The organism is Pseudomonas guariconensis (assembly GCF_015680235.1).
Classification (GTDB): Bacteria; Pseudomonadota; Gammaproteobacteria; order Pseudomonadales; family Pseudomonadaceae; genus Aquipseudomonas; species Aquipseudomonas guariconensis_A.
Genome location: NZ_JADLJL010000005.1, coordinates 1 through 56,467, shown reverse-complemented (window position 1 = coordinate 56,467; position 56,467 = coordinate 1). Strand labels below are relative to the sequence as shown.

49 protein-coding genes (1 of these 49 cut by a window edge) are annotated in these 56,467 nt (G+C 64.8%); 17 read left to right on the top strand and 32 right to left on the bottom strand.

From position 1 onward, the window contains the following. The 14 genes in view from IRZ56_RS05805 to IRZ56_RS05740 are tightly spaced (at most 9 nt apart) and all read right to left on the bottom strand, a layout consistent with a single transcriptional unit that may run on beyond the window. Positions 1-479, bottom strand: partial view of a beta-ketoacyl-[acyl-carrier-protein] synthase family protein gene (locus IRZ56_RS05805; protein ID WP_196144062.1) — the 5' end (the start) only. 715 nt of this gene lie to the left of the window's left edge; only the first 479 of its 1,194 coding nucleotides appear in the window; the start codon lies at positions 477-479; its stop codon lies beyond the left edge, outside the window. Next, positions 476-961: a hypothetical protein gene (locus IRZ56_RS05800; protein ID WP_196144061.1), complete on the bottom strand. Its 486-nt coding sequence runs from the start codon at positions 959-961 to the stop codon at positions 476-478. Before IRZ56_RS05800 ends, IRZ56_RS05805 begins: the two co-directional genes overlap by 4 nt. Then, positions 958-3,279 carry an MMPL family transporter gene (locus IRZ56_RS05795; RefSeq protein ID WP_196144060.1) on the bottom strand — a complete coding sequence of 774 codons (2,322 nt, stop codon included), beginning with the start codon at positions 3,277-3,279 and terminating at the stop codon, positions 958-960. The genes IRZ56_RS05800 and IRZ56_RS05795 overlap by 4 nt, the downstream gene beginning before the upstream one ends. After that, positions 3,269-3,871, bottom strand: a complete 603-nt coding sequence (locus IRZ56_RS05790; RefSeq protein ID WP_196144059.1) for an outer membrane lipoprotein carrier protein LolA — start codon at positions 3,869-3,871, stop codon at positions 3,269-3,271. Before IRZ56_RS05790 ends, IRZ56_RS05795 begins: the two co-directional genes overlap by 11 nt. Beyond that, positions 3,868-4,293 (bottom strand): acyl-CoA thioesterase, encoded by a 426-nt coding sequence (locus IRZ56_RS05785; RefSeq protein WP_196144058.1) that lies wholly within the window; start codon positions 4,291-4,293, stop codon positions 3,868-3,870. Before IRZ56_RS05785 ends, IRZ56_RS05790 begins: the two co-directional genes overlap by 4 nt. Continuing rightward, positions 4,286-5,830, bottom strand: a complete 1,545-nt coding sequence (locus tag IRZ56_RS05780) for an HAL/PAL/TAL family ammonia-lyase (protein WP_196144057.1) — start codon at positions 5,828-5,830, stop codon at positions 4,286-4,288. Before IRZ56_RS05780 ends, IRZ56_RS05785 begins: the two co-directional genes overlap by 8 nt. Beyond that, a complete protein-coding gene (locus IRZ56_RS05775) occupies positions 5,811-6,749 on the bottom strand; it encodes a glycosyl transferase (RefSeq protein ID WP_196144056.1) in 939 nt (312 codons plus the stop codon). The genes IRZ56_RS05780 and IRZ56_RS05775 overlap by 20 nt, the downstream gene beginning before the upstream one ends. Continuing rightward, the gene (locus IRZ56_RS05770; protein ID WP_196144055.1) at positions 6,746-7,480 is read right to left on the bottom strand and encodes a glycosyltransferase family 2 protein; all 735 of its coding nucleotides are present in this window, start codon (positions 7,478-7,480) and stop codon (positions 6,746-6,748) included. The genes IRZ56_RS05775 and IRZ56_RS05770 overlap by 4 nt, the downstream gene beginning before the upstream one ends. Further along, positions 7,473-9,152, bottom strand: a complete 1,680-nt coding sequence (locus tag IRZ56_RS05765; RefSeq protein ID WP_196144054.1) for an AMP-binding protein — start codon at positions 9,150-9,152, stop codon at positions 7,473-7,475. The genes IRZ56_RS05770 and IRZ56_RS05765 overlap by 8 nt, the downstream gene beginning before the upstream one ends. After that, positions 9,149-9,694 (bottom strand): hypothetical protein, encoded by a 546-nt coding sequence (locus IRZ56_RS05760; RefSeq protein ID WP_196144053.1) that lies wholly within the window; start codon positions 9,692-9,694, stop codon positions 9,149-9,151. Before IRZ56_RS05760 ends, IRZ56_RS05765 begins: the two co-directional genes overlap by 4 nt. Continuing rightward, positions 9,691-9,945, bottom strand: coding sequence for an acyl carrier protein (locus tag IRZ56_RS05755; RefSeq protein ID WP_196144052.1), 255 nt, complete (start codon positions 9,943-9,945; stop codon positions 9,691-9,693). The genes IRZ56_RS05760 and IRZ56_RS05755 overlap by 4 nt, the downstream gene beginning before the upstream one ends. Before the next feature lie 9 nt (positions 9,946-9,954). Beyond that, on the bottom strand, positions 9,955-10,224 hold the full coding sequence (locus IRZ56_RS05750; RefSeq protein WP_196144051.1) for a phosphopantetheine-binding protein: 270 nt from the start codon (positions 10,222-10,224) through the stop codon (positions 9,955-9,957). Further along, positions 10,196-11,011, bottom strand: a complete 816-nt coding sequence (locus tag IRZ56_RS05745) for a lysophospholipid acyltransferase family protein (protein WP_196144050.1) — start codon at positions 11,009-11,011, stop codon at positions 10,196-10,198. Before IRZ56_RS05745 ends, IRZ56_RS05750 begins: the two co-directional genes overlap by 29 nt. Then, on the bottom strand, positions 10,987-11,703 hold the full coding sequence (locus tag IRZ56_RS05740) for a beta-ketoacyl synthase chain length factor (RefSeq protein WP_196144049.1): 717 nt from the start codon (positions 11,701-11,703) through the stop codon (positions 10,987-10,989). The genes IRZ56_RS05745 and IRZ56_RS05740 overlap by 25 nt, the downstream gene beginning before the upstream one ends. Before the next feature lie 316 nt (positions 11,704-12,019). Here IRZ56_RS05740 and IRZ56_RS05735 point away from each other — a divergent pair, with 316 nt between their 5' ends. Continuing rightward, a complete protein-coding gene (locus IRZ56_RS05735) occupies positions 12,020-12,793 on the top strand; it encodes a ParA family protein (protein WP_196144048.1) in 774 nt (257 codons plus the stop codon). Between the two features lie 165 nt (positions 12,794-12,958). On the opposite strand, the gene trxC is transcribed toward IRZ56_RS05735, so the two are convergent. From trxC to betI, 7 genes are all read right to left on the bottom strand, one after another. After that, on the bottom strand, positions 12,959-13,393 hold the full coding sequence (gene trxC, locus IRZ56_RS05730; protein WP_196144047.1) for a thioredoxin TrxC: 435 nt from the start codon (positions 13,391-13,393) through the stop codon (positions 12,959-12,961). A gap of 135 nt (positions 13,394-13,528) precedes the next feature. Next, the gene (selO, locus tag IRZ56_RS05725; protein WP_196144046.1) at positions 13,529-14,989 is read right to left on the bottom strand and encodes a protein adenylyltransferase SelO; all 1,461 of its coding nucleotides are present in this window, start codon (positions 14,987-14,989) and stop codon (positions 13,529-13,531) included. Positions 14,990-15,154: 165 nt separating this feature from the next. Next, a complete protein-coding gene (gene mscK, locus IRZ56_RS05720) occupies positions 15,155-18,472 on the bottom strand; it encodes a mechanosensitive channel MscK (protein WP_196144045.1) in 3,318 nt (1,105 codons plus the stop codon). 35 nt (positions 18,473-18,507) lie between these two features. Beyond that, on the bottom strand, positions 18,508-20,250 hold the full coding sequence (locus tag IRZ56_RS05715) for a potassium/proton antiporter (protein WP_196144206.1): 1,743 nt from the start codon (positions 20,248-20,250) through the stop codon (positions 18,508-18,510). 254 nt (positions 20,251-20,504) lie between these two features. Continuing rightward, the gene (gene betA / locus IRZ56_RS05710; protein ID WP_196144044.1) at positions 20,505-22,202 is read right to left on the bottom strand and encodes a choline dehydrogenase; all 1,698 of its coding nucleotides are present in this window, start codon (positions 22,200-22,202) and stop codon (positions 20,505-20,507) included. Between the two features lie 77 nt (positions 22,203-22,279). Next, complete coding sequence (gene betB, locus IRZ56_RS05705) at positions 22,280-23,752, bottom strand: betaine-aldehyde dehydrogenase (RefSeq protein WP_196144043.1); 1,473 nt, start codon at positions 23,750-23,752, stop codon at positions 22,280-22,282. Between the two features lie 38 nt (positions 23,753-23,790). Next, positions 23,791-24,447 (bottom strand): transcriptional regulator BetI, encoded by a 657-nt coding sequence (gene betI, locus IRZ56_RS05700; protein WP_196144042.1) that lies wholly within the window; start codon positions 24,445-24,447, stop codon positions 23,791-23,793. 419 nt (positions 24,448-24,866) lie between these two features. On the opposite strand from betI, the gene IRZ56_RS05695 reads away from it, so the two are divergent. Continuing rightward, positions 24,867-26,870: a BCCT family transporter gene (locus IRZ56_RS05695; RefSeq protein WP_196144041.1), complete on the top strand. Its 2,004-nt coding sequence runs from the start codon at positions 24,867-24,869 to the stop codon at positions 26,868-26,870. A gap of 180 nt (positions 26,871-27,050) precedes the next feature. Here IRZ56_RS05695 and IRZ56_RS05690 read toward each other — a convergent pair whose 3' ends face one another. From IRZ56_RS05690 to gpmI, 4 genes are all read right to left on the bottom strand, one after another. After that, a complete protein-coding gene (locus IRZ56_RS05690) occupies positions 27,051-27,815 on the bottom strand; it encodes a divergent polysaccharide deacetylase family protein (RefSeq protein ID WP_196144040.1) in 765 nt (254 codons plus the stop codon). Between the two features lie 8 nt (positions 27,816-27,823). Further along, on the bottom strand, positions 27,824-29,155 hold the full coding sequence (locus IRZ56_RS05685; protein WP_196144039.1) for a S41 family peptidase: 1,332 nt from the start codon (positions 29,153-29,155) through the stop codon (positions 27,824-27,826). Positions 29,156-29,242: 87 nt separating this feature from the next. Next, positions 29,243-30,529, bottom strand: coding sequence for a murein hydrolase activator EnvC family protein (locus IRZ56_RS05680; RefSeq protein ID WP_196144038.1), 1,287 nt, complete (start codon positions 30,527-30,529; stop codon positions 29,243-29,245). 239 nt (positions 30,530-30,768) lie between these two features. After that, positions 30,769-32,304 (bottom strand): 2,3-bisphosphoglycerate-independent phosphoglycerate mutase, encoded by a 1,536-nt coding sequence (gpmI, locus tag IRZ56_RS05675; protein WP_196144037.1) that lies wholly within the window; start codon positions 32,302-32,304, stop codon positions 30,769-30,771. 202 nt (positions 32,305-32,506) lie between these two features. On the opposite strand from gpmI, the gene IRZ56_RS05670 reads away from it, so the two are divergent. Genes IRZ56_RS05670 through secB form a run of 3 tightly spaced genes read left to right on the top strand, consistent with a single transcriptional unit; the run spans position 32,507 to position 33,701 of the window. Continuing rightward, positions 32,507-32,920, top strand: coding sequence for a rhodanese-like domain-containing protein (locus tag IRZ56_RS05670; RefSeq protein WP_196144036.1), 414 nt, complete (start codon positions 32,507-32,509; stop codon positions 32,918-32,920). A 2-nt stretch (positions 32,921-32,922) separates the two neighbouring features. Continuing rightward, positions 32,923-33,177, top strand: a complete 255-nt coding sequence (grxC, locus tag IRZ56_RS05665) for a glutaredoxin 3 (RefSeq protein WP_196144035.1) — start codon at positions 32,923-32,925, stop codon at positions 33,175-33,177. 41 nt (positions 33,178-33,218) lie between these two features. Beyond that, positions 33,219-33,701, top strand: coding sequence for a protein-export chaperone SecB (gene secB, locus IRZ56_RS05660; protein WP_084853928.1), 483 nt, complete (start codon positions 33,219-33,221; stop codon positions 33,699-33,701). Positions 33,702-33,906: 205 nt separating this feature from the next. Here the strand turns inward: secB and trmL are convergent, their stop codons facing one another. Further along, positions 33,907-34,362 carry a tRNA (uridine(34)/cytosine(34)/5-carboxymethylaminomethyluridine(34)-2'-O)-methyltransferase TrmL gene (gene trmL, locus IRZ56_RS05655; RefSeq protein ID WP_196144034.1) on the bottom strand — a complete coding sequence of 152 codons (456 nt, stop codon included), beginning with the start codon at positions 34,360-34,362 and terminating at the stop codon, positions 33,907-33,909. On the opposite strand from trmL, the gene IRZ56_RS05650 reads away from it, so the two are divergent. Beyond that, positions 34,361-34,798: a hypothetical protein gene (locus IRZ56_RS05650; protein WP_196144033.1), complete on the top strand. Its 438-nt coding sequence runs from the start codon at positions 34,361-34,363 to the stop codon at positions 34,796-34,798. The two genes, trmL and IRZ56_RS05650, sit on opposite strands and share 2 nt — an antisense overlap. A 224-nt stretch (positions 34,799-35,022) precedes the next feature. On the opposite strand, the gene ntrC is transcribed toward IRZ56_RS05650, so the two are convergent. The 4 genes from ntrC to glnA form a co-directional block, all read right to left on the bottom strand. After that, positions 35,023-36,459 (bottom strand): nitrogen regulation protein NR(I), encoded by a 1,437-nt coding sequence (gene ntrC, locus IRZ56_RS05645; protein WP_196144032.1) that lies wholly within the window; start codon positions 36,457-36,459, stop codon positions 35,023-35,025. After that, positions 36,456-37,541 (bottom strand): nitrogen regulation protein NR(II), encoded by a 1,086-nt coding sequence (gene glnL, locus IRZ56_RS05640; protein ID WP_196144031.1) that lies wholly within the window; start codon positions 37,539-37,541, stop codon positions 36,456-36,458. Before glnL ends, ntrC begins: the two co-directional genes overlap by 4 nt. A 264-nt stretch (positions 37,542-37,805) precedes the next feature. Beyond that, positions 37,806-38,351, bottom strand: coding sequence for a chorismate mutase (locus tag IRZ56_RS05635; protein WP_196144030.1), 546 nt, complete (start codon positions 38,349-38,351; stop codon positions 37,806-37,808). A gap of 133 nt (positions 38,352-38,484) precedes the next feature. Beyond that, positions 38,485-39,891, bottom strand: a complete 1,407-nt coding sequence (gene glnA / locus IRZ56_RS05630; protein WP_084853940.1) for a glutamate--ammonia ligase — start codon at positions 39,889-39,891, stop codon at positions 38,485-38,487. Positions 39,892-40,329: 438 nt separating this feature from the next. Between glnA and thiI the strand changes: the two genes are divergently transcribed. Together thiI and typA are read left to right on the top strand one after the other, a co-directional pair. Beyond that, entirely contained in the window at positions 40,330-41,784 is a 1,455-nt protein-coding gene (gene thiI, locus IRZ56_RS05625) for a tRNA uracil 4-sulfurtransferase ThiI (RefSeq protein ID WP_196144029.1), read from the top strand. Between the two features lie 127 nt (positions 41,785-41,911). Further along, positions 41,912-43,732 carry a translational GTPase TypA gene (typA, locus tag IRZ56_RS05620; RefSeq protein WP_196144028.1) on the top strand — a complete coding sequence of 607 codons (1,821 nt, stop codon included), beginning with the start codon at positions 41,912-41,914 and terminating at the stop codon, positions 43,730-43,732. Between the two features lie 204 nt (positions 43,733-43,936). Here the strand turns inward: typA and IRZ56_RS05615 are convergent, their stop codons facing one another. Continuing rightward, entirely contained in the window at positions 43,937-44,341 is a 405-nt protein-coding gene (locus IRZ56_RS05615; RefSeq protein ID WP_196144027.1) for a YkgJ family cysteine cluster protein, read from the bottom strand. 182 nt (positions 44,342-44,523) lie between these two features. On the opposite strand from IRZ56_RS05615, the gene IRZ56_RS05610 reads away from it, so the two are divergent. The 5 genes from IRZ56_RS05610 (at position 44,524) to IRZ56_RS05590 (ending at position 49,940) form a co-directional block, all read left to right on the top strand. Then, positions 44,524-46,974 carry a glycogen/starch/alpha-glucan phosphorylase gene (locus IRZ56_RS05610; protein WP_196144026.1) on the top strand — a complete coding sequence of 817 codons (2,451 nt, stop codon included), beginning with the start codon at positions 44,524-44,526 and terminating at the stop codon, positions 46,972-46,974. 308 nt (positions 46,975-47,282) lie between these two features. After that, complete coding sequence (locus IRZ56_RS05605; protein WP_196144025.1) at positions 47,283-48,293, top strand: class 1 fructose-bisphosphatase; 1,011 nt, start codon at positions 47,283-47,285, stop codon at positions 48,291-48,293. Between the two features lie 3 nt (positions 48,294-48,296). After that, a complete protein-coding gene (locus tag IRZ56_RS05600) occupies positions 48,297-48,893 on the top strand; it encodes a DUF924 family protein (RefSeq protein ID WP_196144024.1) in 597 nt (198 codons plus the stop codon). Between the two features lie 223 nt (positions 48,894-49,116). After that, entirely contained in the window at positions 49,117-49,371 is a 255-nt protein-coding gene (bamE, locus tag IRZ56_RS05595) for an outer membrane protein assembly factor BamE domain-containing protein (protein ID WP_084853950.1), read from the top strand. Continuing rightward, a complete protein-coding gene (locus tag IRZ56_RS05590) occupies positions 49,368-49,940 on the top strand; it encodes a lipocalin family protein (RefSeq protein WP_196144023.1) in 573 nt (190 codons plus the stop codon). The genes bamE and IRZ56_RS05590 overlap by 4 nt, the downstream gene beginning before the upstream one ends. A gap of 107 nt (positions 49,941-50,047) precedes the next feature. Here IRZ56_RS05590 and IRZ56_RS05585 read toward each other — a convergent pair whose 3' ends face one another. Next, positions 50,048-51,412 (bottom strand): formimidoylglutamate deiminase, encoded by a 1,365-nt coding sequence (locus tag IRZ56_RS05585; protein ID WP_196144022.1) that lies wholly within the window; start codon positions 51,410-51,412, stop codon positions 50,048-50,050. A gap of 144 nt (positions 51,413-51,556) precedes the next feature. Between IRZ56_RS05585 and hutC the strand changes: the two genes are divergently transcribed. From hutC to hutH, 4 genes are all read left to right on the top strand, one after another. Then, positions 51,557-52,267, top strand: coding sequence for a histidine utilization repressor (gene hutC, locus IRZ56_RS05580; RefSeq protein ID WP_172402939.1), 711 nt, complete (start codon positions 51,557-51,559; stop codon positions 52,265-52,267). Then, a complete protein-coding gene (locus IRZ56_RS05575) occupies positions 52,264-52,836 on the top strand; it encodes a HutD family protein (RefSeq protein ID WP_196144021.1) in 573 nt (190 codons plus the stop codon). The genes hutC and IRZ56_RS05575 overlap by 4 nt, the downstream gene beginning before the upstream one ends. A gap of 268 nt (positions 52,837-53,104) precedes the next feature. After that, on the top strand, positions 53,105-54,778 hold the full coding sequence (gene hutU / locus IRZ56_RS05570) for a urocanate hydratase (RefSeq protein WP_196144020.1): 1,674 nt from the start codon (positions 53,105-53,107) through the stop codon (positions 54,776-54,778). Between the two features lie 87 nt (positions 54,779-54,865). Further along, entirely contained in the window at positions 54,866-56,398 is a 1,533-nt protein-coding gene (hutH, locus tag IRZ56_RS05565) for a histidine ammonia-lyase (RefSeq protein ID WP_196144019.1), read from the top strand. Positions 56,399-56,467: the final 69 nt, after the last annotated feature.

The following is a 56,467-nucleotide window of genomic DNA, read 5'->3' as shown; positions in this document are numbered from 1 at the left end:
CGGCCGCTGGAGGTGCAGGCGGTGGACAACACGTAGGCAGGCCCTTGCAGGCCCAGCCAGGCCGCCAGGAAGTTCGCCGGGGCGCTGAGCTCCTGCTGGTCGTAGCGGTAGTCGGCAGGGAAGCGGCCTGCCTCGAGGTAATGGGCGATGCCGGCAGTGGCTTCGGCGATTCCTGAGGTGCTGGTGCCCAGCACCACGCCGACCCGCTGCGGGCCATGGCGCTCGAGGGCTTGCCGGATCGCCGGCTCGATCTGCAAGGCGGCGGCCAGCAGCAGTTGGTTGTTGCGGCTCTGGTGGCCGGGCAGCGGTAGCGCGGGCAGTGGTCCGGCCACGCCGCCTACCGGCAGGCGGCGTCCGGGCACCCAGCCGTCCTGTAGTTGCATGCCGGAGCAGTCGCCGGCAAAGAGCCTGCGGGCCACCTGGGCCTGGCCGTGCCCGAGGGCACAGACCAGGCCCAGGGCGTCGAGGAAGGCGGTCATGGTGCGTTCTCGCTGGGCAAGGGGGAAACGTGGTAGCGCAGGCCTTGATCAAGGGCCAGGGTGAAGTCGTCGGCACTGCGATAGGTGACGCGCCATCGGCCTGGCAGGCTGCGTTCAGAAATGTGGCCGATGGCCTGGGGATAAAGCCGGGGCAGTTGGCCCGGTGGCGTCAGGGCGAACAGCATGGCGGCGAACAGCTCGCGCGCGGCAGGGTTAGGCGGCAGCAGGCCGTCGGCTTGCCAGTGCCTACCATCGAGCAACTGGCGCGCCTGGGGAACGCCCAGCAAGTCCAGCAGCGACCAGCGCAGGTGGCCGTCTTCACGCTGGATCACCAGCAGCCAGTCCTGGCGCTGGTTGGCCTGTTCCCGCTGTACATGGAACTGGCGTGGCAGCTCGAGCGGGGGCAGCTGCTCGGGCAGGGGCGGCTGCGAGGCGCAGGCGCCGAGCAGCAACAGCATCAACAGGGGCAACAGGTATTTCATGGCGCTACGTCCCCTCGCTCACGGCTCGTCGCCCAGGGCGCCAACAGGAAGCTGAACACCAGCCCCAGGCTCACGGCCAGGCCGAAGTTGCTCACCGCCGGTGTGCCGGACAGCGCCAGCAGGCCGAACGACAACCAGGTGGTGGCCGCCGCCAGCAGGGTACCCAGCAGACTGACCGCAGCACCGCCGATGCGCTCATGCATCAGAATGGCATAGTCCACGCCGATGGCGGTCACCAGCAGCAGGCCGAACAGGCTGAACAGGGTCAAGGGCTGCCCCAGCCAGCCAAGGCAGGCCAGGCTGCACAGCGCCGCCAGCAGCGGCAGGGCGACGATGCGCAGGGCCGCCCCCGGCCCGAAGGGCAGTACCAGCAATACCAGGATCAGCCCACAGGAGAGCAGCTTGAGTTCGGCGGCGCTGACCTGGGTGGCGGCGAACAGCTGGTTGAGTTCGCCCAGCCGGTCCACCAGTTGCACGCCGGGTAGGTCCTGGGCCTGCAGACGAAGCAGGGCGGCATCGGCCTGGCCTTGCAGGCTGACGACGGCGGCCACGCCATCGTCGGTGCGGCCCAGCCACAGCGGCCGCCAGGCTTCGCCCAGCGGCCCGGCGAGCACCTGGTCGATCGACAGCAGCGGCAGCGCTTGCAACTGCTGCAGCTCGCCGCGCAGGGCCGTTTCAGGCACACCCAGGGCCAGCAAGGGTTGCCAATGCTCAGGCAATTGCCCCAGGGCCTGCTGTACGTGCCGCTGCTGCGCCGGGCTGGCCAGCAGTTGGCTGAGCGCCATGTAGCCCTTGAGCTTGCCCAGGTCGACCAGTTCGTCGAGTTTGCCGGCCAGTGCCTGCAGGCGGTCGAGCAATTGTGTTTCATCGCTGGCGCGCACCAGGTAGAACTGGCTGGTCGGTTGGTAGCCGGTGATCCGGGCCACGGCTTGGGCTTCTTCGAGCAGCTGCGGCGGCGTACCGACCCATTGGCGGATGTCGTTTCGCGTCTGCAGTTGCCACAAGCCCGCGGCGCAGAACGCCAGCAGCAGCGCAAGCAGTGCAGCGCTGGGTACCTTGGTCAGCATGCGTTCGCGCAGGTCCGTCAGCGCCTGGGCGATTCGCAGCGGCCAGCGCGCCGGGCGCAGCTGCGTATCGCCAAACAAGGCTGGCAGCAGGCACACCGCGCTCAGGTAGGCGCCGACCAGGCCGGCGGCGGAGAACGCCGCGATCTGGGTCAGCGCCGGGAAGGGCGTGAAGGCCAAGGCCAGGTAGCCGATGCAGGTGGTCGCCAGGCTCAGGCTCAGCCCGGGCAAGGTCAGGCGCACGGCCGTCCAGCTGTGCCAGGGGCGCAAGCTCCAGCTCTTGGACAAGTAGTGCAGCGGGTAGTCCACCGCCACGCCGATCAGGCTCGAGCCCAATACCAAGGTCATGACATGCACGCGGCCGAACAGGGCCGTGCACACCACCGTACCGAACAGCATCCCCACCAGCACCGGCACGAAGGCCAACAGCACCCGCCAGCGGCGGAAGGCCAAAAGCAACAGCAGCAGGATGCCCAGCGTGGCGCCGCCGCCCACCCAGGTGATTTCCCGGCTGGCCTGGCGTTGGCCGCTGGCCGCATGCAGCAGGCCGCTGGCAGCCAGCAGTTGGGCACCTTGCTGTTCGGCCAGCTGGCGGCCGCTGGCGAGCAGGTCGGCGACCTGCAACGGCAGCTGCAGGTCGAAGGCGTCGCCCCGGGTGCTGGCGCGCAACATTACCCAGTGCAGGCCGTTTGCCTCGGCGACCAGCGCGCCGCTGGCCGTGTCCAGCCCCACATTGGCGGGCTTGGGTTGGCTGGCCTGGATGCGCGCGCCCAGGCCCAGCCAGTCGTCCTGGTTGGCCAACAGGCTGACGCCTGCGAAAGGGGCGAACAGCGCCTGCACGCGTTGTTCGATGAAGGCGTCGGGCTGTGTCAGCAACTGCTTGCGGTCGGTGGCGGCGAGCATCGCCAGGCGGCCTTGCAGCAGCTGGGCGCGTACCGCCTGCAGATCGGTCTGCAGGCTCCATTGCACCTGCTCGAACAGGCCGCTGGCCTGCCATTGGCTTGCCAGGCGTTCGGCCAGGTTCAGCGCCTGCTGGCGGTCGGCATGGCCGACCAGAACCAGCACCTGGCGGTTGAGCGGCGCCTGCATGCGCTGCTCGGCACGCGCTACCCATTCGTCTTGCGCAGCCCCGGGCACCAGGGTCATCAGGTCGGCGGAAACCGGGGCGCCGCGGTGCCATTGCCAGCCTGCCAGTGCGAGCACGGCCAGCAACAGCGCCAGGAACAGCCTGGGCAACAGTCGTTCAGTCGGCAAAGTCGCTGCGCTCCGAATCGCTCAAGGCCGTGGCGCCGTCGCTGGCCGGCATGCGCAGCACGGTGTTGTCACCCTGGGTTTCGGCCAGCACGATACGCTCCACGAAACGCCCGCCGGCAATATCGATGTGGGTGAACACCTGCTTGAGCAGCAACGCGCGAGGCACCAGGTGCAGTTGCCAGTGTTCGGCATCGCCGCTGAGGCTCAGTTCGAAGTCGCGCTGCAGGCCGCTGCTGTCGCCTTGCAGCACGGCGAAGAACAGGCGGTTCTGCTGCGCTCCGGCACTCTGGCTGGGCAGCTTCTGCCAACCGCTGCTGTCGCGCCGGGCGATACCGTCGGCGGTGATGCGGTAGTCCTGGCGCAGGGGCGTGCGCAGCAGCCAGAGCAGCCCATGGTCGCGGGCAAGGACGAAGCGGCCCTGGCTCACCAGCGGCTGGGGCAGGGCGCGCAAGTGTTTCTCCTGGACGAACGGGCCCTTGACCACCGCCGATGCGCCTAGCTGCTTCTGCAGGTCATCCAGGCTGAACGCCATGGCCTGCGGGCCGGCCAGCAGCAAGGTGGCCATCAGCAGGTAACCCGCCAGGCGTCTCATGCCAACACCTTGCCGACGGCGTCGAGCATGGCCTGGGGCGAGGCCAGCTGCATTTCGCCGCTGGCGATGTGCACCGCGACTTGCACCGTGCTGGCGCGGGTCATGCGCTCGCCTGTGAGTGCATCGCTGATCAGGTAGTTGATCTTCAGGCGGTGCTCCCATTCCACCAGGCTGGCGCGCACCTTCAGGCGCTGGCCGAAGGTGGCGCCGCGAATGTAGCGCAGCTGCAGGTCGATCACCGGCCACATATAGCCGCTGGCCTGCATGTTCGGGTAGTCGTGGCCCAGGCGTTCGAGCAGGGCGCAGCGGGCCACTTCCAGGTACTTGACGTAGTGGCCGTGCCAGACGATGTGCATGCTGTCGACGTCGAAGAAAGGCACGAGGATCTCCGTGTCTACATGGAATACCCCAGGCTTACGCATGCAGCCTCCAGTGGCGTTCGCCGATACGCGCCAGGCACAGGCGCAGTTCGCGCTCCAGGGCGCGGTCCTCGGTGACCGGCGCGAAGTCCTGCAGCAGGGCCGCATGCATGCTTGCCAATGCTGGCGGCAACGGATTGGCGCCGGCCTCTCGGCCGCGCAGCCACACTCCCTGGTTGGCGGCCAGCAGGGTCGCTGCGGCCACCTGCTCGGTCAGCTCCAGCACGCGCACGGCATCCCGGGCGGCAATAGTGCCCATGCTCACCTTGTCCTGGTTGTGGCATTCGGTGGAGCGCGAGAACACGCTGGCCGGCATGGTCAGTTTGAGGGCTTCGGCAGTCCAGGCGCTGGCGCCGATCTGCACGGCCTTGAAACCATGGTTGAGCATGGCGCGCCCGGGCTCGGCACCGGACAGGTTGCTGGGCAGGCCATGGTTGTAGCGCTCATCCACCAGCAACGCCAGCTGGCGGTCGAGCAGGTCGGCGACATTGGCCACCAGGGTCTTGAGGCTGTCCATGGCGAAGGCGATATGGCCGCCGTAGAAATGCCCGCCATGCAGCACCCGTTCGGCGTCGCCGTCGATGATCGGGTTGTCGTTGGCGCTGTTGAGCTCGGTCTCGATGAAACCGCGCAACCAGCCCAGGCTGTCGGCCAGCACGCCCAGTACATGGGGCGCACAACGCAGCGAGTAGCGGTCCTGCAACCGGTGCAGGGGCGCTGCCGGGGCCTCGATGGCCAAGTCCTGGCGCAACCAGGCGGCGACCTGGTTCTGGCCGGGGTGCGGCTTGGCGGCGAACAGGCGCTCGTCGAAGTGTTCGGGGTTGCCTTGCAGGGCAATCACGTTCAGCGCCGTGATGCGCGTGGCCAGCTTCAGCAGGTAATCCGCGCGAGCATAGGCCAGGCAGGCCAGGCCGGTCATCACCGCGGTGCCGTTCATCAGCGCCAGGGCTTCCTTGGGACGCAGTACCAGGGGCTGCCAGCCCAGTTCGCGGTGCACATCGGCGCTGTCGCGGCGCTGCCCCTGGTACATCACTTCGCGCTCGCCCGACAGGGCCGCAGCGACGTAGGACAACGGTGTCAGGTCGCCGCTGGCGCCCACCGAGCCTTCCTCGGGAATCAGCGGCAGGATGTCATGTTCGAGAAAGCCACGCAGGCGCTCCAGCAACACCACGCGCACCCCCGACATGCCGTGGCTCAGCGAGCGCAGCCGGGCTGCCAGCATCGCCCGGGTGGCCGGCGCATCGAGCAGCCGGCCCAGGCCGCAGCCGTGGAAGGTGTACAGGTGGCGCGGCAAGGCCTCGACATGCTCCAGCGGCACGGCCACCACGCAGGAGTCGCCATAGCCGGTGGTGACCCCGTAGATCACCCCTTCCTTGTCCAGGAGGCTGTCGACGAAACGCGCGCCACGGGCGATGCGTCCGCGGTACGCGGCATCTGCCTGCAACAGCGGGCGGGCCTTTCGTTGGCTCAGGGCCAGGATGTCCTCGATGGCGAGCGGGGCCTCGCCAAAGGTCATGGGCTCATGGGAATGCGTCGTCATCGTCGTTCCAGAAAGGGTAGAAGTTGAACCACTGGCCAGGGGCCTGCTGACAATAATGGCCCAGGCGAGCGGCATAGCGCCCGGCCCATTCGGCGATCACCTGTTCGCGCAGGTCGCGGCGCCACTGCAGGCGTTCGGCGAACGGCTCCAGGGTGATCCGGTAGCGGCCCTGGTGCTTGAGGCAGAACAGCAGGTTGACCGGGCAGCCCAGCAGGCCTGCCAGGAGCCAGGGGCCCTGGGGGAAGGCTGCCCGGTGGCCGAGAAAATCCACTGCTACCGTGCGGCTGCCGTGCAGGGGCACGCGGTCGCCGGCGATGGCCAGCCATTCGCCGCGCTCCAGACGCTCGGACAGTTGCAGCATGATCGCCGGGTCCAGCTCACTGACTTGGATCAGCCGCAGGTGGCTGGCGCCGGCCTCGCCCAGCAGGCGGTTGAAGCGTTCGGCATGGCGGGTGTGCACCAGCACGTTCATGGTCACCCGCTCGCCCAGCTCCGCCAGGGCCCGGCAGACTTCCAGGTTGCCCAGGTGCGCGCCCACCAGCATCTGCCCGCGGCTGCCGCGCAATTGCCGGCGTAGCTGGCTGGGGTCGTCGATCTCGATATCTTCAAGGCGCAGCCGGCCGTTCCAGGCGTCCAGCTTGTCCAGCAAGGCGTCGGCGAAGGCCATGAACTGGCCGAACACCCGCCCATGGGTCGGGGGCAGCACCTGGCCGCCGCTCCAGGCGGCCAGCCGCTGCTGATACTGCCAGGCGCTGCGCCGGGCCTTGCGCCCGAACAGAAAGAAATACAGCACGATGCCATGAATCAACGGGCTGAGCAGGCGTCGGCCGAGCAGGCGCACCAGCACGGCGGTCAGCTTCATCAGCCAGAAGCTGCCGCGTTCGCCTTGTTCGGCCCAGTGCCGGGAAGATCGGCTCATTGCCACCACCTGCGCCACAGCATCCGCGGTGCGCGCAGCAGCATGCCGAAGAACAGCCGGGCATGCATCCGCGAGATCAGCACGTTGTCGTGCAGCAGGCGAAAATGCGAGATGCCGTCGCTCGGGTAATGCACCCGGATCGGCCGCCAGCGCATCGGCTGCCCGCGCCAGGCCAGGCGCACCAGGACCTCCGTGTCGAAATCCATGCGCCGCCCGAGGCGTACCCTGTCCAGCAGGGCCAGGGTAGGGGCGAGCGGGTACAGGCGAAACCCGCACATCGAGTCCGGGATGGCCAGCGACAAGGTGTTGATCCAGACCCAGACGTGGGTCAGGTAGCGCGCGTAGAGGCGCCCCTTGGGCACGCTGGCGTCGTAGTGTGGATAACCGCACACCAGGGCCTGTGGACAAGCCCTTGAGTCGGCCAGGAACGCCTGGACATCGGCAAGGTCATGCTGGCCATCGGCGTCCACCTGCAAGGCATGGGTAAAGCCCAGCCGGGCGGCTTCGCGCAGGCCAGCCATCACCGCGCCGCCCTTGCCCTGGTTGACGGCCAGGCGCACCAGGAACACTTGATCCTGCCCGGCCAACTGGTCCAGCACCTTGGCGCAGGGCGCGTGGCTGGCATCGTCCACCAGCACGCAGGGCAGCCCCGTGGCGAGCACCTGGGCTACCACCGCGGGCACGGCGTGCTCGTGGTCGTATACCGGGATCACGGCGCAAGGCTTATGCACGGCCAGGCTCCAGGAGGATGCGGCCGCTGGAGCAGGCCTGGCCGTTGCTGGCGTAGGTGAAGTACAGCTTGCCGCGCTGGGCATCGTAGCGCAGGGTCAGTTCCAGCTCGTCGCCTGGGCGAACCAGTTGCTGGAATTTCAGCACTTCCATGCCGGCGAAGCGCAGCCCTTGCGGCAGCAGGGGCGTGGCCAGGGTCACGGCCCAGTCGACCTGTACCACGCCGGGCAGAATGGGGGTGGTGGGGAAGTGGCCGGTGAAGCAGGCCAAGTCCGCAGGCACCGCCAGGCGCAGGCTCAGTTGCTGCTCGTCAGAGGTCGTCTGGAGCACGTCCGGCGCATTGTCGCGTGGGGCTTGCAGCAGCGCCTGGACCTGCGCCTGGGGCAGCTTGCCCTGGCCGTTGAGCGGCAGTTGCCGCAGCAGGCGCCAGCGCCGTGGCAAGGCCAGGCTTTCACAATGTTGCGCCAGGTGCTGGCGCAGTGTATCGAGCAGGGCTCGGCGCCCCTGGGTGCGCAGCTGGTGCAGGCCGGCCGGGCTGGGCACGAGCAAGGCGCCGAGGAACGCACGGCCTTCCTGCACCACGCCCAATCGCGCATCGCTGACCCACGCATGGGCGCACAGCGCCTGCTCCAGCAGCGGCAGCGAGATGCGTTTTTCTTCAAGCTTGACGATGCGGTCCAGGCGCCCAAGCAAGTGGAAGCGGCCATCGTCGGTGAATTGCACGGCATCGGCGGTGTGTTCGACATGGCCTTGGGGCAGGTAGGGCGAGGCGACGCACAGGGCACCGTCCGCCGACTGGCTCAGGGTGATGCCGGCGAAAGGGCTCCACGGGGTATCGCCTTGGCGCCAGGCGATGCCGCCGGTCTCGGAGCTGCCGAGGATTTCCACGGGCCATTGGCCCAGGCGCCGATATAGCTGCTGCGCGGCGTCCCCAGGCAGGGCACCCCCGGAAGAAAACACCCGGCGCACCTGGCTCAGGGCTGGCCAATCGAGGTTGTCGCCCATGCGCTTGAGCAAGGCGGGGCTGGCCACCCAGGCGTAGCCAGGTTGTTCGCGGCTGGCACGCTGCAGGTCCTCCGGGAAGGGCAGCGGGCGACGCAGGAAACCGCGCCCGGCGCATAGCGGCCAGAGGACGCGGAACAATAACCCGTAGATGTGTTGGGTGGCGACGCTGCCGATGATCCAGGCGTCGCCCAGGTCGGCGCCCCACAGGCGTTCAAGGGCTTGCACTTCGTTGGCCAGCAAGCGCAGTGGCTTGTCGATGCGCTTGGGCTCGCCGCTGGACCCGGAGGTGCACAGGCTGATCTGACACGCGTCCAGGTCGAGGTCGGCGGGTGCCAGCGGCGCGCCTGAAAGCGAGGCCAGGCTGTGGTCGCCGGGTTGGTCGCTGAGCCACAGCTCGACTTGGTCGTTCCAGCGCGCACGGGTGTGTGCCTGCAGGTCGGCGGGCAGCAACACCTGTACCCCGGCTCGCCAGGCGCCCAGCAAGGCAATGGCCAGTTCGCCGGCATCCTCCAGGTACACCGCCAGGCGCTGCACGCCACGTTCGCGCAGGCCTCCGGCCAGGCACAGGGCGGCTTGGCAGAGGGTGGCGTGGTCCAGCGCGGGCTCGCGGGTGATCACCCGAGCGGCGGCGTGTGGCTGCAGCAGGTGCTGGGGTTCGATCCAGTTCATGAGCGTGCTCGCATGCGTTGCCTGGCCAGCCATTCCACGGCGAACAGCAGCCCCATGGCCAGGTAGGCGATCAAGCCGTTGTAGAGGGTCCACCAGGGCAGCGGTGCCCACAGGGTCATGCCGGCGGCGATCAGCCCGTTGACCAGGAAGAACAGGCACCAGACCTGCGTCACCCGGCGCGTGTAGGCAACGGCGGCGTCAGGCAACTGCGGCTCGCGCAGGCGCGCCAGGCGTTCCACCAACGGCGGGCCGTACCTGAGGCTGGAGGCGAACAGTGCCAGCAGCAAGCCATTGACCAACACCGGGTACCAGCGCAGCAGCTGGCGGCTGTCGGACAATGCCAGCAGCGCACAGAAGGCCAGGGCGACGATGGTCATCCACAGATTGCCGGGCCGGCGCGGCGCGCCCAGGGCACGGGCCAGCCACAGCGCGGCGAGCACCAGGGCGAACTGCCAGGGGGCGAAACGGGCCAGGCCGTAGTGCACGGCGAAGGGGTAGAGCACCCCGGCCAGCACCAGGCCGAGGCCGACCAGGCGCTTCATGCCGCAGAGTTCACCAGGCGGAACACCGCCTCGACCACATCCTCGACGGTGCGCACGGACTTGAAGTCCTCGGCGGTGATTTTCTTGCCGGTCTGGCGCTTGATGTGGTCGATCAGATCGATGGCGTCAATGCTGTCGATTTCCAGGTCCTGGTAGAGGTGGGACTCCAGGCGGATGCTGGCTGGATCGAGCTCGAACAGCTCGACCAGGGCGTCGCGCAAGAGGTTGAAGATGGCTTCGCGGTTTTGCATGGTGCGGTCTCAGGCAGCCTGTCGGGCAGTGATGAATGCCGCCAGGGTGGCGACATTGGTGAAATGGGAACGGGTGTCCTTGGCGTCGGCATCGATCTTGATGCCGAAGCGCTTCTGCAGGGCCAGGCCCAGTTCGAGGGCGTCCACCGAATCCAGGCCCAGGCCTTCGCCGAACAGCGGCTGCTGGTCATCGATGTCCTGGACGTCGATGTCCTCCAGGCCCAGGGCGTCGATGATCAGCTGCTTGATATCACGGTGCAGGTTGTGTGGATCGCTCATCTTCGGCGAGCTCCTTGAAGAAGTACTGATGCAGGTAGTCGTTGAGACGGCGCGAGGCCACCGGTGCCGGGCCGAGGGCGGCGAAGGTGACCGGGTCGATGTCGGCGCCGACGCGTAGGCGAAAGTGCACGCGGCGGTGTGGGATGCGGTACCAGGGCTCATGCTTGGTCAGTGTGCTGGGGCTGACGCTGATCGTCACCGGTGTGATGATTTTCGCACCGCGCAGGGCGATGGCCGCGGCGCCACGATGAAAGGCCGGGGCCTGGCCGGGCGGGGTGCGGGTGCCTTCCGGGAAGATGATCAGTGGCTGACCGTGGCGCAGGGTCGCCGCGGCGGTTTCCAGCATCTGCAGGCTACCGTCGTTGCCGATGTAGCCCGCCTCGCGCACGGGGCCGCGGGTGAACGGGTTGTCGAACAGGCTCTGCTTGACCACGCAGTTGGCGTTGCGCGCCAGGCCGATGAGGAACACCACGTCGATCAGCGAGGGGTGGTTGGCGATGACCAGTTGCCCAGGGCGCCCCAGGCGCTCGGCACCCTCCACCTCGTAGGTCAGTACGCCGGTGACCCGCATGAAGCGGATGAAACGCCAGAACAGCCAGCCGATGGTGCGGCGGGCGCGGCGTTGATGGCGCTGCACGCCACCGGGCAGGCAGGCCAGCAACGGAAATACCAGCACGCGCAGGCACAGGCTGCCGACACCGAAAACGGCGAAGCTCAGCGCGGTCGCCAGTAGGCGCCAAGGGTAGGCGTCCGTTGGCCTGTTCACGCGAGCCGATGCCAGTTCCATGACCGCAGGGCTCCTGGGTGGGTGAGGCGGGCCTGGCCGGCGAGCAGGTTCTTCAGCCAGTTCAGGGCGTGGGGCAGGGCGGCGGGTGTGGCGCTGCTGCCCGGGGCGATTTCCAGGCGCCATTGGCTGCCGGGGGTGAGCAACAGGCCGAGGGCATAGCTGAAGGGCACATCCTCGATCCATGGGCTGTAGGCCTCGGGCGGCGTCTCCTCGGCGACGATCAGCAGCACGGCAGGGGCGCCGTCGTGCAGCAGGCCGGCGGCCTCCAGGAGGCCTTGCTCGAAACCATCGCCTGCGGCGGCCAGGGCGGTCATCTCGCAGGTCTGCCCGCGCATGATCGACCACAGCCCGATCACGGCGTTATGCACCGAAAGGCTGAACTGTGTGGGCGAAAGTGGCTGGCCCTGGGCGAGTTCACCGAGCATGGAGAACGTACGCGGGGTTTCGCCATGGCGCGAGGCGTATACCAGCGGCAGCGCGTCGTGGCCCTCGGCCAACGGCCAGCCGACCGCGAACGCCATGCGTGCCAGCAGGCCCAGGCGCCTGCGCTGCATGGCTGGCAGGAACGAAACGTCCGGCGCCGGGCTGTCGCCCTGCGGCAGTGACCCACCCTCGGCCCAGGCACGCCAGTCAGCAGGCGTGTGCAGGCCAGGGGCCCAGGCGCGCCATTGGCTGATGTTGAAAGTGATCACAATGTGTCTGGTTCCCGCCCTGAATGACTTCCTTTGGCCAAGGAATGCGTCGGAACAATGACCTGACAGGAGTTGGTGCTCGTCGAGTGGCGCGCATTATCCCGGTGCAGGCGATCTGTAGCAAATACCCGTTGGACAATGACGAACGGGCAAGTCGCCGGCCAGGGGGACAAGGTTCTATCGTTTGTCGGCATTTTCCGATGAACGGTGTAAGCACTGTATCGGCCAGCAGGTAGGAAGGTTGAGGCAGGCGGTACTGGTCATTGTCATGCGTGGGCCACATACTCGGGCATTCGTTGATACACGGAGGTCTCCCATGCGGCGCGTGGTATTCAATCAGAAAGGGGGCGTAGGCAAGTCGAGCATTGCCTGCAACTTGGCGGCGGTCAGTGCCAACGAAGGCTACCGGACCTTGCTGGTTGACCTGGATGCCCAGGCCAACTCGACCCAGTACCTCACCGGGCTTACCGGCGAGGATATCCCTATGGGCATCGCCGATTTCTTCAAGCAGACCCTTTCCAGCGGGCCGTTCGCCAAGAAGAACCGGGTGGATATCTACGAAACGCCGTTCGACAACCTGCACGTGGTCACCGCCACGCCGGAGCTGGCCGACCTGCAGCCCAAGCTCGAGGCCAAGCACAAGATCAACAAGCTGCGTAAGTTGCTCGACGAGCTGGACGAGGACTACGAACGGATCTACATCGACACCCCGCCAGCGCTGAACTTTTATGCCGTTTCCGCGTTGATCGCAGCGGATCGCGTATTGATTCCTTTCGACTGTGACAGCTTCTCGCGCCAGGCCCTGTACGGCCTACTGGCGGAGATCGAGGAGCTCAAGGACGACCACAACGAGGAACTGGTGGTCGAAGGTATCGTCGTCAACCAGTTCCAGTCACGGGCCAGCCTGCCACAGCAGATGCTCGACGAACTGCTGGCCGAGGGCCTGCCGGTGTTGCCGGTGTACCTGGGCAGTTCGGTGAAGATGCGCGAGTCGCACCATGCCAGCTTGCCGCTGATCCACCTGGAGCCGCGGCACAAGTTGACCCAGCAGTTTGTCGAGTTGCATGCGTTGCTCGAGGAGAATGGCTGAAGGGGTTAGGTGGATTTTTAGCGCCTGTGAGCGTGCGCGCCGCATCGCGGGACAAGCCCGCTCCCACAAAGGACCTGCAAACTCAAGTAGTTATGCGGTGTTCTATGAGAGCGGGCTTGCCCCGCGATGCGACGAACACACACTTCTGAAGACGTGCGCTAGGCTCTAAACCCCCTGACCACGCAACCACTCCAGCAACGGCTGGAGTGGAAACGCCCCCGCCTGGCGGCTGATTTCGCGCCCGTCCTTGAACAGGATCAGGCTGGGGATCGAGCGGATGCCCAACTGCCCGGCCAGGTTGCGGTTGGCCTCGCTGTCGAGTTTGGCCAGGCGGCAGCGGCCGGTGAGCTGGCGGGCGGCCTGTTCGAAGACCGGGGCGAAGGATATGCACGGGCCGCACCAGTCGGCCCAGACATCGAGCAGCAGCGGCAGGTCGCCCTTGATCTGGCTGGCAAAGCTGCGCTCGTTGAGGTCGAAGGGTTTGCCCAGCAATACGTCCTGCTTGCAGCGGCCACATTTGGGGGCATCGCCCAGACGCTCGGCCGGCAGGCGGTTGAGGCCGTTGCAATGGGGGCAGGGGATCAGCATGGGGTCGGGCATTGAGGGTCTCCTTGGATTCGAGGCCGCTTCGCGGTCTATCGCCGGCAAGCCAGCTCCCACCGGGCCCGCACGATGTCCGTGGGAGCCGGCTTGCCGGCGATCGAGGGCCAAGCCCTCGCAATTGCCGAAACGTGGTTATGACGAACAACTGATCTCCAGGTGCTTGCCCCACTCGGGCGGGCGCTCGGCGTAGGCCTGCATCCCGGGCTGTTCCTCGAACGGCTTGCTCAGCACCTGATGCAGCCGTCGCACTTCGCTGTAGTCCCCGGCTTCGGCCGCTTCGATGGCCCTTTGCGCCAGGTAGTTGCGCAGGATGTACAGCGGGTTGACCGCGTGCATGCGCGCGCGCCGGCCTTCGGCATTACCCGGTTCGCGTTCGCAGCGGGCCAAGTAATCCTGGCCCCAGGCATCGAAACCGGCCAGGTCGATGAAGTCGTCGCGTACCACCTTCAGCGCATCGGCTACTGGTCGTTCGCCCAGCTTGCGGAAGAACAGGTTGTAGTCCACCCCGCCGCTTTGCATGCGTTGCAGCAGTCGCTCGACCAGCGCCATGTCGTCGTCCTCGGCGGTGGTCAGGCCCAGACGTCGGCGCATGAGGTCCAGATAGTGGGCCTGGTACAGCGGCAGGAACAGCCCCAGCGCCTCCTTGAGCGGCTCCACCTCGATCACGGTGGTCAGGGCCTGGGCCAGGGCGCTCAGGTTCCAGTGGGCGATGGGCACCTGGTTGGAATAGCTGTAGCGGCCACGGTCATCGGAATGGTTGCAGATGAAGTTGGCGTCGAAATCGTCGAGGAAGGCGTATGGGCCGAAGTCGAAGGTGATGCCCAGGATCGACATGTTGTCGGTGTTCATCACCCCATGGCAGAAGCCATAGGCCTGCCAGTAGGCGATCAGCTCGGCGTTGCGCTCGACGATGGTGCGGAACATCGCCAGGTATGGCTGCTCGGCTTCGCGGCATTCGGGGTAGTGCTGCTCCAGCACATGGTCGATGAGTACCTTCTGCTGCTCGGGTTGGCGGGTGTAGTAGAAGTACTCGAAATGCCCGAAGCGAATGTGGCTCTGGGCCAGGCGCAGGAGCATGGCAGCGCTTTCACGGGTTTCGCGCCAGACCGTTGTGCTCGAACCGATCACGCACAAGGCCCGGCTGCTGGGAATGCCCAGGGCATGCAAGGCTTCGCAGGCGAGGAATTCTCGGATCGAGGAGCGCAGCACGGCGCGGCCGTCACCCATGCGCGAATAGGGCGTCTGGCCGGCACCCTTGAGGTGCAGGTCCCAGTGCTCGCCGGCGTCGTTGAGGACTTCGCCCAACAACAGACCACGGCCGTCGCCCAGACGCGGGTTGTAGGAGCCGAACTGGTGGCCGGAGTAAACCATGGCCCGCGGGTCGGCCTCTTCCCACAGCTTGTGGCCGCTGAACAGTTCGGCGAACACCGGCAGTTCCGCCTGGGCCGGGTCCAGGTCGAGCAAGGTCATGGCCGCCTCGCTGGCCACCACCAGGCGTGGCTCGGCGATGGGGTCGGGCAGCACCTCGGTGGAGAAGGCGTCGCCCAGGCGGGCGAAGCGGTTGTCGAAGGTCAGTTGGTCGAGGGCTTTCACGGGGCCTGCTCCTGGAGTCTTGGGGCTGGGCTGGCGACCCAATCGCCGGCAAGCCGGCTCCCACAGGTCCGTGCGGATTTCAAGGTCCTGTAGGAGCCGGCTTGCGCCGCGAACGAGGGCGCAGCCCTCGCGGCATTCTGGGCGGTCATGACCTATGGAGTCCAGTCACCCGGCCGGAGTGCCATCGATCTTGGGCGCCGGGTTGCTCTCCAATGGCACCAATTGCTGCTTGCCGCCTTTGGTGTCGATCAGGAACACCTCCACCTGGCGCACCGAGATCTTGATGCCATGGGCCTTGAACTCGCGGCTGATGTAGCGGTTGAGCTCATCGAGCGTCGGGTTGCGGTCGCCCAGGTCCCGCACGTGCATGCGCAGCTCATGGTCCAGCGAGCTCTCGCCGAAGTTGAGGAAGTACACGATCGGTTCCGGGTCCTTGAGCACCCGGGGGTTTTCATGGGCGCCCTTGAGCAGCAGGTCGCGCACCAGGTCCAGGTCCGAGCCGTAGTCGATGCCCAACTTGAGCGTGACCCGGGTGACCGTGTCGGTGAGCGACCAGTTGATCAGCTGGCCGGTGATGAAGGTCTTGTTGGGGACGATGATGTCCTTGCGGTCGAAGTCGGTGATGGTGGTTGCACGGATGCGGATCTTGCTCACCGTGCCCGACAAGTTGCCGATGGTGATGGTGTCGCCGATGCGCACCGGGCGCTCGAAGAGGATCATGATGCCGGAGATGAAGTTGGCGAAGATCTCCTGCATGCCGAAGCCAAGCCCCAGCGACAGGGCCGCCACCAGCCATTGCAGCTTGTCCCAGCTCACCCCGAGGGTGGCCAGGGTGCTGACGATGCCGACCCCGGCGATCACATAGGAGAGCAGCGTGGTGATGGCGTAGGCGCTGCCCTGGGCAAGGTTCAGGCGCGACAGCACCAACACTTCGAGCAGGCCGGGCAGGTTGCTGGCCAGGGCCACCGTGATGCCGGCGATCACCAGGGCGCCGAGCAGGTCGCCGAGGCTGATCGGCACCATGCTCGCCGCCGCGCCAGTGCCGCTGCTGTACTCGTACAGGGTCACGTTGTTGAGGTAGGAGAACACCGTGATCAGGTCCGACCAGACCCAGTACAGGCCACCGATGAAACCACCCAGCAAGGCCAGGCGGATCAGGCGCAGGGACTGCTGGTTGACCTGTTCGATGTCCAGGGTCGGCTCTTCGGTGATCACTTCGCCGTCGAGCCCTTCCTTGACGGCCTGGCGCTTGCTCAGCGCGCGCTGGTAGGCCAGGCGCCGCGCTGCCACCGAGAGGCCGCGCACGAAGGCCGCCTCGATCACCAGCCAGAAAAGCAGCAGGTACAAGGTGTAGATCAGCCGGTCGGTGAGCTTCAGGGCGGTGTAGTAGTAGCCGAAGCACACTGCCACGAACAGGGCGATGGGCAAGGCCGTGAAGGCCACCCCGACCGCCTTGCGGAACAGCGAGGTGTCGCGGTGCGCCGGGCTGCTGAGCAGCAGGCGGCTGAGCAGCCAGGCCATCAGGGCGTAGCAGGTCAACACCACGCCGATGCCCAGCACGTCGTCGGCCAGGGCCGAGGGCTGGTGTTCGGCCACCGCCACCACACCCACCAGGGCCAGCACCACGGTGCCCAGGCGGCGTACCCAGCCGCGCAGGAATTCGACCTGAGGCTTGTACCAGCGGAAGTGGATCTCGGCCACGCCGCCTGGGGCGAGGATGCGGTAGGCGGTGTAGAACACCAGCCAGGCCTGGGCGATCTGCCACAGGGCGGCGCCCAGGTTGGCGTTCTGCCCACGTGCATCGATCTGCAGGGCATAGCCGGCCAGGGCCAGGCCCAGGGCGACGGGCAAGGCCAGGAGAATGTTGATCAGGATCGCCTGGGGCGTGTGCCACTGGCTGTCGCGGCGGAAGTGGCCGATGTCCTGGTGGACCTTGCCCAGGCGCTGGTACAGGTACTTGCGTCGCCACAGCAGCGCGCCGATCACCAGCAGCAGCGGCAGGAACAGCAATGGCCGCTGGACCAGGCCATCGGCCAGCTCCTTGATGCCCGAGCCCCAGGGCAGGTTGGCCACCTGGTCGGCGAGGCGCTGCGGCACATAGCTCAGCCATTCCCAGTCCAGAGGCTTGTTGCTGGGGATCCAGAACATTTGCTCTTCCAGGGTGGTGCGCAGGCTCTGGGCGGTGCCGAGCAGCTGCTTCTGGTTCAGCTGCAGGGTGATGGACTCGTTGAGCAGGGCGGAGAGCTCGCGGTTCAGGCGCTCGAGCAGGTCGCTGCGGGTGATCACCACCTCGAGCAAGGCCTTGCGCAGCTGGGGCGTGGCTTCTTCGCCGGGCTGGTTGGCCAGCAGCTTGTCGACGTAGTTCGAAGGGCTGCTGATCTGCTCGCGCTGCTGGTTGACCTCGAACTGGTAGAGGCGAATGTCGGCGATCTGGTCGGCCAGGTCGCGGTCGACCTTCAGGTGGGGTAGGGATTGCTTTTGCTTGTAGAGGATCTTCGACAGCAACAGGCTGCCCTTGAGCACGTCGATCTGCTCGTCCAAGGCCTGGTCGGCCTGGGTCAGGCTGTCGAGCTGCTGCTTGGTGCGCAGGTTCTGCTGGGTGACCTCGTTGAGGCGGTCGGTGCTCCTGAGCAGGTAGTCGGAGAGCTTGAGGTTGGCCGTGCTTTCGTTGGCCAGCAGGGTGCTGCCGCCGGCCTTCTGCGCCTCGATCGACTGCTGGGTGACGGTCTGCTGGGACTGGGCCAGGCGCTTGTCGTTGATCAACGTCTGCAAGTCCTGGATTTCCTGCTCCAGGCGCGTGGCGCGTTCGATCAACAGGTCGTGACGGGCGTTGCCCAGGTCCTGCAGCAAGCTGTTGCTGGCCATTTCCTGGCGGCGCAGCAGGATCCGGCTGTCGAGGGCGGCAAGCTCGGCGGCGAGCTGGTTGCGCAGGTCGGCGGTCAGCGGCTTGCCGTTGTCCTTGCCGCTCTTGAGGCTGTTGTTGATCTGCTGGATGCGCGTCTGGCTGCTGCTGATCTCGGCCTGGGCCCGTTCCGGGCGGGTCTGGGAATTGATGATCAGGCTGTTGGCCTCCGACAGCGCCTTTTGCAGGTCGCCCTGCTGGGCACTGCGCTCGCCGAGCATCTGCTCGAGCTGAGGCACGCCCAGGCTTGCGTAGCGCTGGGCGACCGGCACGGTCTTGCTGTCCTTGAGCTTGGCAAGCTCGCGCTGGCTTTCGCGGATCTCGTTGGGCGCCCCGGCGATCTGCTGCTTGAGGTCGGCCAGCTTGCGGGCGTTGTCCTCTTGGCTGGCGAGCAGGCTCAGGGTCTGTTCGAGCACTTGCTGCAGTGCCTTCTGCTCGGCTTCGGGCAGCTTGCGGTCGGCGATCTTGTCGAGGCTGCCCTGGATGCCGGCGGCGGTGGGCGCCTCGGCCGCAGAGGCCAGGAACGAAAGTGACAGGCACAGCCCGAGCAGGGCTGCGCTGAGTGTTGAACGCAGGGACATAGGCAGAATTCTTGTGAAACGAGGCAAATCGGAGTTTAGAGGAACAACCCGGGGCCGGGGCGAGTACCTTCGGGGAATCTGACGCCCACTTTCTGGATCTTGTTCCCGTCCATGGTCGCCACGGTCCAGATCGTGCTGTTCCATTCGACCTGGTCGCCTACTACTGGAGCGCCTCCGACCTTCTGTCGGATGAACTGCGCCAGCGGCATTTTCGCGTCCAGGCCTTCGAGTTTCAGGCCATAAAGCGCTGCTACGGCACCGAGTTCGGCATCGCCTTCGAGCACGAAGTCGCCGAAGAAGCGCAGGTCCAGCCCGCGTTGCGGGGCCTGGCTGAACAGCTTGCCCAGGGCCGGCAGGTTGTGTTCATGGCCGATCACGCAGAGCATGTCACCGACCTCCAGCACCGTGCTGCCCGAGGGGTGCAGCAGTTGTTCGCCGCGAAACAGAGCGGCGATCCGCGTGCCCTCGGGCATCTTCAGCTCGCGCAGGGCGGCGCCGATGCACCATTTTTCAGCACCCAGGCGGTAGACGAACAGCTCCCATTCGCTGGTGATATGCACCTCCAGGGCAGAGCGGGAGATCGGGGCCGGGTCCGGCGGTACCGTGACTTTCAGCAGCTTGGCCATCCACGGCAGGCTGGTGCCTTGCACCAGCAGCGACACCAGGACGATGAAGAACGCCAGGTTGAAGAACAGCTGGGCATCCGGCAGGCCGGCCATCAGCGGGAACACGGCAAGGATGATCGGCACCGCGCCGCGCAGGCCGACCCAGGAAATGAACGCCTTCTCGCGGCCATGGAAGGCCTTGAACGGCAACAGGCTGGCGACCACCGACAGCGGCCGGGCGAACAGGATCATCCACAGCGCCAGGCCCAGAGCCGGCAGGGCGATGGGCAGCAGGTCGTGAGGCGTGACCAGCAGGCCCAGCACCAGGAACATGCCGATTTGCGCCAGCCAGGCCATGCCATCGAGCATGTGCAGGATGCCATGGCGACTGCGGATCGGCCGATTGCCCAGCACCAGGCCGCACAGGTACACCGCCAGGAAGCCGCTGCCGTGCAGGGCATTGGTCAGGGAGAACACCGCCAGACCGCCGGCGATCACCAGAATCGGGTACAGGCCACCGGCGAGGTTGATGCGGTTGACCAGTTGCAGCATCAGCCAGCCGCCACCCAGGCCCAGTAGGCCGCCGATACCGAATTCGCGCAGCAGGTGGGTGAGCAGGCTCCAGTGCAGGCCGGTCTGGCCGCTGGCGATCATGTCGATGAGGGTGACGGTGAGAAACACCGCCATCGGGTCGTTGCTGCCCGACTCGATTTCCAAGGTGGCGGTGACCCGCTCGTTCAGGCCCTTGCCGCCGAGCAATGAGAACACCGCCGCTGCGTCGGTGGAGCCGACGATGGCGCCGATCAGCAAACCCTGGATCAAACTCAGGTCGAACAGCCAGGCGGCGACCATGCCGGTCAAGCCGGTGGTGATCAGCACGCCTACCGTGGCCAGCGACAAGGCTGGCCACAGGGCTACGCGAAAGCTCGCCACCCGGGTGCGCAGGCCGCCGTCGAGCAGGATCACGGCCAGGGCCAGGTTGCCCACCAAGTAGGCGGTCGGGTAGTTGTTGAAGATGATGCCGCCACCGTCGACCCCGGCAGCCATGCCGACGGCGAGGATGATGACCAGGATAGGGATGCCCAGACGGGATGACAGCGAGCTGACCAGGATACTTGCCCCGACCAGCAGTGCGCCGATCAGGAACAGGCTGTTGATGGTGCTCGCATCCAAAGGCAGGTACTCCGGGGTATTGCGGAAAGAGGACTTGACTCGCAAGTCGCGTGCCAATCGATTCTAACCTGATGAATTGGCAGGCTGTAAAGCGTTTCTGCAGATGAAAAAAAGGCACCGCGGTGGGTGCCTTTTGTTGTGGTGCCAGGGAGGGCTATCGCCGGCAAGCCGGCTCCCACGGGTTCACCACAGGTATGAAGACTTGTGCAGTACCTGTGGTGAACCGGCTTGCCGGCGATAGGGCCGGGGCAGGATTACGCCTGCTTCACCTCACGCATCGGCTTGCCCTTCACCGGCGCGCCATTGGCCACGTAGTACTTGGCGGTGCTGCGCGGCAGTGGCTTGCGACCACGGATCTTGTCCGAGATCTTCTCGGCGATCATGATCGTGGTGGCGTTGAGGTTGCCGGTGATGATGATCGGCATGATCGAGGCATCGACCACACGCAGGCCCTGCATACCGTGCACACGGCCTTCGCCATCGACCACAGCCATGTCGTCGGTGCCCATCTTGCACGAGCAGGACGGGTGGAAGGCGGTTTCGGCGTGCTCACGGATGAACTTGTCCAGTTCCTCGTCGGTCTGCACGTGCGCACCTGGGCTGATTTCGCGACCGCGGTACGGGTCCAGCGCCGGCTGGGCCATGATTTCGCGGGTCAGGCGGATGCCGTCGCGGAATTCCTGCCAGTCCTGCTCGGTGGCCATGTAGTTGAACAGGATGCTTGGATGCTGGCGCGGGTCCTTGGACTTGAGCTTGATGCGACCGCGGCTTGGCGAGCGCATGGAACCCATGTGAGCCTGGAAACCGTGTTCCTTCACACCGTTCGAGCCGTTGTAGTTGATCGCTACCGGCAGGAAGTGGTACTGGATGTTCGGCCATTCGAATTCAGGGCGGGTGCGGATGAAGCCGCCGGCCTCGAACTGGTTGCTGGCACCGATGCCGGTACCCTTGAACATCCACTCGGCGCCGATGGCCGGCTGGTTCCACCACAGCAGCGAGGGGTACAGCGAGACCGGCTGGGTGCAGGCGTACTGCAGGTACAGCTCAAGGTGGTCCTGCAGGTTCTCGCCGACGCCCGGCAGGTCGTGGACCACCGGGATGTCCAGGCTTTCCAGCAGCTCGCGCGGGCCGACGCCGGAGCGTTGCAGCAACTGTGGCGAAGCGATGGCGCCGGAGCTGACGATCACTTCCTTGCGGGCGCGTGCTTCCACGCGCTCTTCGCTGTCGCCAACCAGGTAGGTCACGCCGATGGCGCGCTTGCCTTCGAACAGGACACGGTCGGTCAGGGCGTGGGTGACGATGGTCAGGTTAGGGCGCTTCTTGGCCTGGTCCAGGTAGCCACGTGCGGTGCTGGCGCGACGACCTTGCTTGGTCACGGTACGGTCCATCGGACCGAAGCCTTCCTGCTGGTAGCCGTTGAGGTCTTCGGTACGTGGGTAGCCGGCCTGCACGCCGGCTTCGATCATGGCGTGGAACAATGGGTTGTTGCCAGCCTTGGGCGTGGTCACGCTGACCGGGCCTTCGCCGCCGTGGTAGTCGTTCGGGCCGATGTCACGGGTTTCGGCCTTGCGGAAGTACGGCAGGCAGTCCAGGTAGGTCCAGTCTTCCAGGCCTGGCAGTTTCGCCCAGCCATCGAAGTCCATGGCGTTGCCACGGATGTAGCACATGCCGTTGATCAGCGAGGAGCCACCCAGGCCCTTGCCGCGGCCACATTCCATGCGGCGGCCGTCCATGTGCGGCTCTGGGTCGGTCTCGTAGGCCCAGTTGTAGCGACGACCCTGCAGTGGGAAGGCCAGGGCGGCTGGCATCTGGGTGCGGAAGTCGAAGCGGTAGTCCGGGCCGCCGGCTTCGAGCAGCAGGACGGTGACGCCAGCGTCTTCGGTCAGGCGGGTAGCCAGGGTGTTACCGGCGGAACCGGCGCCGACGATGATGTAGTCGAATTCTTGGGACATTGAAGTACCCTCGTGTGAGCGGTGATCAGGGAGCGGAAACGCCCGTGCATGGCGGCACGGGCGTGGCTAGACAGGGTTTAGAAAACCGAGTTGTAGCCGCCCAGCTCGACCTGGACCGATTTGATGCGGGTGTACTGGGCCAGCGAGCTGACGCCGTTCTCACGGCCGACGCCCGACTGCTTGTAGCCGCCGACCGGCATTTCGGCCGGGGACTCGCCCCAGGCGTTGATCCAGCAGATACCGGCTTCGAGCTTGTGGATGATGCGGTGGGCGCGGCTGATATCGTTGGTGCACACACCGGCGGCCAGGCCGTATTCGGTGTCGTTGGCGCGGCGGATGGCTTCTTCTTCGGTTTCGTAGGTCAGGATGCTCATGACCGGGCCGAAGATTTCTTCCTTGACGATGGTCATGTCGTCGGTGCAGTCGGTGAAGACGGTCGGTGCGACGAAGGCGCCCTTGGCGAAATCACCGTCCATCAGACGCTCGCCACCGCACAGCACGCGCGCACCTTCTTCCTTGCCCTTGGCGATGTAGCCCAGGACGCTTTCCATATGTGGGAAGCTGACCAGCGGGCCGAAGTTGGTGTTCTCGTCTTCCGGGTTGCCAACGCGGATGCGGGCAACGCGCTCGGCGATCTTGGCTTCGAAGGCCGCTTTCATCGACGCCGGTACGAATACGCGGGTGCCGTTGGTGCAGACCTGGCCGGAGCTGTAGAAGTTGGCCATCATGGCGATGTCGGCGGCCTTGTCCAGGTCGGCGTCGTCGCAGATGATCAGCGGCGACTTGCCACCCAGTTCCATGGTGACTTCCTTGAGCGTGGAGCTCGAGGCGCTGGCCATGACCTTCTTGCCGGTGGTGGTGCCGCCGGTGAAGGAGACTTTCTCGATGCGCGGGTGCTCGGTCAGCCAGGTACCGACTTCACGGCCGCTGCCGGTCAGAACGTTGAACACGCCGTCCGGCAGGCCGGCTTCGGTGTAGATCTCGGCCAGTTTCAGGGTGGTCAGCGAGGTGACTTCCGACGGCTTGAAGATCATGGCGTTGCCGGCGGCCAGGGCCGGGGCGGATTTCCACAGGGCGATCTGGATCGGGTAGTTCCAGGCACCGATACCGGCGGTCACGCCCAGCGGCTCGCGGCGGGTATAGACGAAGGAGCTTTCGCGCAGCGGGATCTGCTCGCCTTCGATGGCCGGTACCAGGCCTGCGTAGTATTCCAGCACGTCGGCGCCGGTGACGATGTCGACATAGCGGGTTTCGGAGTACGACTTGCCGGTGTCCAGGGTTTCCAGCATGGCCAACTCGTCGTTGCGCTCGCGCAGGATGTCGACGGCGCGGCGCAGGATGCGCGAACGCTGCATGGCGGTCATGGCCGCCCAGACTTTCTGGCCGCGCTCGGCGCTTTCGACGGCTTTCTCGACGTCTGCCTCGGTGGCACGCTGCACGTGGGCGAGGACTTCGCCGGTGGCCGGGTTGATGGCTTCGAAGGTAGCGTCGGAGCTAGCGTCGACATAACCACCATCAATATAGAGTTTTTGCGTTCCGAAACGGGCCATAGTGTCCTCGCAAGTGCAGTGTGTGGTTGGCTACCGCGTCACGCTCCTGCCTGCTCGGCAAGCGCTGCGCACGATGGTTCAGAGGCCTGGTCGGTAATGCCCAGGGTCTGTTGTTTAGCCAGTTGTAGATCCATGTATTCGTAAGCAATCCGTATCGCCTGGTCGGTGTCGAATTCGTCACCCGACAGCGCACCACGCAGCCACAGGCCATCGATCAGGGCCGCCAGACCGCGGGCTGCCTTGCGCGCATGGTAGAGCGGCAGGACGCGGCGGAACTGGCAGCACAGGTTGGAATACAAGCGGTGGTCGTTGATCCGCTGCAACCTGTGCAGGTCTGGCTGGTGCATGCTGGAGGCCCAGAAGGCCAACCAGGTTTTCATTGCCGGGCCATTCACCTGGCTCGCATCGAAGTTGCCCTCGATGATCACTTTCAGGTGGGCACGCGGGCTGTCGTCCGTCAGTGCCTGGCGACGCGCTGCCACCCCTTCGTTGAGCATGCTCATGATGTAGCCCATCGTCGCTGCGATCAGGCCATTTTTGTCCCGAAAGTAGTGACTGATGATGCCGTTCGACACACCGGCCAAACGGGCAATCAGCGCAATGCTGGCATCTCCCAGGCCGACCTGATCGACAGCCAGTAGCGTGGCTTCGATCAACTGCTGGCGGCGGATGGGTTGCATACCGACCTTGGGCATCTTGCTATCTCCTCAGGCCTGCGATCAGACGACGAGCGGCTGCTTCGGCGAAGGCCAGTCTATTTTGTTTTGATTGAACGTTCAATCAATAAAGAATAAGCTCTGCGACAATTTGTGCCATTGACAGTTTTTCAGGCGGTCGAGAAGGCACGGATTGACACCCCAGGAAATCGCGTAACCCCCGGAATACAAGGCGTTGACGGGCATGAGCGATGCAGATGACAGATTCCGCCGGGCGGTCGAAGGCCGCGCGGAAGCCCTTTGGAGCGGGCTGGAACTGCTTTTTTTTGCAACGATTCGATTCGGGATCACGATTTCCTAGGTGCATTTATAACACCTGACGCAGTGGGGCTATTCCACCATTTGCTTGGGAAATATCTGATTAGCCTCCACCCCGCACTGCCCGGAGCATTCGTGCAATGAGTTCTGCCTCCCTAACCAAGCCCCCCGCCGAACGGGTACGGGTCAATCGTGTGGTGTTCTACACCTCCGCGCTGCTGATCCTGGCTTTGACTGCCTTGCTTATCGCTGTACCCGAAACCGCCGGCCAAGTGCTGGGCGTCGCCCAGAAATGGCTGACCCGCACCTTTGGCTGGTACTACATGCTGGTGATCTGCGGTTACCTGCTGTTCGTCGTCTACCTGGCCTTCTCCGACTACGGCAAGCTCAAGCTGGGCGGCAAGGACGACCAGCCCGACTTCAGCTACGGCGCCTGGGCCGGCATGTTGTTCTCCTCCGGTATCGGTATCTCGCTGCTGTACTTCGGCGCATCCGAGCCGCTGGATCACTACTTCAACCCGCCAGAGGGTACCTCGGCCAGCCTCGAGGCCGCGCGCCAAGGCTTGCAGCTGACCTTCCTGCACTGGGGCCTGCACGGCTGGGCGATCTATGCCCTGGTCGGCCTGGCCGTCGGCTACTTCGCCTACCGCCACAACCAGCCGCTGGCACTGCGCTCGGCGCTGTACCCGCTGGTCGGCGAGCGTTGGGTCAAGGGCGCGGCAGGCAATGCCGTGGACATCTTCGGCATGTTCGTCACCCTGCTGGGCCTGGTCACCAACTTAGGGATAGGCTCGATGCAGGTGGCCTCGGGCCTGGAATACCTGTTTGGCTTCGACCACAGCAAGACCAACCTGCTGGCGGTCATCCTGGTCATGGCCGGTGTCGCCACCGTGGCTGCGGTGTCGGGTGTGGAGAACGGCATCCGCCGCCTGTCCAACCTGAACATCGTCCTGTTCAGCGGCCTGCTGATCTTCGTACTGCTCGGTGGCCAGACCCTGCACCTGCTCAACGCCTTCGTGCAGAACATCGGCGACTACCTCAACGGCATGGTGCTCAAGACCTTCGACCTCTATGTCTATGAAGGCGAAGCGGGCAAGTCCGAGCGCTGGCTGGGCCTGTGGACCGTGTTCTACTGGGCCTGGTGGATTTCCTGGGGCCCGTTCGTCGGCATGTTCATCGCCCGTATCTCCAAAGGCCGCACCGTGCGCCAGCTGGTGACCGGCGTGCTGCTGATCCCGCTGGGCTTCACCCTGGCCTGGCTGTCGATCTTCGGTAACACCGCACTGGACCTGGTGATCAACCAGGGCGCGGTGGAGCTGGGCAAGACCGCGCTCGAGCAACCTTCGATGTCGATCTACCAGCTGCTGGAATACTTCCCGGCCGCCAAGATCGTCATCGGTGTGGCGGTATTCGTCGGCTTCGTGCTGTTCCTCACCCCGGCCGACTCGGGCGCGGTGATGATGGCCAACCTGTCGTGCAAAGGCGGCAAGGTGGACGAAGACGCGCCGCACTGGATGGTGGTGTTCTGGTCGGTGGTCATCACCCTGGTCACCATCGGCCTGCTGTTCGCCGGTAACTTCGAAGCCATGCAGACCATGGTGGTGCTGGCTGGCCTGCCGTTCTCGGTGGTGCTGGTGCTGTTCATGTTCGGCCTGTACAAAGCCATGAAGCAGGACGTCGCCGTCGAGCAGGAGCGCGCCGAGCTGGCCGCCCGCGGCCGCCGTGGCTTCAGCGAGCGCCTGAGCCAGATGGACCTGCAGCCGACCCAGGCCGTGGTCCAGCGCTTCATGGACAAGCATGTGAGCCCGGCGCTCAAGGAAGCCGCTGCACAGATGCGCCTGCAAGGCTTCGAGGTCGAGGCCCGTGCCGGTCACTCGCGTAACCTGATGGGCCTGCGGGTGATGATGGAAGAGGGCAACCCGTTCGTCTATGAGGTGAGCCTGGACGGCTACCAGGCCGCGCCGAGCGAGGCGCCGCTCGAGGGTGCGCCGGAGGTGCCGCAGCGCTTCTATCGCGCCGAGGTGTACCTGCACGATGGTAGCCAGGAATACGACCTGATGGGCTTCACGCCTGACCAGATCGTGCGCGATGTGCTGGATCAGTTCGAGAGCCACCGCCAGCTGTTGGGGCGTGTGTATAGCTGATACAGCTTGATGCAATGAAGAAGGGCTCGGTTCGTGAGGATCGGGCTCTTTTTTTGCCTTGGGAATGCTGGGAGGGCGTTGCCCTCCTTTCGCAGCACAAGGCCGCTCCTACAAGTGCCGCCGTACCACTGGCTGTAGGAGGATCCTGCACTTTCGTCGCCCGCTTCCAACGAGGCGAGCTCAGCGGTTGGTATAGCGCCCGTTATGGCCGTGGCCCGGCATCGCCTGGTTGCTGCGATGGGCAATCATCTGCTGGATATCGATCAGTTCGATGCCCTGGCTCCTGAGCCGGGGTATTTCCCGTGCCAGGACTTCCAGGGTCTGCGGGTAGGGATGCCCGATGAGCACGGCAGAACCCTGCTTGCGGGCCAGGGCGATGCCCTGTTGCAACTGGGTCGCGATCGCTTCGGTGGTGCGCACGTCATCCAGGAACACATCCCGGGAGACATGGGCCAAGCCCTGTTCCTGGGCCTTGGCCGCCGCCACGGTGGCCGCGCTGGTGCGGCTGTCGACGAAGAATAGGTGGCGCCGTTGCAACTCGCCCATCAGCCAGGCCATGGGCCCGGGCTGGGCGGTCATGCGGCTGCCCATGTGGTTGTTGATGCCGGCGGCGTAAGGCACCTTGGTCAAGGCGGCATCCAGGCGGCGGGCCAGCTCCTCGACAGGCGTGCCCGGCGTCCAGGCATAAGGGCCGGTGGCCGGATCCATGGGCATGTGCAGGATCACCGTGCGCCCGGCCTTGTGGGCCTGGCGAGCGAAGTCGGTGGCGTGGGGCGTATCGGGCATGATCGCCAGGGTGATCGGGCCCGGCAGGGCCAGGGTGCGGCTATCGCGCTCGCTGTTCTGCCCCAGGTCGTCGATGACGATGCTCATGTACGCCTTGGCCGGCGCCGCATGGGCGGTGCCGGCCAGCAGGCAGAACAGCGCGAACAGCAGGTAGCGCATGGGCAGGGTCAGTCACCCTTGGTGATGTTCAGGCCCTTGAGCAGGCTCAGGGCCTGGCTGAGCTGGAAGTCGCCATCCTGCGGACGATCCTTGCGCTTGGCGCTACCGGTCGGGCGATCAGCGCCACCGTTGCCATTGCCCAGGTGGCCTTGCAGGTCGGCTTCCTTGAAGTTGTCGGTGTCCGCTTCGGCAGTGAGCTTGGCCGGGCGCACTTCGATGTCGGGGACGATGCCCTGGGCCTGGATCGAGCGGCCGTTAGGGGTGAAGTACAGTGCGGTGGTCAGCTTCAGGGCACGGTCGTTGTTCAACGGCAGCACGGTCTGTACCGAGCCCTTGCCGAAGCTGTCGGTGCCCATCAGCACGGCGCGCTTCTGGTCTTGCAGGGCGCCGGCGACGATCTCCGAGGCCGAGGCGCTGCCGCCGTTGATCAGCACCACCAGTGGCACGCCTTCGCTGGCATCGGCCGGGTCGGCCGAGAAGCGCAGCTCGGAGTTGGCGATGCGGCCTTTGGTGTAGACGATCAGGCCCTTGGTCAGGAAGTGGTCGGCCACTTCCACGGCCGACTGCAAGACGCCGCCAGGGTTGTTGCGCAGATCCAGGACCACGCCGCGCAGCTTCTTGCCGTTGTCCTTGCGCAGTTTGGCCAGGGCCTTGCCGACTTCTTCGCCGGTCTTGACCTGGAACTGAGTGATGCGGATGTAGCCGTAGTCGTTTTCCAGCAGCTGGCTCTTCACGCTCTTGACCTGGATCACCGCGCGGGCGAGGGTCACGTCGAACGGCGTGCCGCCGTCGCGCACCAGGGTCAGGGTGATCTTCTCACCGACTTTGCCGCGCATCTTGTCGACCGCCTCGGTCATGGTCTGGCCGCGGGTCGGGGCGCCGTTGATCTTGACGATCAGATCGCCCGCCTCGATGCCGGCGCGCGAGGCCGGGGTGTCGTCGATCGGCGATACCACCTTGACGAAGCCGTCCTCCATGCCCACTTCGATGCCCAGGCCGCCGAATTCGCCGCTGGTGCTTTCCTGCAGCTCCTGGAAGTCTTCGGGGCCGAGGTAGGCCGAGTGCGGGTCGAGGTTGCTGAGCATGCCCTTGATGGCGTTTTCCAGCAGGGTCTTGTCGTCCACCGGTTCGACATAGGCCGCCTTGATGCGGTCCATGACCTCGGCGAAGGTGCGTAGCTCATCCAGCGGCAGCGGCGCGTTGGCCGTCACCTCGGTGGCCGGGGCCGCGGCACGGCTGGCCGGCGTTGCCGGTGCCGGCTCGGCGGCGCAGGCCAAGGGCGCGCCGACCACCAGTGCGATGGTCAGGGCCAGCTGGGTGAGGCGAGGCGAGTGCAGCATGTCGAACGAACTCCTGATCCTGTTGGCGCTCCCGCGGGAGCATCGGCGCAGCGTTGGGGTGCGCTAGGCCGTAAACGTTTGAGGGGGCTAGCCCCGGCACCATTGCGCAGGGTCGGTCGGCCGGCCCTGCTGGCGAATGGCGAAGTACAGGCCCGAACTGTCCTGCCCACCGCTATCGCCGACGGTGGAGATGGCTTCGCCGGCCTTGACGATATCGCCGGCGCTCTTGAGCAGGCTCTGGTTGTGGCCGTACAGGCTCAGGTAACCATTACCATGGTCGAGAATGACCAGAAGTCCAGCGCCACGCAACCAGTCGGCGAACACCACGCGCCCGCCGTGCACGGCGCGTACCTGGGTGCCTGGGCTGGCGCCGATCATCACGCCGTCCCACTTGGCCCGGGCATCGCCACCGCGTGCATCGCCGAAGCGTGCCAGCAATCGACCATTGACCGGCCATGGAAGTTTTCCGCGAGCGGCAGAAAATGCACCGCCATAGTTCGCGCCGTCGCTGGAAACCAGTGGGCCCAGGGTGGTGCGGGCCTTTTTCGTGGGCGTTTCGGTGGCCGAGCGGGCGGCAAGGGCTTCCTGCTGGCGGCGTTTTTCCGCCTCGCGCTGGGCCAGCAGCGCCTTCTGGCGTGCCTCTTCGGCTTCGCGGGCCTGGCGGGCGAGGGTTTCCTCGATGGTCTTGAGCACCTTGGTCAGGTCGGCCTGGTCCTGCTGGCGAGCCTGCAGCTTCTGGTCGCGGGCTTTCATGTCGCCGTTGAGCTTGGCCAGGACCTGCCTGCGCTCGCTGCGCACGGCCTCCAGTTCCTGCCGGCGGCTGTCGAGGTTGCCACGCTGGGCCAACAGCTGCGCCTGCTGGCGGCTGATGTCCTGTTCGACGTTGGCCAGTTGGCGCAGGGTTTCGTTGAAGGCGCGCAATTGCTCCAGGCGCGCCTTGCTCAGGTAGTCGTAGTAGGTGAGGGTGCGGGCGAACTTCTCGGGGTTCTGCTGGTTGAGCAGCAGTTTGAGGTATTCCTCACGGCCGCTCTGGTACGCCGAGCGGGCTTGGATGGCGATCAGTCGCTGTTGTTCAACGCGGGCGCTCTGGAGTTTTTTTTTCTCGGTATCAAGGCGCTCCAGCTCGCCCTCGGTCTTTTTTAGTTCTTCTTGCAGCGCCTCCACCTGTTTTTCGAGATCGCCGATTTCGGTCTCGGTGGTCTTGAGGTCTTTCTGCACACCGGACTTCTCCTCTTGGAGCTTGCCCAGCATCTTTTTCAGCTCGGCGATGTCCTGGCGGGTGGCTTCCAGTTGTTGCTGGGTCTGCGCGCGCTCGTCGGCGAAGGCCGGGCTGAGCAGGCAGGACAGGGCGATGAGGATCAGGGCACGAAGCATGAGGTTGGGCGTACCAGGGATGGAGACTGGCCTAGTATGCCCGCCCGTGCCCGCAAAAAAAACGCCTCGCGGTATTTGCGGCGAGGCGTTTGTCTGGAAACCGTGCATAAGAGGCTGCTTTGCAGCCTGATCGCCGGCAAGCCGGCTCCCACGGGCACAGTGGGGTTTGCGAGAGTGGCGCGATTCCTGTGGGAGCCGGCTTGCCGGCGATCGGGCCGCACAGCGGCCCAATCAATGGCTCAGGCGTCGACCAGGATCGAGGTACCGGTCATTTGTGCAGGTTTTTCCAGGCCCAGCAGCTTGAGCATGGTCGGCGCCACGTCGGCCAGTACGCCGCCGTCGCGGACCTTGAGGGCGCGCTTGCCGACATAGATGAACGGCACGGGCTCGGTGGTATGGGCGGTGTGCGCCTGACCGGTGCATTCGTCTTCCATCTGCTCGACGTTACCGTGGTCGGCGGTGATCAACGCCTCGCCGCCGACCTTGTCCAGCGCCTCGACGATACGGCCGACGCAGCCGTCCAGGGCCTCGACGGCCTTGACCGCCGCCTCGAACACGCCGGTGTGGCCGACCATGTCGCCGTTGGCGTAGTTCACCACGATCACATCGTAGCGCTGCTGCTCGATGGCCTCGACGATGCGGTCGGTGACTTCCGGGGCGCTCATTTCCGGCTGCAGGTCGTAGGTGGCGACCTTCGGCGATGGGATCAGGATGCGCTCTTCGCCTTCGAACGGTTCTTCGCGCCCGCCGGAGAAGAAGAAGGTGACGTGGGCGTATTTCTCGGTCTCGGCGATGCGCAGCTGGGTCTTGCCGTGCTTGGCCAGGTATTCGCCGAGCACGTTGTCCAGGCTGGCCGGGGCGAACGCGGCCGGGGCCGGGATCTTGGCCGAGTACTGGGTCAGGCCGATGTAGGCGGCCAGTTTCGGCAGGCGGGCGCGGGGGAATTCGTTGAAGTCGGGCTCGACGAACACGCGGGACAGTTCGCGGGCGCGGTCGGCGCGGAAGTTCATGAAGATGACAGCGTCGCCATCCTCGACCTTGACCGCTTCGCCGATGCGCGTGGCTTTCACGAACTCGTCGCTTTCATCGCGGGCGTAGGCGGCTTCCAGGCCCGCCAGGGCCGAATCGGCGGTGTAGTCGGCGACGCTGTCGACGATCAGGTTGTAGGCGGCGGCGACGCGGTCCCAGCGGTTGTCGCGGTCCATCGCGTAGTAGCGGCCGATGAGGCTGGCGATGCGGCCCTTGCCCAGCTTGGCGAAGGTGGCGTCGAGCAGTTCGATGGACGACTGCGCGCTGCGTGGCGGGGTGTCGCGGCCATCGAGGAAGGCGTGCAGGTAGATTTTCTCGGCGCCACGTTGCGCGGCCAGCTCGGCCATGGCGATGAGGTGGTCCTGGTGGCTGTGCACGCCGCCGTCGGAAAGCAGGCCAAGGATATGCACCGCCTTGCCGGCGCCCACGGCGTTGTCCACCGCGCCGGTGAGGACCGGATTGTGGAAGAACTCGCCATCACGGATGGCCTTGGTCACCCGGGTGAAGTCCTGGTACACCACACGCCCTGCGCCGAGGTTCATGTGGCCGACTTCGGAGTTGCCCATCTGGCCGTCGGGCAGCCCGACATCCATGCCGGAACCGGAAATCAGGCCGTGGGGCTGGTTGGCCCGCAGGCGATCGTAGACCGGGGTATTGGCGGCGAAGATGGCATTGTACTCGGGGCTTTCGCTGTGCCCGAAACCATCCAGGATAATCAGGACCAAGGGTTTTGGCGTGTTTGTCATCAATCCTACTCACGGTTGCAAGATGATAAAGACACGCATTCTAGGGCAATTCGGCCAAGCGCGGCCAATTTCCTCCGGATGACCGGCCATCGCCCCGACAGGCTGCGGGTGTAGGTGTTTTCCCAGCGGGCCCGACGGGCTTTGGCCGGCATTGGGGGCTGTGTATACTGGCCGGCATTTTCAATGGCTTGGAACACCCTAAATGGTTGAGAACCTGATCCGATTCGCCACCGAACACTACATCTTGGTTGCGATCTTCGTTGTTCTACTGATTCTGCTGCTGGTCAACGAGATCCGCCGTGGCGGCCAGAGCCTGAGCAATGGCCAGCTGACCGCCCTGGTCAACGCCGACAAAGGCGTGGTGATCGACATCCGCCCAGGCAAGGAATACTCGGCAGGCCACATCGTCGGCGCCCTGAACATCCCGCAGGACAAACTGGTCAACCGTATGGCCGAGCTGGACAAGCACAAGGGCAAGACCCTGATCGTGGTGGACAGCATGGGCCAGCAGTCCGGCACTATCTGCCGCGAGCTGCTCAAGGCTGGTTACACTGCCGCCAAGCTCAGCGGTGGCGTTTCCAGCTGGAAAGCCGATAACCTGCCCCTGGTGAAGTGATCATGAAGCCTGTCATCGTCTACTCCAGCGACTATTGCCCTTATTGCATGCGCGCCAAGTACTTGCTCGAGAGCAAGGGGGTGTCCTTCGAGGAAATCAAGGTCGACGGCAAGCCTCAGGTGCGTGCCGAGATGAGCCAGAAGGCGGGCCGTACCTCGGTGCCGCAGATCTGGATCGGCACCACCCACGTTGGCGGTTGCGATGACCTTTATGCCCTGGAGCGCGCGGGCAAGCTCGACGCCCTGCTCGAGGCCTGAAGCACTTTCCCTTACATAACCATTAGGAAAAAGGATCTGCCATGACAGACCAGCAGAACAACGGCGCCGCCGAAGACAATTCCCCGCAATTCTCCCTGCAGCGCATCTATGTGCGCGACCTGTCGTTCGAAGCGCCGAAGAGCCCGCAGATCTTCCGCCAGCAGTGGGAGCCGAGCGTCTCGCTGGACCTGAACACCCGCCAGAAGGCCCTGGAAAGCGATTTCCACGAAGTGGTGCTGACCCTGTCGGTGACCGTCAAGAACGGGGAAGAAGTGGCGTTCATCGCCGAAGTGCAGCAGGCCGGTATCTTCCTGATCAAGAACCTCGACGCCGCTTCCATGAGCCACACCCTCGGCGCGTTCTGCCCGAACATCCTGTTCCCGTACGCCCGCGAAACTCTGGACAGCCTGGTGACCCGTGGTTCGTTCCCGGCCCTGATGCTGTCGCCGGTCAACTTCGATGCCCTGTACGCGCAAGAGATGCAGCGCATGCAGGAAGCTGGCGAAGCGCCGACCGTGCAGTGATCCTGCCGGTATGAAGAAAGCGCCTCTCGGGGCGCTTTTTTCATGGCCTTGTCGGGCCCGATCGCGGGACAAGCCCGCTCCCACAGAGGTGCATTGTTTTCTGCGCGACAGCGCAGCCCGAAGGGCTGGGTGATCTCCCACCGGGGCAACACTGGCTAGCTTAAGCAAGCCCTGTGGGAGCGGGCTTGTCCCGCGATGGGGCTGGTCAGGCGAACCCCTGCTGGCGCCACGCCTCGTACACCGTCACCGCCACGGTATTGGACAGATTAAGGCTGCGGCACCCCGGCCGCATCGGCAGGCGCAGGCGCTGTTCCGGCGGCAGGCTGTCCAGCACCTCAGCCGGCAGCCCGCGGCTCTCCGGGCCGAACAGGAAGGCGTCGCCCGGTTGGTAGGCCACTTCATGGAAGGGGTGCGAACCCTTGGTGGTGAAGGCGAACAGCCGCGGCTGGCCGAGGCTTTCCAGGCAGTCGGCCAGGTTCTGGTGGCGCTTGAGCGTGGCATACTCGTGGTAATCCAGCCCTGCCCGGCGCAGGCGCTTGTCATCCAGCTCGAAGCCTAGTGGCTCGATCAGGTGCAGGTCGCAGCCGCTGTTGGCGCACAGGCGGATGATGTTGCCGGTATTCGGCGGAATCTCTGGTTGAAAGAGGATGACGTGAAACATGCACGGCTCCAGGCGTGAAGATGACGAGCATTCTACCCTCGAACCGGACCTGCGTTCGAAGGCCTGGCCACGTGTGTTGTTGTCCTTGGCCATCGTCGGCCTGATGGTAGGGTTGATGATCGGCCGCCTGACCGCGCCCCAGGAACGGGTGCTGGAACAGGTGGATGTGGTACAGGATGGCCTGGACCTGTGGTTCGACGGTGAGCCCAGGCTGCATGGCGAGAATGTGCAAGGCACCGTGGCGCTGGTCTTCCAGGCCAAAGGCCGGGAGCAGCGCGGACAGTTGCAGGTACAGGGCAAGCCCGCAGGCTGGCGGTTGCGCCAGAGCGACGAGGGTTTGTTGCTGACCGTGGTCGCCGCGCGCCCCCTGCACGGCGAGTGGGCCGGTACAGAGGACGCTGGGCGCTGGCGGGTGCAGGTGAAACTGCACGAATAAAAGAGGGGATATCCCGGCCTGCCTGTACCGGGGTCCCCAAAACTGGAGGTATCTGTCTTACTGCAGATCGCGTGCCAGTTTTGCGAAGCCCCTGAAATACGGGTTCTAGAGCGGTTCTGTTGGGGTTTTCCAGATTTTTTGTGCCTTTGTGCGGTGCAGTTGGCACAGGATCGGTGCATGGAAACATTGGGGCTGCTATGCAGCCCCGGCAGGTTCAACGACGATCAATGTTCGTCGTTATCCTCCTCGTCCCCGCCATCGACATTCATCCCCAGCTCTTTGATCTTTCGCGTCAGGGTATTGCGGCCCCAGCCCAGTAGCACCGCCGCATCGCGTCGGCGCCCGGCGGTGTGCTTGAGGGCGGTCTCGATCATGATGCGTTCGAAGCTGGGCACGGCGCTGTCGAGCAGGTTCGACTGGCCGCGTGTCAGGGCCTGGTCGGCCCACTGGCGCAGGGCTTGTTCCCAGTTGGTCACCGGCGCCGCATCGTGCGGCAGGTTGAGCAGCTCCGGCGGCAAGTCGCCGATCAATACCTCGCGGCTGGAGGCCATGACGGTGATCCAGCGGCAGGTGTTCTCCAATTGGCGCACATTGCCCGGCCAGGGCAGGTTGCGCATGAACTCCTCGGTTTCCGGCTTGAGCAGCTTGGGTTCCACCGCCAGTTCCTTGGCCGCGCGGCCGAGGAAATGACGCGCCAGGGCAGGAATGTCCTCGCGCCGGTCGGCCAGGCGCGGGATATGGATGCGGATCACGTTCAGGCGGTGGAACAAGTCTTCGCGGAACTTGCCGGCCTGCACCAGCGACTCCAGGTTCTGGTGCGTGGCGGCGATGATGCGCACGTCGACCTTGACCGGTACATGGCCGCCAACCCGATAGAACTCGCCATCGGCCAACACCCGCAGCAGGCGCGTCTGGGTGTCGGCGGGCATGTCGCCGATCTCGTCGAGGAACAGCGTGCCGCCGTCGGCCTGCTCGAAGCGACCGCGACGCAGGTTGGCCGCGCCGGTGAAGGCACCTTTCTCGTGGCCGAACAATTCGGACTCCATCAGGTCCTTCGGGATCGCCGCCATGTTCAGTGCGATGAACGGCGATGCCGCGCGCGGGCTGTGGCGGTGCAGCGCATGGGCCACCAGCTCCTTGCCGGTGCCGGACTCGCCGTTGATCAGCACGGTGATGTTGGAGTGGCTGAGCCGGCCGATGGCACGGAACACCTCCTGCATCGCCGGCGCCTCGCCGATGATCTCCGGCGTGCGGGCCAGGCTTGTCGGCACGTCGAGCGCCTGTTGCTCCTGGGCGTGCTGGTTAGCGCGCTTGACCAGCGCGACGGCTTCGTCCACGTCGAATGGCTTGGGCAGGTATTCGAAGGCGCCGCCCTGGTAGGACGCCACGGCGCTGTCCAGGTCGGAATGGGCGGTCATGATGATGACCGGCAGGCGCGGGTGCTGTTCGCGGATCTGGGCGAGCAAGTCCAGCCCACTGGTGCCAGGCATACGGATATCGGAAATGATCACATCCGGTTGTTGCCGGGCCAGGCGGCCCATGACTCCGTCGGCGCTGTCGAAGCTCTGGGTGGTCATGCCTTCTTGTTGCAGGGCTTTTTCCAGTACCCAGCGGATGGAGCGGTCATCGTCGACGATCCAGACGGTTTCACTTCGGCTCATGAGGCGGTGGCTCCTTGTTCCAGGGGCAGGAAGATCGAGAAGGTGGTATGGCCAGGATGGCTGTCACATTCGATCAGGCCCTGGTGCTGGCTGATGATGTTCTGGGTGATGGCCAGGCCCAGCCCGGTACCGTCCGGGCGCCCACTGACCATCGGGTAGAAGAGGGTGTCTTGCAGCTCGGCGGGGATGCCCGGGCCGTTGTCGGTGATCTCGATCCGTGCGACCAGGCGATGGCGGATATGGCCGATGGTGAACTGGCGCACCGCACGGCTGCGCAGGGTGATGCGGCCTAGGCGCAGTTCGTTCTGCCCGCCGATCGCCTGCATGGCGTTGCGCACGATGTTGAGCACCGCCTGGATCATCTGTTCGCGATCGATCAGCACGTCCGGCAGGCTCGGGTCGTAGTCGCGCACCAATGTGATGCCACCCTGGCTTTCGGCCTCCACCAAGCTGCAGACGCGCTCCAGTACTTCATGGATATTGGTCATGGCCAGCGATGGCAGCTTGTTCGAGCCGAGCATGCGGTCGACCAGGTTTCGCAGGCGGTCGGCTTCCTCGATGATCACGTTGGTGTAATCGCGCAAATCGTCATGGGGCAGTTCGCGTGACAGCAGTTGCGCCGCGCCACGGATGCCGCCCAGCGGGTTCTTGATCTCGTGGGCCAGCCCGCGCACCAACATCTTGGTGGTCTCCTGCTTGCTCAGCTGGGCCTCTTCCTTGGTGATGCGCAACAGCCGGTCGCGCGGGTGGACCTCCAGCAGCAGCAAGGTCTGGCCCTGGTGCAGGATCGGCGTGACGGCATAGTCCACGGTAATGGCTTGGCCGGTCAGGGAGGTGAGCTGGGCTTCGCGCTTGGTGAACGGGTGCGCCTGCTCCACGGCCTGACGCAGGGAGTTGAGCGCTTCGGTCGATTCGGTGAACAACTCACTGATGAATTGCCCATGGCTGCGCTGCCCGCTGACCGCCAGCAGCATTTCCGCCGCCGGGTTCATGTACTCCAAGCGCAGTTCGGCATTGAGCAGAAGCGTGGCCGTGGTCAGGTTGTCCAGGAGCAGCCGGTGCTGTGCATCGCTGATAGTCATGGCGTCTTGGACCTCTATTTGGGCGCGTGTTGGCTCGTGGGTAGGCCCCGGCTGGGCTGGGGCGCGCGCGGGTGATCCTCTCGATGCAAAGGAAAATGCAAGAAACAAACCAAGGCTCCGAAAAGAAGCAGATTTACCGGATAAAGGCCTGGATTTGCGCGAAATCAGAACAAAAAGCCCTGGTTTATCGTTTCTTGTGACCTCTATTGGGATGCATCGCTGGGCATAGGACGCCGCGATGCACCAATATAGAGCATAGGGTGTTCAGCTGCGCTCGCACAGCTGCGCAGTGGCACGAACCAGGGCCAAATGGCGAGGGGTATCTTTCGAACGTTGGGCCAGGGCATCGGCCAATTGCTCGGCACACAGGGGCATGCGTTGCTGGTCGAAGCGCGCCAGGTCCTGGAGCAACTGGTCCTGCAGGTTATCCAGTTGCGGGCGAATTTCGCTGGCAAGGTCGCGGCGCTGGGTATCGGGCGCCTGGCGTTGTTGGTGCCATGTGTTGAGGTAGTGGTATTGCAGCAGCTTGTTGGCTTCGATCTGGTCGGCGAAGAAGGTTTCGGCGCGTTCGGCGTTCAGGTCATAGGTCAGCGCAGCCTGGCGCACGTTGGCCAGCACGTCCTGCTCGCGCTGCGGTGCGTGTACCGGTTGACGCGTGTCCCACTTGTGCAGGGCTACGGCCTCGGCGATGTCGAGTCGATGATCGATGGCGTCGATCAGGCGAGTCAGGGAGGAGGAGGCATCGAGGGTTGCCGCGCAACCTGTCAAGCTGATCGCGCCGGTCAGGGCGAGGAGGGGGATGAGGCGCATGTTGCTCTCCTGAAGTCGGGAGAACCGAGTGTGGCCAGTCGCTCAGGTGTGGCGGGTAGGGCCATTCCGAAATGCTTGAGTGTAAAAGCAGAAACGGCCTCCAAGGGAGGCCGTTCCGAGGGTGCAGCTTACATTACACGCTATAGTACAGGTCGTATTCCAGCGGGTGAACGAAGGTACGGACCTTGATTTCTTCTTCGGACTTCAGCTCGATGTAGGCATCGATGAAGTCGTCGGAGAACACGCCGCCCTTGGTCAGGAAGGCGCGGCCCTTGTCCAGCTCTTCCAGGGCTTCCTTCAGGCTGCCGCAAACCTGCGGGATTTCCTTGGCCTCTTCAGGCGGCAGGTCGTACAGGTTCTTGTCGGCGGCATCGCCTGGGTGGATCTTGTTCTGGATGCCGTCCAGACCGGCCATCAGCAGGGCGGCGAAGCACAGGTACGGGTTGGCCGCCGGGTCCGGGAAGCGCGCTTCGATACGGCGGGCTTTCGGGCTGGAAACGTACGGGATACGGATCGAGGCCGAACGGTTACGGGCCGAGTAGGCCAGCATGACCGGGGCTTCGAAGCCTGGCACCAGACGCTTGTAGGAGTTGGTGGCCGGGTTGGTGAAGCCGTTCAGTGCCTTGCCGTGCTTGATGATGCCGCCGATGAAGTACAGGGCGGTGTCGGACAGGCCGGCATAGCCTTCGCCGGAGAAGGTGTTCTTGCCGTCCTTGGAGATCGACATGTGAACGTGCATGCCCGAGCCGTTGTCGCCGTACAGCGGCTTAGGCATGAAGGTAGCGGTTTTGCCGTAGGCGTCAGCCACGTTGTGCACGCAGTACTTCAGGGTCTGGACTTCGTCAGCCTTGGTGACCAGGGTGTTGAACTTCACACCGATTTCGTTCTGGCCGGCAGTGGCCACTTCGTGGTGGTGAACTTCGATGACCAGGCCCATTTCTTCCATGGCGTTGCACATGGCAGTACGGATTTCGTGGTCGTGGTCGCACGGCGGAACCGGGAAGTAGCCGCCCTTGACGGCTGGGCGGTGGCCCTTGTTGCCGCCTTCGACGTCCTGGTCGGTCATCCAGGAACCTTGTTCGGAGTAGATCTTGAACATGGAGCCGGAGATGTCGGACTTGAACTTGACCTGGTCGAAGATGAAGAACTCAGGCTCCGGGCCGACGAACACGGTGTCGCCGATGCCGGTGGTCTTGAGGTATTCCTCGGCGCGCTTGGCGATGGCGCGTGGGTCGCGGTCGTAGCCTTGCATGGTGGACGGTTCGACCACGTCGCAGACCAGGATCAGGGTCGGCTCTTCGGTGAACGGGTCCAGGACGGCGGACGCGTCGTCCGGCATCAGGATCATGTCGGAGGCTTCGATGCCTTTCCAGCCTTCGATGGACGAGCCGTCGAACATTTTGCCGGCTTCGAAGAAGTCGTCTTCCAGCGCATCGCGAGCGGGCATGGTGACGTGGTGCTGTTTGCCTTTGGTGTCCGTGAAACGCAGATCAATCCACTTGACGTCATGATCTTTGATGAGTTGAACCGACTTCGACATGTTGTCCTCCGGATGGTCTAGGGCGCGGTGGGCCGCTGCCCTGGAAAAAGGGTGTCGCCGGGCGCGGATAGTCGGCCAAGCTTACCTGCCTCACAAGAGAGCAATTTGCATGCCAGTGCCCGAAAATGGCGAGGGTGAGATAAAAGGGGGCGTTGGCGGGCATTTTGTTCTAGGGGCGCCTTAGGAAATGCACTCATAAGATGCGTTATTTCGAGGTGACGCACCATTGTGGTGCGTGCTCGTCCCATCGCGGGGCAAGCCCGCTCCCACAAAGGCCGTTGTGCGCAATTCCTTGTGAGAGCGGGCTTGCCCCGCGATGGGGCCCGCGCAGGCAACATAAAATCAATGCCCTGATCAAAAGTTGCTCAAACCTTGAGCTATTTCCGCTATAATTCGCGCCCCTTATTTTCGGCAGGCCCTGCGCGCGCTGTTAAACCAATGAAACTTATCGTCAAAGTCTTCCCTGAGATCACCATCAAGAGCCGGCCGGTGCGCAAGCGTTTCATCCGCCAGCTCGGCAAGAACATCCGCGTCGTGCTCAAGGACTTGGATCCGGAGCTCGTGGTCGATGGTGTCTGGGACAATCTCGAAGTGGTCACCCGCGTCGAGGACGAGAAGATCCAGCGCGAAATGATCGAGCGCCTGACCTGCACCCCCGGGATCACCCACTTCCTGCAGGTCGAGGAATACCCGCTGGGCGACTTCGACGACATCGTCGAGAAGTGCAAGCACCATTTTGGCCACCTGCTGGCCGGCAAGCGCTTCGCCGTGCGCTGCAAGCGTGGCGGCCACCACGACTTCACCTCGATGGACGTCGACCGCTACGTCGGCAGTCAGCTGCGCCAGCAGTGCGGTGCCACCGGCATCGACCTCAAGAACCCTGAAGTTTTGGTGCGCATCGAGATCCGCGACCAACGCCTGTACGTGATCCACAACCAGCACCAGGGCATCGGCGGTTACCCGCTGGGTGCGCTGGAGCAGACCCTGGTGCTGATGTCCGGCGGCTTCGACTCCACCGTCGCCGCCTACCAGATGATGCGCCGCGGCCTGATGACCCACTTCTGCTTCTTCAACCTCGGCGGCCGTGCCCACGAGCTCGGCGTGATGGAAGTGGCCCACTACCTGTGGAAGAAGTTCGGCAGCAGCCAGCGCGTGCTGTTCATCAGCGTGCCTTTCGAAGAAGTGGTCGGCGAGATCCTGGGCAAGGTCGACAACAGCTACATGGGCGTGACCCTCAAGCGCATGATGCTGCGCGCCGCTGCGCGCATGGCCGAGCGCCTGGAGATCGACGCCCTGGTCACCGGCGAGGCTATTTCCCAGGTGTCCAGCCAGACCCTGCCGAACCTGTCGATCATCGACTCGGCCACCGACAAGCTGGTGCTGCGCCCGCTTCTGGCCAGCCACAAGCAGGACATCATCGACACCGCCTACCAGATCGGCACTGCCGAGTTCGCCAAGCACATGCCGGAATATTGCGGCGTGATCTCGGTGAACCCGACCACCCATGCCAAGCGCCACCGCATGGAGCACGAAGAGAAGCAGTTCGACATGGCAGTGCTCGAGCGCGCCATGGAGCGCGCCAAGTTCATCTCCATCGACCACGTGATCGACGAGCTGGGCAAGGACATCGAGATCGAGGAAGTGGCCGAGGCCCTGCCGGGCCAGATCGTCCTCGACATCCGTCACCCCGATGCCCAGGAAGACGAACCTCTGGTGATCGAGGGCGTCGAAGTCCAGGCCATGCCGTTCTATGCGATCAACAGCAAGTTCAAGCACCTGGATGCCAACCGCCAGTACCTGCTGTATTGCGACAAAGGTGTGATGAGCCGCCTGCACGCACACCACCTGCTCAGTGAGGGACATGCCAATGTGCGTGTTTATCGTCCGACATAAGACCCCAGGGCTGTATGGCGGCAGCATCCGCCATCGCCCTCCCGACCACCGGGCCCGCTGAGCCGCAAACCGTACATATTCGCCGCCTACACTGGCGGCAACCGAATCCTCTGATCGAGATACAGTTGTGATCGAAAATCTGCGTAACATCGCCATCATCGCCCACGTTGACCATGGTAAAACCACCCTGGTCGACAAACTCCTGCGCCAGTCCGGCACCCTGGAGCGTAACGAGCTCAACGACGAGCGCGTGATGGACTCCAACGACCAGGAAAAAGAGCGCGGCATTACCATCCTGGCGAAGAACACCGCCATCCGCTGGAACGACTACCGCATCAACATCGTCGACACCCCCGGCCACGCCGACTTCGGCGGTGAAGTAGAGCGCGTGATGTCGATGGTCGACTCCGTGCTGCTGCTGGTCGACGCCCAGGACGGCCCGATGCCGCAAACCCGCTTCGTGACCAAGAAGGCCTTCGAAGCCGGCCTCAAGCCGATCGTCGTGATCAACAAGGTCGACCGTCCGGGCGCGCGTCCTGACTGGGTTCTGGACCAGATCTTCGACCTGTTCGACAACCTCGGCGCCACCGACGACCAGCTGGACTTCCAGGTTGTCTACGCCTCGGCCCTGAACGGCATCGCCGGTCTCGACCACACCGACATGGCCGAAGACATGACCCCGCTGTACCAGGCCATCGTCGACCACGTGCCGGCACCGACCGTCGACGTCGACGGCCCGTTCCAGATGCAGATCTCCGCACTGGACTACAACAGCTTCCTGGGTGTAATCGGCGTTGGCCGTATCGCCCGTGGCCGCGTCAAGCCGAACACCCCGGTCGTCGCCATCGACACCGAAGGCAAGAAGCGCAACGGCCGTATCCTCAAGCTGATGGGCCACCACGGCCTGCACCGCGTCGACGTCGAAGAAGCCACCGCGGGCGACATCGTCTGCATCAGCGGTTTCGACGAGCTGTTCATCTCCGACACCCTGTGCGACATGAACCACGTCGAAGCGATGAAGCCGCTGACCGTCGACGAGCCGACCGTTTCGATGACCTTCCAGGTCAACGACTCGCCGTTCTGCGGCAAGGAAGGCAAGTTCGTCACCAGCCGCAACATCAAAGAGCGTCTGGACAAAGAGCTGCTGTACAACGTTGCCCTGCGCGTCGAAGAAGGCGACTCGGCCGACAAGTTCAAGGTCTCTGGCCGTGGTGAGCTGCACCTGTCGGTCCTGATCGAAACCATGCGCCGCGAAGGCTTCGAGATGGCCGTGGGCCGTCCTGAGGTGATCATCCGCGAAGTCAATGGCGTCAAGCAGGAGCCGTTCGAGAACGTCACCATCGATATCCCTGAAGAGTCCCAGGGCAAGGTCATGGAAGAAATGGGCCTGCGTAAGGGCGACCTGACCAACATGGCGCCGGATGGCAAGGGCCGTGTGCGCCTGGAGTACAACGTTCCGGCCCGTGGCCTGATCGGCTTCCGCAACCAGTTCCTGACCCTGACCAACGGTGCAGGCATCCTGACCTCGATTTTCGATCGCTACGACACCATGAAGCCAGGCACCATGTCGGGCCGTCTGAACGGTGTTCTGGTCTCGATCGAGACTGGCAAGGCCCTGACCTACTCGCTGGAAACCCTGCAGGCTCGCGGCAAGCTGTTCATCGAGCACGGCCAGGACATCTACAACGGTCAGATCATCGGCCTGAACAGCCGTGACAACGACCTGGGCGTGAACCCGACCAAGGGCAAGAAGCTCGACAACATGCGTGCTTCGGGCAAGGACGAAGTCATCGCCCTGGTTCCGCCGGTTCGCCACACCCTCGAGCAGGCCCTGGAATTCATCCAGGACGACGAGCTGTGCGAAGTCACGCCGAAGTCGATCCGTCTGCGCAAGAAGATCCTCGACGAAGGCGAGCGTACCCGCGCTGCCAAGAAAGCCAAGGCTTGATCGTCTAGCCTGAGCTGAAACGAAAACGCCCCCGAGTCGAAAGACCGGGGGCGTTTTTGTTTGTCTTCAAGAAAGTGGGGGGGCCGCTTTGCGGCCCTTTCGCGGCGCAAGGCCGCTCCTACACGGGAGCGTGATCTCCTGTAGGAGCGGCCTCGTGCCGCGAAAGGGGCGCGAAGCGGCCCCAAATTCTCGACTGAAACAGGCTCAGCGCCCGACCACCTTGGGCTTGTACGCGCAATACCCCGGCCGCGGCCCGACCTTGGGGTGGTTGCGGCAGGTGTCGGGCCGCTTGTCGTAGATAGTGCACAAGCGGCTCTTACGATCCAGGTACAGGCAGTCGTCGTTGCTCATGCGGGTCAGGGTGAAGATCCCCGATTTCTGGTTGAAGCGCTCGATGATGCCTTCTTTCTGCAGGCGCTTGGCGATGTTCTTCGGCGGCTCGTCCTTCTCGAACTCGTCCACCACGCCGATGCGGATCAGGTCCTTGATCTTCACTTCCACCGGCAGGGTGCAACAGGTCGAGTGGCAGCCCCCGCACATGTGGCTGGCATAGCGTTGCCAGGTTTCCAGGCGGTCGACTTCGGCGGCGGCGATCAGGGTCGGTTTCATTTTCTTGGGGCATATCACGGTTTGCGGGGCGCGCGATGATACCGGAGTTGTTCAATTTGTGAACAACCTTTTGCCCGAATCGCCGAGTGGGGCATGAAAACCGCGAACCCTCGCTGACGCTCTGTGTCGAAGCGTCTAGGCTGAACAACCTGTGCTTTCGTCAACTTGCTCGAGGATGCCGCATGTCCCAGGAACCCAAAGCTCGTGACGCAGAGGTGGCCGAATTTCGCGCCGCTGTGCTGGCCAAGCTGACCTACGCGGTCGGCAAGGACCCGGAGCATGCCTTCGACCATGACTGGTTCGAAGCCATCGCCCTGGCTGCCCGCGATCACATGGTCGACCATTGGATGGACCACACCCGCCAGGCCTATCGGCGCAGCCAGAAGCGGGTCTACTACCTCTCCCTGGAATTTCTCATCGGCCGCCTGCTGTACGACAGCCTCAGCAACCTGGGCCTGCTGGAGATCGCCCGCGAAGCGCTGGTAGGGCTGGACGTGGACCTGGAGCGTATCCGCCTGCTGGAGCCGGACGCCGCACTGGGCAACGGCGGCCTCGGTCGCCTGGCGGCGTGCTTCATGGAGAGCATGTCGACCCTGGGCATCGCCGCCCATGGCTATGGCATCCGCTACGAACACGGCCTGTTCCGCCAGGCCATGGTCGATGGCTGGCAACAGGAGCAGACCGAGAACTGGCTGGACTTCGGCAACCCGTGGGAGTTCGAGCGCGCGGAGGTGATCTACCCGATCAGCTTTGGCGGCAGCGTCGAGACGGTGTACGACACCCACGGCCACGCGCGCCAGGTCTGGTGGCCGGGCGAGACGGTACGGGCGGTGGCCTACGACACGCCAGTGGTCGGCTGGCGCGGGGCGAGCGTGAACACCTTGCGCCTGTGGCGCGCCCGGGCCATGGAAGAGTTGCACCTGGAGCGTTTCAACGCTGGCGATCACCTGGGCGCGGTAGCCGAAGTGGCGCGGGCCGAGAGCATCTCACGGGTACTGTACCCGGCCGACAGCACCGAGGCCGGCCAGGAGCTGCGCCTGCGCCAGGAGTACTTCTTCGTCTCGGCGTCGTTGCAGGACTTGCTGCGCCGGCACCTGAACATGCACGACAACCTGCTCAACCTGCCGGATGCAGCGGCCATCCAGCTCAACGACACCCACCCGTCGATCGCCGTGGCCGAGCTGATGCGGCTGTTGGTCGACCAGCACGAGATACCCTGGGACACCGCCTGGGAGCTGACCGTAGGGACCCTGGCCTATACCAACCATACCCTACTGCCCGAAGCCCTGGAAACCTGGCCGGTGGCACTGATGGAGCGCATGCTGCCGCGCCACATGCAGATCATCTACCTGATCAACGCCCAGCATATCGATGCCCTGCGGGCCAAAGGCCTGCACGACTTCGACGTGCTGCGCGCGGTATCGCTGATCGAAGAGGACAACGGCCGCCGGGTGCGCATGGGCAACCTGGCATTCCTCGGTTCGCACAGTGTCAACGGCGTGTCGGCCTTGCACAGCAAGCTGATGCGCAGCACGGTGTTCGCCGAGCTGCACAAGCTGTACCCGAAACGGATCAACAACAAGACCAACGGCATCACCTTCCGCCGTTGGCTGTACCAGGCCAATCCGCAGCTCACCGCCATGTTGGTGGAGGCGCTGGGCGAGCAGGTCCTGGACGACCCTGAAGGGCAATTGAAGGCGCTGGTGCCGTTCGCCGACAAGACCACCTTCCGCAAGCAGTTCGCCGCCCAACGCCTGCACAGCAAGCGGGCCCTGGCCAGCATCATCCAGGACCGGGTCGGGGTGACGGTCAACCCCGAGGCGTTGTTCGATGTGCAGGTCAAGCGGATCCACGAGTACAAGCGTCAGTTGCTCAACCTGCTGCACACCGTGGCCCTGTACCAGGCCATGCGCGCCGAGCCGGATATCGACTGGGTGCCGCGGGTCAAGATCTTCGCCGGCAAGGCTGCGGCCAGCTACCACCAGGCCAAGCTGATCATCAAGCTGGCCAACGACATCGCCCGGGTGGTCAACAACGACCCGACCGTGCGCGGCCTGCTCAAGGTGGTGTTCCTGCCCAACTACAACGTCAGCCTGGCCGAGAGCATCATCCCGGCGGCGGATCTGTCCGAGCAGATCTCCACCGCCGGTTACGAGGCCTCCGGCACCAGCAACATGAAGTTCGGCCTCAATGGCGCGCTGACCATCGGCACCCTCGATGGCGCCAACGTCGAAATGAGTGAGCAGGTCGGTACCGAGAACATGTTCATCTTCGGCCTCACCGCCCAGCAGGTGGAAGCCCGCAAGCGTACCGGGGACTTTGGTGCCGGCGCTGCGATCGCGGCGTCGAGCCGCCTGGGCGATGTGCTCGAGGCGATCCGTAGCGGCGTCTTCTCGCCCGACGACCCGGCGCGCTACACAGGTCTTGTGGATGCACTGGTGGCCCATGACCGCTTCTTGGTGTGCGCCGACTTCGATGCCTACTGGGAGGCCCAGCGACGGGTCGAGGCGCTGTGGCACCAGCCCCAGAGCTGGTGGCGCATGGCGGTGCTCAACACGGCGCGGATGGGGTGGTTCTCGTCGGACCGTACCATTCGCGAATATGCCAGCGAGATCTGGAAGGCGCTGGATTGATTGAGGCCGCGCGCGACCCTGTAGGGTTCCTGTAGGAGTGGCCTTGTGCCGCGAAAGGGCCGCAAGGCGGCCCCAGGGTTCAGCGGCCCACGAACATCCCGGGGCCGCTGCGCAAGCCTTTCGCGGCACAAGGCCGCTCCTACAGGTCGCGGTGCCAGCCGTGCGCTTCGACCGCCGGCCTGGCGGTGGCTGAACTACCGACCTATTGTGCCGTCTGAACGACCAGTCGAGTCTCATCGCTCGCTAGCCCGCAACTCTCCCTGTAAACTGCGGGGGTTTTTCTCCCCCTTTCCATTTCGGAGCCATACATGTCCCGCGTTACCCTGAGTCGCTATCTGATTGAGCAGACCCGCAGCAACAATACCCCTGCCGATCTGCGCTTCCTGATCGAAGTGGTGGCGCGTGCGTGCAAGGAAATCAGCCACCACGTGTCCAAAGGGGCCCTGGGCGGCGTACTGGGCAGCATGGGCACCGAAAACGTACAGGGCGAGGTGCAGAAGAAGCTCGACGTGATCTCCAACGACATCCTGCTGGAGGCCAACGAGTGGGGCGGTCACCTGGCCGGCATGGCGTCCGAGGAAATGGACAACGCCTACCAGATCCCGGGCAAGTACCCCAAGGGTGCCTACCTGCTGGTCTTCGACCCGCTGGACGGTTCGTCGAACATCGACGTCAACGTCTCGGTCGGTACTATCTTCTCGGTATTGCGTTGCCCCAATGAATACCTGAGCCAGAACGAAACCCTGAACGAAAATGCGTTCCTCCAGCCAGGCACCCAGCAGGTCGCCGCCGGCTACGCCATCTATGGCCCGCAGACCATGCTGGTCTTGACCCTGGGCAACGGCGTCAAGGGCTTCACCCTGGACCGCGAGCTGGGCAGCTTCGTCCTGACCCACGAGAACATCCGCGTACCGGAAAGCACCGCCGAGTTCGCCATCAACATGTCCAACCAGCGTCACTGGGAAGCCCCAGTGCAGCGCTACGTGGGCGAACTGCTGGCTGGCGAGACCGGCCCGCTGAAGAAGAACTACAACATGCGCTGGATCGCCTCGATGGTGGCCGACGTGCACCGCATCCTGACCCGTGGCGGCCTGTTCATGTACCCACGCGATGCCCGTGAGCCGAGCAAGCCGGGCAAGCTGCGCCTGATGTACGAAGCCAACCCGATGTCGTTCATCATCGAGCAGGCCGGCGGCGCGTCCACAAACGGTTACGATCGCATCCTCGACATCCAGCCCGAGAGCCTGCACCAGCGCGTGTCGGTGATCCTGGGCTCGAAGGAAGAGGTCGAGCGCGTCACCGCCTATCACAAGGAGTAAGTCATGCTCGCACCTTGGCAGCCGTTGCTGGAGTGGTGGTTCGGTTGGGGCACCAGTCCCCAGGCCGTGGCTGACGAGAAGAGCACGCTGTGGTTCGGCAAGCATCACGATGCCGAGGCCCAGGCGCTGTTTGGCGAGCTGGTCGAGCACGCCCTGGCCGGTGGTCTCGACGAGTGGCAGCAAAGCCCGCAGGGCTGGCTCGGCCTGCTGATCCTGCTGGACCAGCTGCCGCGCATGATCCATCGCGACACGCCGCGTGCCTTCGACGGCGACCGGCGCGCCCAGGTGGTGGCCATGCAAGGTCTGCAGAAGGGCTGGGACTACCAGTTGTTGCCGATCCAGCGGGTGTTCGTGCTGTTGGTGCTGGAGCATGCCGAGGTGCTCGACTGGCAGAACCTGTGCGTGGAGCGCTACCAGGTCCTGCTGGAGGAACAGCCCGAGGCCAATCGCCGGCTGTTCGAGGGCTTCCTCGACTACGCCGAACAGCACCAACGGGTGATCGCCCGCTTCGGCCGCTTCCCGCACCGCAATCTGGTGCTGGGCCGGCCGAGCACCGATGAAGAGATGGACTTCCTGCTCGAGCCAGGTTCGCGTTTCTAGGCCAGCAGGCCCTTGCGGGGCAAGGCCGCTCTCATGCGCGATGCATGGGGACGGGCTTGCCCCGCAATCGTTTGGGCGATGTGAACAGGTTCGCAAGGTTCACGCCAGCCGACCAACGGTGTACGTACAAACCTGGGGAAGCAGGGAACCGAGGCGGCTTTTTGCCTTCTAAGCTGTCTGCAGGCCACCATGCCTGTGCCTTCATCTCCAGGAGTGTCCCTTCATGTCGTTGCGTTCCCTCGCCCTGTTGTCCTTGTGCGTCGTCCTGACTGCCTGCAGCAAGATCAACCAGGAAAACTATTCCAAGCTCAAAGCCGGCATGAGCAAGGCCGAGGTCGAGCAGCTGCTCGGTACCCCTGCCGAATGTTCGGGGGCGCTGGGCATGAGCAGCTGCACGTGGGGCGACGAGAAGAGCTTCATCAGCGTTCAGTACGCTGCCGACAAGGTCTTGATGTATTCCGGGCAGGGTCTCAAATGAAGCGTATCCACCTGCTGCTGGCGGTTTGTGCAGCGTTGCTGCTGGGCGGTTGCGCCACGTCCCCGAGCGACCCGTTGGCACCGAAGACCGCAGGCGGCATCGACCTGGAGCGCTACGAGGGCAAATGGTTCGAGCTGGCGCGGTTGCCGATGCCCTATCAGCGCGACTGCGCCCAGTCCGAGGCCCATTACAACCTCAGGCCCGATGGCTCGATGGGTGTGCTGAACCGCTGCCGTATGATCGACGGCGAGTGGCTGCGCGCCGAGGGTTCCGCCTGGCCGCAGGACCCAGGGCACAACGACCGGCTGTGGGTGGAGTTCAACAACTGGTTCACGCACCTGGTGCCGGGCGTGGCCAAGGGTGAGTACTGGGTACTGTACGTGGACGAACGCTACCGCACGGCGATCGTCGGCAGCCCGGACCGCAAGTACCTGTGGATCCTGTCGCGGACCCAGAGCCTGCCGGCGGTGGAACGCGAGAGCCTGCTGGCCAAGGCCCGCCAGCAGGGGTATGACACCACCCGCCTGATCTGGCGGGCGTCGGACAAGCAGATCGTCGCTTCGCACTGAGTTCGGCGGATACATCGCAATCGCGGGACAAGCCCGCTCCCACAGAGGTGACGGTGATCGCTGTGGGAGCGGGCTTGTCCCGCGATTGCGATAGGCGGTGCGACCGATCAGTCCAACAGTTGTCGCAGCACCTCGACGAACGCCCGCGCGCTCGCCTCTTCCTGGGCATGGTGCCCCTGGCGCACCACCCATTGCCCGTTGACCATCACATCGCGCACCTGGCGATCCCCGCCAGCGAACAGCCAGCGGTTGAGAATGGCATCCCCGTTCGCGGTCGCCAGGTAAGGGTCCTGTCCATCGAGCACCAGCCAGTCGGCGCGCTTGCCCACGGCCAGCTCACCGATGGGCTGGCCCATCGCCTGGGCGCCGCCGACCAGGGCGGCGTCGTACAGGGTGCGCCCGACCATTGGCTGGTCGCCACGGTACAGCCGGTTGCGTCGCTGGTCGCGCAGGCGTTGGCCGTATTCCAGCCAGCGCAGTTCCTCCACCACGCTCAGTGACACGTGGCTGTCCGAACCGATCCCCATGCGCCCGCCCTGGGCCAGGAAGTCCACGGCCGGGAAGATGCCGTCGCCCAGGTTGGCCTCGGTGGTCAGGCACAGGCCGGCCACGGCGCCGCTGCGGGCCATGGCGGTGACTTCGTCAGGCTCGGCGTGGGTGGCATGCACCAGGCACCAGCGCTCGTCCACCTCGACGTTTTCATGCAGCCATTGCAGCGGGCGACGGCCGCTCCAGGCCAGGCAGTCGTCGACCTCCTTCTGCTGCTCGGCGATGTGGATGTGCACCGGGCAGTGCTGGTCGCTGGCGGCCAGCACTTCGGCGATCTGCCCAGGGGTGACTGCGCGCAGGGAGTGGAAGCACAGGCCCAAACGCTGGGCGGGCTGCGCCGCCAGCTGCGGGGCGAGCCGCTGTTGCAGGCGCAGGTACTGCTCGCTGGAGTTGATGAAGCGGCGCTGGCCTTCGCTCGGCGGCTGGCCGCCGAACCCGGCATGGCTATAGAGCACCGGCAGTAGGGTCAGGCCGATGCCGGTGTCGGCGGCGGCAGCGCTGATGCGCAGCGACAGCTCGGCGGCGTCGGCATAGGCATGGCCGTTGTGGTCGTGATGCACGTAATGGAACTCGGCCACTGAGGTGTAGCCGGCCTTGAGCATCTCGATGTACAGCTGGCGGGCGATGACCTGCAATTGCTGTGGCGTGATCCGGCCAACCAGACGGTACATCAGGTCGCGCCAGGTCCAGAAGCTGTCGTTGGGGTTGCCAGCCACTTCCGCAAGGCCTGCCATCGCACGCTGGAAAGCATGGGAATGCAGGTTGGGCATGCCCGGCAGCAGCGGACCGGCCAGGCGTTCGGCACCTTCGGCCGAGGCGTTGGCCTCGACGTGGGTCAGTCGGCCATCCTCGGCTACCTCCAGGCGGACATTGCTGGCCCAGCCAGCGGGCAGCAGGGCGCGTTCGGCGAAAAAGGCAGGCATCGGGTAAAATCCTGTTATTGTTTAACTTGTATATACATATACAGGCGTTTGCGCGCCGGGTAAACTGCGGCAAGCTACCGTTCAACCAATTGCAAAGGATTCAACGCCGTGCCGACACCTCCTGTCTCCGCGCTGGTTGCCCAGATGGGCGAAGGTCCGGCGCCGCTGTATGCCCGGGTCAAACAGATGATTGTCCAGCAGATCGAAAACGGCAGCTGGCCGCCACACCACCGAGTCCCCTCGGAAAGCGAGCTGGTCAGCCAGCTGGGCTTCAGCCGCATGACCATCAACCGGGCCCTGCGCGAACTCACCGCCGAAGGGCTGCTGGTGCGCATGCAGGGTGTTGGCACCTTCGTGGCCGAGCCCAAGACCCGCTCGGCGCTGTTCGAGGTCAACAACATCGCCGACGAAATCGCCGGCCGTGGCCACCAGCATAGCTGCCAGGTGATCCGCCTCGCCGAAGAGGCGGCCGGCTCCGAGCGTGCCCTGGCTCTGGACATGCGCGAAGGGCAGCGGGTGTTCCATTCGCTGATCGTGCACTACGAAAACGGTGTGCCGGTGCAGATCGAGGACCGCTACGTCAACGCGCAGATCGCCCCGGACTACCTCAAGCAGGACTTCACCCGGCAGACGCCCTACGCCTACCTGTCACAGGTCGCCCCATTGACCGAGGGTGAGCACGTGGTCGAGGCGATCCTGGCCGAGCCCGAGGAGTGTCGTCTGCTGCAAATCGAGCGAGGCGAGCCGTGCCTGCTGATACGCCGGCGCACCTGGTCCGGTCGCCAGCCGGTGACCGCTGCACGCCTGATCCACCCTGGTTCCCGTCATCGCCTGGAAGGACGATTCAGCAAATGAGTCAATTGCAGCTGTTGCGCGCCCAAGACTACCCGCGCATGCCCTGGAAGAACGGTGGAGGCTTCACCGAAGAGATCACCCGCGATGCCGGCGAGGGCCTGGAAGGGTTCGGTTGGCGCCTGTCGATCGCCGATATCGAGGAGTCCGGCGGGTTTTCCACTTTCGCCGGGTACCAGCGGATCATCACCGTGCTCCAGGGCGACGGCATGCGCTTGCTGGTCGATGGCCAGGCCAGTCGGCCATTGCTGCCGTTCGATGCCTTTGCCTTCAAGGGTGAAAGCCAGGTCAGCTGCAAGCTGCTGGGCGGGCCGATCCGCGACTTCAACCTGATTTACGCGCCACAGCGCTACCGGGCGCGGTTGCAATGGCTCGATGGCACGCACCGGTTATACAGCTCGGCTTCGACGGTGCTGCTGTTCGCGGCCAGCGGGCAGGTGGAGGTGACGGTGGCTGAGCAAGAGGTGCAACAGCTTGGCATGTATGACTGCCTGCGCCTGGAGGACAACGAAGAGCTGCTGGCGCTGGATGTGCAAGGGCGATTCTGCCTGATCGAATTGATGCCGCGTTAAGCCTGGCATTGTGAAAGGGGCCGCTGCGCGCCCCAATCGCGGGACAAGCCCGCTCCCACAGGTTCGCGTTGCCCTTGAAGGCGGCGCAGAACCTGTGGGAGCGGGCTTGCCCCGCGATTGGATCGCGAAGCGGCCCCTTTTGTTTTTCGGTTTCCCGAGGAGCGGTAGGAAAAATTTAGTTGTCCATGCTTGTATGTACAAGTAAATGTGTGTTTGTATATCTCCATCGACACACCGCCGTCGACATCGACCGCAGAGGACATCTCCCGTGACTGACAACAACAAATACCGTGACGTAGAAATCCGCGCCCCGCGTGGCAACAAGCTGACCGCCAAGAGCTGGCTGACCGAAGCGCCGTTGCGCATGCTGATGAACAACCTCGACCCGCAGGTCGCCGAGAACCCGAAGGAACTGGTGGTCTACGGCGGTATCGGCCGTGCCGCGCGTAACTGGGAGTGCTACGACAAGATCGTCGAGACCCTGACCCGCCTGGAAGACGACGAGACCCTGCTGGTGCAGTCCGGCAAGCCGGTCGGTGTCTTCAAGACCCACGCCAACGCCCCGCGCGTGCTGATCGCCAACTCCAACCTGGTGCCGCACTGGGCCAACTGGGAACACTTCAACGAACTGGACGCCAAGGGCCTGGCCATGTACGGCCAGATGACCGCCGGCAGCTGGATTTACATCGGCAGCCAGGGCATCGTCCAGGGCACCTACGAAACCTTCGTCGAAGCAGGCCGCCAGCACTACAACGGCAACCTGACCGGTAAGTGGGTTCTGACTGCGGGCCTCGGTGGCATGGGCGGCGCCCAGCCGCTGGCAGCCACCCTGGCCGGCGCCTGCTCGCTGAACATCGAATGCCAGCAAAGCCGCATCGACTTCCGCCTGCAGACCCGCTACGTGGACGAGCAGGCCAAGGACCTGGACGACGCCCTGGCGCGCATCGCCAAGTACACCGCCGAAGGCAAGGCCATCTCCATCGCCCTGCACGGCAACGCCGCCGAGATCCTGCCTGAGCTGGTCAAGCGTGGTGTGCGCCCGGACATGGTCACCGACCAGACCAGCGCCCACGACCCACTCAACGGCTACCTGCCGGCTGGCTGGACCTGGGAAGAGTACCGCGACCGCGCCCAGACCGACGCTGCTGCCGTGGTCAAGGCCGCCAAGCAGTCGATGGCCGTGCACGTGCAGGCCATGCTCGACTTCCAGAAGATGGGCGTGCCGACCTTCGACTACGGCAACAACATCCGCCAGATGGCCAAGGAAGAGGGCGTGGCCAACGCCTTCGACTTCCCAGGCTTCGTACCGGCCTACATCCGTCCGCTGTTCTGCCGCGGTGTCGGCCCGTTCCGCTGGGCCGCGCTGTCGGGCGATGCCGAGGACATCTACAAGACCGACGCCAAGGTCAAGGAACTGATCCCGGACGACGCCCACCTGCACCGCTGGCTGGACATGGCTCGCGAGCGCATCAGCTTCCAGGGCCTGCCGGCACGTATCTGCTGGGTTGGCCTGGGCCTGCGCGCCAAGCTGGGCCTGGCGTTCAACGAAATGGTCCGCAGCGGCGAGCTGTCCGCGCCGATCGTCATCGGCCGCGACCACCTGGACTCCGGTTCCGTGTCCAGCCCGAACCGCGAGACCGAAGCCATGCGTGACGGCTCCGACGCTGTCTCCGACTGGCCGCTGCTCAACGCGCTGCTCAACACCGCAGGCGGCGCCACCTGGGTTTCGCTGCACCACGGCGGTGGCGTAGGCATGGGCTTCTCCCAGCATTCGGGCATGGTCATCGTCTGCGACGGTACCGACGAAGCCGCTGCACGTATCGCCCGCGTACTGACCAACGACCCAGGGACCGGCGTCATGCGCCACGCCGATGCCGGCTACCAGATCGCCATCGACTGCGCCAAGGAGCAGGGCCTGGACCTGCCGATGATCACGGGCTGATCGACGTTCCTTTGGCTATCGCCGAACAACGTTGATACTGAACAACAAGAAGGGGCCTGCGGGCCCCATACGAATTGGAGTAGCGAAGTGACCGACCTGACTCTCAAGCCCGGCACCCTGACCCTGGCCCAACTGCGCGCTGTCCACGCAGCGCCTGTACGCCTGCAACTGGACGCCAGCGCTGGCGCTGCGATCGACGCCAGCGTCGCCTGCGTCGAGCAGATCATCGCCGAAGACCGCACCGCCTATGGCATCAACACCGGTTTTGGCCTGCTGGCCTCGACCCGCATCGCCAGCCATGACCTGGAAAACCTGCAGCGCTCGCTGGTGCTGTCCCACGCCGCCGGTATCGGCGCACCGCTGGACGACGCCCTGGTGCGCCTGATCATGGTGCTGAAGATCAACAGCCTCAGCCGCGGTTTCTCCGGCATCCGTCGCAAGGTCATCGACGCGCTGATCGCCCTGGTCAACGCCGAAGTCTACCCACACATTCCGCTCAAGGGTTCGGTAGGCGCCTCGGGCGACCTGGCACCGCTGGCCCATATGTCGCTGGTGCTGCTGGGCGAAGGCAAGGCGCGCTACAAGGGCCAGTGGCTGCCTGCCACCGAAGCCCTGGCAGTCGCCGGTCTGGAACCGCTGACCCTGGCCGCGAAAGAGGGCCTGGCGCTGCTCAACGGCACCCAGGCATCGACCGCCTACGCCCTGCGTGGCCTGTTCGCCGCCGAAGACCTGTACGCCGCGGCCATCGCCTGTGGCGGCCTGAGCGTGGAAGCCGCACTGGGTTCGCGCTCGCCGTTCGATGCACGTATCCACGAAGTACGTGGCCAGCGTGGCCAGATCGACACCGCCGCCTGCTTCCGCGACCTGCTGGGCGACGCCAGCGAAGTCTCGTTGTCGCACAAGAACTGCGATAAGGTCCAGGACCCGTACTCCCTGCGCTGCCAGCCACAAGTCATGGGCGCCTGCCTGACCCAGATCCGCCAGGCTGCCGAAGTGCTGGGCATCGAGGCCAACGCCGTGTCGGACAACCCGCTGGTATTCGCCGCCGAAGGCGACGTGATTTCCGGTGGTAACTTCCACGCCGAGCCTGTGGCCATGGCCGCCGACAACCTCGCCCTGGCCATCGCCGAGATGGGCTCGCTGAGCGAGCGCCGCATCTCGCTGATGATGGACAAGCACATGTCCCAGCTGCCGCCGTTCCTGGTGGAAAACGGTGGGGTGAACTCCGGCTTCATGATCGCCCAGGTTACCGCAGCCGCCCTGGCCAGCGAGAACAAGGCCCTGTCGCACCCGCACAGCGTCGACAGCCTGCCGACCTCCGCCAACCAGGAAGACCACGTGTCGATGGCCCCTGCCGCCGGCAAGCGCCTGTGGGAAATGGCCGAAAACACCCGTGGCGTGCTCGCCATCGAATGGCTGGGCGCCTGCCAGGGCCTGGACCTGCGCAAAGGCCTGAAGACCTCCGCCAAGCTCGAGCAGGCGCGCCAGGCCCTGCGCCGCGAAGTGCCGCACTATGACCGCGACCGCTTCTTCGCACCGGACATCGAAATCGCTGCCGAGCTGCTGGCCAAAGGGACCTTGACCAGCCTGCTGCCGGCCGGCGTCCTGCCAAGCCTGTAACGCCCTTGGGGCCGCCCTGCGGCCCATCGCCCGGGGGGGGGGGCGGCCGGCCCCCCCCAAGCCGGGGCG

What these genes read in the sequence shown, in the direction of transcription:
- secB (WP_084853928.1), top strand. Translation starts at nt 33,219, where the DNA reads ATGACAGACCAGCAGAACAACGGCGCCGCCGAAGACAATTCCCCGCAA.
- IRZ56_RS05605 (WP_196144025.1), top strand. Translation starts at nt 47,283, where the DNA reads ATGTCCCGCGTTACCCTGAGTCGCTATCTGATTGAGCAGACCCGCAGC.
- betI (WP_196144042.1), bottom strand. Translation starts at nt 24,447, where the DNA reads ATGCCCAAGGTCGGTATGCAACCCATCCGCCGCCAGCAGTTGATCGAA.
- betB (WP_196144043.1), bottom strand. Translation starts at nt 23,752, where the DNA reads ATGGCCCGTTTCGGAACGCAAAAACTCTATATTGATGGTGGTTATGTC.
- IRZ56_RS05800 (WP_196144061.1), bottom strand. Translation starts at nt 961, where the DNA reads ATGAAATACCTGTTGCCCCTGTTGATGCTGTTGCTGCTCGGCGCCTGC.
- thiI (WP_196144029.1), top strand. Translation starts at nt 40,330, where the DNA reads ATGAAACTTATCGTCAAAGTCTTCCCTGAGATCACCATCAAGAGCCGG.
- bamE (WP_084853950.1), top strand. Translation starts at nt 49,117, where the DNA reads ATGTCGTTGCGTTCCCTCGCCCTGTTGTCCTTGTGCGTCGTCCTGACT.
- IRZ56_RS05615 (WP_196144027.1), bottom strand. Translation starts at nt 44,341, where the DNA reads ATGAAACCGACCCTGATCGCCGCCGCCGAAGTCGACCGCCTGGAAACC.
- IRZ56_RS05780 (WP_196144057.1), bottom strand. Translation starts at nt 5,830, where the DNA reads ATGACGACGCATTCCCATGAGCCCATGACCTTTGGCGAGGCCCCGCTC.
- IRZ56_RS05765 (WP_196144054.1), bottom strand. Translation starts at nt 9,152, where the DNA reads ATGAACTGGATCGAACCCCAGCACCTGCTGCAGCCACACGCCGCCGCT.
- IRZ56_RS05670 (WP_196144036.1), top strand. Translation starts at nt 32,507, where the DNA reads ATGGTTGAGAACCTGATCCGATTCGCCACCGAACACTACATCTTGGTT.
- IRZ56_RS05585 (WP_196144022.1), bottom strand. Translation starts at nt 51,412, where the DNA reads ATGCCTGCCTTTTTCGCCGAACGCGCCCTGCTGCCCGCTGGCTGGGCC.
- grxC (WP_196144035.1), top strand. Translation starts at nt 32,923, where the DNA reads ATGAAGCCTGTCATCGTCTACTCCAGCGACTATTGCCCTTATTGCATG.
- IRZ56_RS05785 (WP_196144058.1), bottom strand. Translation starts at nt 4,293, where the DNA reads ATGCGTAAGCCTGGGGTATTCCATGTAGACACGGAGATCCTCGTGCCT.
- IRZ56_RS05735 (WP_196144048.1), top strand. Translation starts at nt 12,020, where the DNA reads ATGCGGCGCGTGGTATTCAATCAGAAAGGGGGCGTAGGCAAGTCGAGC.
- IRZ56_RS05635 (WP_196144030.1), bottom strand. Translation starts at nt 38,351, where the DNA reads ATGCGCCTCATCCCCCTCCTCGCCCTGACCGGCGCGATCAGCTTGACA.
- IRZ56_RS05575 (WP_196144021.1), top strand. Translation starts at nt 52,264, where the DNA reads ATGAGTCAATTGCAGCTGTTGCGCGCCCAAGACTACCCGCGCATGCCC.
- IRZ56_RS05690 (WP_196144040.1), bottom strand. Translation starts at nt 27,815, where the DNA reads ATGCGCTACCTGCTGTTCGCGCTGTTCTGCCTGCTGGCCGGCACCGCC.
- ntrC (WP_196144032.1), bottom strand. Translation starts at nt 36,459, where the DNA reads ATGAGCCGAAGTGAAACCGTCTGGATCGTCGACGATGACCGCTCCATC.
- IRZ56_RS05745 (WP_196144050.1), bottom strand. Translation starts at nt 11,011, where the DNA reads ATGGAACTGGCATCGGCTCGCGTGAACAGGCCAACGGACGCCTACCCT.
- IRZ56_RS05610 (WP_196144026.1), top strand. Translation starts at nt 44,524, where the DNA reads ATGTCCCAGGAACCCAAAGCTCGTGACGCAGAGGTGGCCGAATTTCGC.
- glnA (WP_084853940.1), bottom strand. Translation starts at nt 39,891, where the DNA reads ATGTCGAAGTCGGTTCAACTCATCAAAGATCATGACGTCAAGTGGATT.
- glnL (WP_196144031.1), bottom strand. Translation starts at nt 37,541, where the DNA reads ATGACTATCAGCGATGCACAGCACCGGCTGCTCCTGGACAACCTGACC.
- IRZ56_RS05775 (WP_196144056.1), bottom strand. Translation starts at nt 6,749, where the DNA reads ATGAGCCGATCTTCCCGGCACTGGGCCGAACAAGGCGAACGCGGCAGC.
- IRZ56_RS05650 (WP_196144033.1), top strand. Translation starts at nt 34,361, where the DNA reads ATGCACGGCTCCAGGCGTGAAGATGACGAGCATTCTACCCTCGAACCG.
- IRZ56_RS05600 (WP_196144024.1), top strand. Translation starts at nt 48,297, where the DNA reads ATGCTCGCACCTTGGCAGCCGTTGCTGGAGTGGTGGTTCGGTTGGGGC.
- hutC (WP_172402939.1), top strand. Translation starts at nt 51,557, where the DNA reads ATGGGCGAAGGTCCGGCGCCGCTGTATGCCCGGGTCAAACAGATGATT.
- mscK (WP_196144045.1), bottom strand. Translation starts at nt 18,472, where the DNA reads ATGTCCCTGCGTTCAACACTCAGCGCAGCCCTGCTCGGGCTGTGCCTG.
- trxC (WP_196144047.1), bottom strand. Translation starts at nt 13,393, where the DNA reads ATGCCCGACCCCATGCTGATCCCCTGCCCCCATTGCAACGGCCTCAAC.
- IRZ56_RS05750 (WP_196144051.1), bottom strand. Translation starts at nt 10,224, where the DNA reads ATGAGCGATCCACACAACCTGCACCGTGATATCAAGCAGCTGATCATC.
- IRZ56_RS05790 (WP_196144059.1), bottom strand. Translation starts at nt 3,871, where the DNA reads ATGAGACGCCTGGCGGGTTACCTGCTGATGGCCACCTTGCTGCTGGCC.
- IRZ56_RS05685 (WP_196144039.1), bottom strand. Translation starts at nt 29,155, where the DNA reads ATGCTGCACTCGCCTCGCCTCACCCAGCTGGCCCTGACCATCGCACTG.
- trmL (WP_196144034.1), bottom strand. Translation starts at nt 34,362, where the DNA reads ATGTTTCACGTCATCCTCTTTCAACCAGAGATTCCGCCGAATACCGGC.
- gpmI (WP_196144037.1), bottom strand. Translation starts at nt 32,304, where the DNA reads ATGACAAACACGCCAAAACCCTTGGTCCTGATTATCCTGGATGGTTTC.
- betA (WP_196144044.1), bottom strand. Translation starts at nt 22,202, where the DNA reads ATGTCCCAAGAATTCGACTACATCATCGTCGGCGCCGGTTCCGCCGGT.
- IRZ56_RS05755 (WP_196144052.1), bottom strand. Translation starts at nt 9,945, where the DNA reads ATGCAAAACCGCGAAGCCATCTTCAACCTCTTGCGCGACGCCCTGGTC.
- IRZ56_RS05695 (WP_196144041.1), top strand. Translation starts at nt 24,867, where the DNA reads ATGAGTTCTGCCTCCCTAACCAAGCCCCCCGCCGAACGGGTACGGGTC.
- IRZ56_RS05590 (WP_196144023.1), top strand. Translation starts at nt 49,368, where the DNA reads ATGAAGCGTATCCACCTGCTGCTGGCGGTTTGTGCAGCGTTGCTGCTG.
- IRZ56_RS05680 (WP_196144038.1), bottom strand. Translation starts at nt 30,529, where the DNA reads ATGCTTCGTGCCCTGATCCTCATCGCCCTGTCCTGCCTGCTCAGCCCG.
- IRZ56_RS05760 (WP_196144053.1), bottom strand. Translation starts at nt 9,694, where the DNA reads ATGAAGCGCCTGGTCGGCCTCGGCCTGGTGCTGGCCGGGGTGCTCTAC.